The following is a 56143-nucleotide window of genomic DNA, read 5'->3' on the forward strand; positions in this document are numbered from 1 at the left end:
ATCACCGGGATGGCCGGGGTGGGCAAGACCTCGCTGGCCCTGCGTGCTGCACACGAGCTGGCCGATCGCCTGGAGGCCGCGGTGCTCCTGCTCGACCTGCAGGGCTCCTCCGCGGACCAGCGCCCCGTCGACGTGGGCGCAGCGGCGGCAGCTCTGCTCCAGCAGCTGAGTCCTGAGGACCAGCCCACCAACCTGGCCGAGGTGCTGCGAGGTCTGCGACGCGCGCTGTCGGGCAGGCGGTACGTCGTGGTCCTGGACGATGCAGCCTCCGCCGAGCAGGTCACGCCCTTGCTGCCCGAGGCTGGCGGCTGCCCGGTCCTGGTCACCAGCCGGCCTCGGCTGCCCGAGCTGCCCGGCGCGGAGGAGGTGCTGCTCACGCCGCTCGAGCCCCAGGAGGGTCTCGAACTCCTGGCCTACGCCTCGGAGCGTCCGCTCCCGGCGGGTGAGGAAGCCACCGCCCTGGTCCAGCTCACCGGGGGACTGCCGCTGGCCCTGTCCGTCGTGGGGCGCCGGCTCGCGGCGCAGCCCGACTGGCCCCTGGCCGACCACGTGCAGGCCTACCGGAGCCGTCTGGAGCGGGCGAGCCTCGACCAGCAGGTCGAGGCCGCGCTCCAGGTGTCCTACGACGCACTGCCGGAAGACCAGCGCCGGGCCCTGCGGATGCTCTCGTGGCACCCGACGCGGACCGTGGGACGCCCGGCCGTCGAGGCGCTCGCCGGGCGGGCGGCCGAGGAGGTGCGGCCGCTGCTCGGGGGACTCGTCGAGGCCAACCTGCTGAGCGCCGTCGCCGAGGAGCGATGGGAGCTGCACGAGGTGGTCCGCGCCTTCGCCTCGGCGAGGTCGCTGGAGGACGACTCGCCGTCGCAGCGACGGGCAGGGACGGTACGCCTGGTCGACAGCTACCTCGCGCTGGCCTGTCGGGCCGTGTCCGTCCTGCACCCGGCCTCGGTGCAGGACTGGTACTGGGACCCCTGCCTGGACGACTCTGCCGGCACCGGCACCGGCACCGGCACCGGCACCGGCACCGGTAGCGGTAGCGATACCGCCTCGGCGTGGGCGCAGGCGTTCCTGGCCGAGGAGCGCGGCAACCTGATGGCCAGCGCACGGTGGGCGGCCGAGCACGAGCTGCCGGAGCTCGCGGTGCGGCTGGCCGTCGTCCTGGCCCCCCACCTCTGGCAGCGCGGCGGGATCGACGCGACCTTCCAGCTGCACCTCGCGGCCCGGGCAGCGGCGCTGCAGACCGAGGACGAGATGGCTCTGGCGCTGACCGAGCGCAACCTGGGCCAGACGCTGCTGCGCGTCGGTCGCTTCGGGCAGGCCGGTGGCTACCTGGACCGGGCGCTCGCGCACTACGGCGTGGCTGGCCACGAGGACGGGCAGATCTCCATCCTCAACGCCCTCGGCTACCTGGCCAGCTCGGTGGGCGATGACGACCGGTCGATCTCGATCTTCGCCGACCTGAGCGGACGGCTGGAGCACGACGACCAGCGCTGGGCGATCGCCAGCAGCAACCTCGCGGTGGCGCTGGTCCGGGCAGGGCAGCGGGCGCGGGCGGTGACCATCCTCAGCGAGGTGGCCGACATCGCCGCCGACCAGGGCTGGGCCGAGCGCGAGCAGTGGGCGCTCAGCAACCTCTCCGGCCTGCTCTGCGAGGAGGGGCAGGCGGCTCAGGGTCGCCAGGCGGCAGAGCGGGCGCTGCTCCTGGCGACCGAGGCGGGCGACGAGGTCGGTCGGGCGTACGCCCTGTCGAACCTGGCCGTCGCACAGCAGGCGGGCGGTGACGGGAGCTGGGCCGTGGCCACCGCGCTTCAGGCGCTCGAGGCGGCGCGGGCGCTGGAGGCACCCGACCTGGAGGCCTCGGTCCTCAACCACCTGGGCTACTTCGCCCACGCCCGCGGCGACCGGCAGCAGGCCCAGGAGCGGTATGCCGAGGCGCTCGCCGTCGCGGAGCGGATCGGCGAGGCCAGCGAGGCCCGCCGCGCCCGCGACGGCTTGGCCGAGCTGGACGTGGCCGTCGGGTGAGCCGCGCCGAGCGGCGGGTCAGGCCGGCAGGACGTAGCCGTACATGACGGCGAAGTGCAGACCCGCGGCCAGCACGACCAGCACGTGCCACAGCTCGTGGAAGCCGACGACCCCCGGCCACGGGTTGGGCCGCTCCAGCACGAAGACCACGAAGCCGACGCTGTAGACCAGACCGCCCACCGCGAGCAGTGCCAGGCCGCCGAACGGCAGCGACAGCTCGGTGAGCACGAGGGCCACCGGCATCCACCCCAGGGCGATGTAGAGGGTGTTCGTGACGTACTTGGGCAGCTGGCGCCATACCGAGCGCAGGACGATGCCGAGGGTCGCGATCCCCCAGACCGTGCCCAGGACCGCCCACCCGAACGGCGTCCGGGCCACGATCAGCACCAGGGGGGTGACGGTGCCGGCGATGAGCAGGAAGACCGAGGTGTAGTCCAGCGTCCGCAGGACGTCGTTGACCCGCGGGCCACGGTCGATCCCGTGGTGCAGGGTGCTGCAGACGAAGAGCGTGATGAGCGAGAGGCCGTAGATCCCGAAGGCGACGATCTTCCACGGGTCCTCCTGGACCGCGGCCTGGGTCACCAGCACGGCGGTGCCCAGGACCGCCAGGCAGGAGCCGATGAGGTGGGAGACGGTGTTCACCTTCTCGTCGGTCACGTGGACGCTGCCGTCCCGGCTGAGGGCAGGCTGCTGCCCCGTCTCGCTCATCTCCTCACCCACGGCTCCATCCTTCCACCTGGCTGGGCCTGCCGCGGGCAGGGTCTGCCACACTGCCCCGGTGACCCGCCCGCTGCCGCCCGCGACCGACCGGGTGCAGGGGCGCACCGTCCTCACCCTCATGGGCAGCCAGACCCTCGGCGGCATCGGCGTCGCCAGCGGCCTGGCCGTCGGCGCGATCGTGGCGGCCGACGTCAGCGGCAACGACGCGCTCTCCGGCCTCGCGACCACCACCCAGGTCCTCGGCGGTGCGCTGTTCACCATCCCCGTCGTGGCGTTGATGGCCCGGTTCGGTCGGCGCCTCGGCCTGGTCGCGGCCTACCTCGTCGGTGGCCTGGGTGCCTTCCTGGCCATCACGGCCACGGCGACCGGGCTGTTCTGGCTGCTCCTGGTGGGCACCACCCTCTTCGGCGCCTCGACCACGGCCGGCAACCAGGCCCGGTATGCGGCTACCGACCTCTCCCCGCCCGAACGCCGTGGGCGGCACCTGAGCTGGGTGGTGTGGGCCACCACCGTGGGCTCGGTGCTCGGGCCCAACCTCATCGGGCCGGGGGAGCGGATCGCGGCGCTGCTCGGCATCCCGCCCCTGGCCGGTGCCTGGGTGCTGTCCATGGCCGGCTTCGGCCTCGCCGCGCTGGTGCTCATGGTGCTGCTGCGCCCCGACCCGCTGCTCCTGGCCCGCACGCTGGCCGACGATGCGGCAGCCGGTCCCGACGCGGCTGGCCCCGACCCGGTGTCGAGTCTCGACCCGGCGGCCGGTGTCGACCCGGCGGCCGTGCCGGACCCGCTCGGCACGCCTGACCCCCTGGGTGCGCCGGACCCACTGGGTGCGCCCGACCCCCTCGCGACGCCTGACCCGGCGATCGTGTCGGACCCTGCGGACGGGCCGTCGGCCACCCCCGTGACGGCCCGCAGGGGGAACATCGTGGAGGGTCTGCGGCTGATCCGGGCCACCCCCGCAGCCCTGTGGGGCACCACCGCCCTGACCGTCGGGCACGTCGTCATGGTCTCGGTCATGGTGATGACCCCGCTGCACATGCGCCACGGCGAGGCCGAGATCGAGGTCATCGGCCTGGTCATCAGCCTGCACATCCTCGGCATGTACGGCCTCTCGCCCGTCGTCGGCCAGCTCGTCGACCGGTGGGGAGCGGTCCGCGTGGTGCTCCTGGGGGTCGCCATCCTGCTGCTGTCCTGCGCGCTGGCCGCCGTCTCCGCCGACGGGCACTCCGGCACGCTCACGGCGGCGCTCGTGCTGCTCGGCCTGGGGTGGTCCTGCACGATGGTCGCGGGATCCGGCACCATCGCCGGTGCCGTCCCCCTCGCCGAGCGTGCTGCGGTCCAGGGCGCGGCCGATCTCGTGATGGGCCTGTCGGCCGCCGCCGGAGGGGCGCTCGCCGGCGTGGTGATGGACCAGCTCGGCTTCGACGTCCTGGCCGTCGTCTCGGGTCTGGCCGCACTCGCCCTGGGTGTCTTGACGGTTGCGCGTCGTCGAGTCGTTAGCCTGGGTGGGTGAACCCCGCCCGTGCACCGCATACCCTCGATGAGGCCCGTCTCGACGCGGTCTCGCGTGCCCGCGCGAACTGGCGGCACGAGGTCGCCGAGCTCGGGGGTCCCAACACCCTGCTGTGGCACCGCACCTCGCTGACCGGCACCTTCGACCTCAACCTCGCCCACCCCGGCGGCGTGGCCAAGCTGCTCTCGGGACGCCCCACCCCGCTCTCGGACCTGGTCCGCGAGCAGGTCGCGTTCACCGACGCCGCCCGCCGCATCGGCGGCATCCGAGACAAGATCTCCGAGCTGCGGCGCGAGCACGGCATCGAAGCCGGCTTCCTGGCGATCGGGCTGGCGACCTGGGACCTGCACCGGGTGCTCGTGCCGCCGCGGGCGCCGGTGCTGCTGCGGTCCTGCACCATCACCCCGACCGACCCCGCCCACTCCGACTTCGTGCTGCAGCTGCACGAGGACGTCGTCTTCAACCCGGTGCTGGAGCACTACCTGCGCAGCGAGGTCCACCTGCAGCTCAACCCCGAGATGCTCGTCGGCCTCTCGGCGCAGAGCCACGGCTTCGACCCGCGGCTGACCTACCAGGCGCTGGAGGACATCTGCGGGGAGATGAAGGGGTTCGCCATCGGCCCCCAGATGGTGATCAGCACCTTCCCCTGGGCCAAGCTGCCGCTCGTCACCTCCTACACCGGTGAGGTCGAGCCGCTGGCCGCCAGCGACGTGGTCGCGGCCCTGGCCGGCGCCGACGTGGCCCTGCCCTCCCCGGGGCCCGACCCAGACCGGGCCGAGGATCCCCGGCACGAGCTGAACGCGCTGGACGCCGACCGCTCCCAGCGGCTGGTCATCGACGAGGTGGTGCACGGCGGCAGCCTCGTCCTCGACACGCCCAGCGGCACGGGCAGCACCCAGACCATCGCCAACGTCATCGTCGGGGCCCTGTCGGAGGGGCGCCGCGTCCTGGTCTGCTCCGAGGAGCGCTCCGCCCTCGAGGCCCTGCAGCGTCGCCTGCAGCACGTGGGGCTCGGCGACCTGTGCCTGCACCTGGCCGAGGACCCGGTCTCCATGCGCGCCACCCTCGACGATGCCCGGCAGGCGCTGGACCGCCTGTCCGAGGAGCCCGAGCCCGACCTGGGCGCCGACCCGCTGCCGGCCCGCGAGGACGCCCTGGCCGTGCTGCGCCGGGAGCAGCAGGTGCTGCATCGCGAGCACGAGCCGTGGGGGCTGAGCCTGGCCGGCACGCAGGACGACCTCGCGGAGCTGGCCGCTCGCGACCACCCGCCCGCCTCCCGGATCCGGCTGCCCGGCGCGGTCCTGCGCACCCTGACCGAGGAGCGGCTCTCGGAGGTCACCGACGCCCTGATCGAGGCCGCCGATGCCGGGGCGTGGTCACGCTCCCGCATGGAGGACCCCTGGTATGCCGCCCGCCTCGCCTCCACGGACGAGGCCGGCCGCGCCACCGAGGTGGTGGGCAGGCTGGTCGGCGGGGAGTTCACGGCCGCCCGGGAGCTGGCCGAGCGGATCTGCAAGAAGGCCGGGATGCCGGTCCCGGCGTCGTTGCAGCAGTGGGCCCACCGGCTGGGCCTCATCGCTCGAGCGAGCGAGACGCTCGACATCTTCTCACCGTCGATCTACGACGCCCCCCTCGACGAGATGGTGGCGGCGACCGCGGCCCGCGACGAGCTCGCCGAGCGGCCGGGCGCGGTCACCCGGGCCCGCATGCGCCGCCAGGTGCGCCAGCACCTCCGCCCCGGCACCCCGCCGGCCGACCTGGCCCAGCGGGTCCGGCTGGCGCGGGACGAGCGCAACGAGTGGGAGCAGATCGCCGGGAAGGCGGCCCGCCCCAACGCGCCCTACGAGTGGGAGGCGGCGGTCGCGGCCCACGCGCCGATCGGTGAGGACCTCGGCTGGCTCGCCCAGGTGCTCGAGGGCACCGCGACCGGGCACGAGCTCTTCACCAGCCACCTGGACATCGTGCTGGAGCGCCTGGTCCGCCTGGACGCCCGCAGCGACCGCGCCGCCGTGGCCGCCCAGGCCCACCCGCTCCTGGCCCCCCTGCGCGAGGCGGGGCTGGGCGAGCTGGTGGACGACCTCGCCCGGCGGGGCATGTCCCCGGAGCGGGTTGCCGCCGAGGTCCGTTTCGTGCACCGCAGCTCGGTGCTGGACCACCTCACCTCCGACGAGGTGCCGCAGCAGGTGCCGGCCGAGGCCGTGCGGGAGGCCGAGCGCGCATTCCGGACGGCCGACCGTGCCCACCTGCGCCGCAACGCCCTCCGGGCCCGTCGGGCGGTCCTGCGCCGCCTGCGGCGGGCTCTCACCGGCCACTCCTCGCAGGCCGGCGCCTGGCAGCGGGCGCTGGACGAGGCACGGGTCGGCGCGGTCGACGCGCGGGCGATCATCAGCCGCGCCCCCGACATCGTGCTGGCCGCCCGGCCCGTGGTGCTGGCCAGCCCGCTGGCCGTCCCCGCGGCCCTGCCGGCGGACCTCGCCTTCGACCTGGTCATCGTGGACCGGGCCGGCCGCACCACGACCGCCCGGGCGGTCCCGGCGCTGGCTCACGGCCGGCAGACGATGATCGTGGGGGACAGCGGCGGTCCCGGGCCTCGACAGTTCAGCGTCGTCGCCGACCCGAAGGCCGAGCGTGAGGCCGCGGCGGAGGAGCCGAGCGGTTCGTTGCTCGACGACGCCGCCACGGTCCTGCCCGTGCGGCACCTCAAGGTGCACTACCGCGCCCTCAACCAGGGACTCGTCGCACCGCTCGCCGCCCTGATGCCCGTCCCGGTGCACTCCTTCCCTGGCGTCGACCGCGGACCGGGAGTGCGGGAGCACGTCGCTGAGGGCGGGGTGGCCGCCCAGGTGTCCGCCGGGGTGGGCCTGGCGCTGGAGCACGCTCGCCGGCACCCGCACGACAGCCTGCTGGTGGTCACCGACGACGACGCCGGGGCCGAGGACGTCGGGATCGCGCTGCGGTCGGCCTACTCCCGCGAGGACTGGTCGGCTCCGTCGGCGGCCCTCGCGGACGACGAGCAGCTCGTCGAGCCGTTCCTGGTCCGCCCCGCCCACCGGATCAGCGGCGAGGTGCGCGACCGTGTGGTGTGGGTCACCAGCCCGGGTGGGTCCGCGCAGGCGGAGGTGGCCGGGTCGGTCCTGGCCGCGGCCCGCAGGTCGGTCGACCTCGTGGTGCCGTCACCGGTCGGGGACTGGCCGGCCCGGCCCGGGGACGGCGCCGCGCTCCTGCAGCAGGCCCTGCTCCCGCTCGAGGACGACAGGGCCGGTGACTCCGCGGTGATGCGCGAGCTGGTGCGCAGGCTGCGGGCCGAGGACCTCGAGGTCGTGGAGGACGTGGGTCACGGGCCCCATACCGTCGACGTCGGCGTGGTCAGCGAGACCGAGCGTCGGCGCTTCGCGGTGGCGGTGGACGGTGACGTGCACGCGCCGGCGCAGGGGCAGGAACCCGGGCGCGACGACGTCCGGCTGCGCCACGAGCAGCTCACCCGGATGGGGTGGACGCCGGTGCGGGTGCGCAGCACCGATGTCTTCACCGACCCTGCCCGGGAGGTCGCGCGCGTCCTCGCAGCGCTGCGCGAGCGCGGCGCCGCACGCCCATGAGCACCCGTCCGACCCGCGCGTCCCACCCGGCGAGACCGGCACGGGCCCGCCGGCGGGTGGACGCGCCGGCGACCAACCCCGACGCGGAGCCCGGCGAGGACCTGCCGGCCGCGACGGAAGAGGACCGTGAGGGTGGCGCGGCGCCCACCGCGGACCCGCGCGACGCGTGGATCGTCGAGCAGCGCCCGCCCCACTGGGACTGACGGACCCGGGCCCGACTCAGAGGGTGCCGTCGGTCCGCCGGGCAGCCAGCAGGTCGCGGATCTCGCGCAGGGTGGCGATCTCCTCGGAGACCTCCTCGGGCTCCTCAACACCGCGTCTGCGCAGTTGCTGGAAGGTGTTCATCGGGGCGACGAGCGCGAAGTACACGACCGCGGCCGTGATGAGGAAGACGATGAGGGCGTTGATGATCGCCGCGAAGTCCAGGTAGGTGTTCTCCTGCCCCGGGCGCAGCGGGACGCCGAGCCCCTCGACCTGGCCCCCGCCGCCGACGGCGTTGAGCAGCGGGGTGACGATGCCGCTCACCATGGCCTCCACAACGTTGGCGAAGGCGGTGCCGACGACGACCGCCACCGCGAGCTCGATGACGTTGCCGCGCAGGATGAAGTCCTTGAACCCTTTGAGCATCGGCCGTTCCTTTCAGTTCTCCGGTGAGACGGTGTCTCGCAGTCCGGGTGGGGGTGGCGTCCCGGCGCGCGACTGCGCCAGTGCGAGGCCAGCCTAGGGCTCACGGCTGCGGGTGCAGTGCCACCTGCAGCGCCGCGCCGGCGGGATCCGCGCCCCGCGCAGCGGCCAGCGCCTGCGCCCCGGCCCGGTCCACCCCGAGCCAGAGCCCGGGCTGCTCACCCGTGCCGGCCCGCAGGACCAGGGCGCGCGGCACGACGACCGAACCGTCGACGGGGGAGTGCACGTCGACCCGGTCCGCCGCCTGCACGGACGCCGCCACGGCAGGCTCGGACAGCGGCAGGAAGACGGCGACCGTCCCTCCGGCCAGCCCGGTGAGCAGCGCAGAGGCCCGCACGTCCAGCGTCGTGAGCACCTCGCCCTCGGCGAGCGGGGCGACCACGGTCCGGTCGACGCCGCTCTCCAGCTGCGTCAGCGCGCCCGTCGGCAGCGCGTCCGCGGGCAGCTCGCGCACCTCCAGATCCCCCCTCGTGAGCAGGTGGCCCACCGGGAGGGTGCTGGTGGCGACCACGGCCGGCACACCGTCGTCGGCGGGCCGGTGCAGCGCGAGATATGCCGTCCCGCCCGCCGTGAGCGCAGCCAGGGTCGCGGCGAGCGCTCGACGCGACCGCAGGGCAGGTCGTCGGCTCGTCCGGGCCGGCCGTGGTCGGTGCACGCACAGCACGCTAGGCGCGCCGAGCAGCCGACGGGAGGCCTCAGGTCGAGCTTGTGGACGACGCCGACGAGCCCGTCGACGCTGTGGACGACGTTGTCGGCGTCGTCGACCTCGGTGCGTCCTTCGTGGACGGCTTGGCCGCGGACGACTCGGACTTCGCGCCGCCCGCCTCCGAGGAGGAGCCGGACGTCGAGGCGGCGGACTTGTCGCCGGAGGACCCCGACGAGGAGCCCGACCCGCGGGAGTCGGTGCGGTAGAAGCCGGACCCCTTGAAGACGACGCCGACCGCACTGAAGACCTTGCGCAGTGAGCCTTCGCACTCGGGGCAGGTCGTCAGGGCGTCGTCGGTGAAGGCCTGCTGGATGTCGAAGGCGTGGGCGCAGTCCTTGCAGACGTAGGAGTAGGTGGGCACGAGGCGAGATCCTACGTGTTCTCCGGGGCGGGACCGACACGGTGACCTAGGCTGGGGGCCGTGTCCCGACCCCTGTGGCAGCGTCTCGCTGTGCCGATCGCGGCCATCCTGGTGGTCGTGGTCGTCGCCACCGCCGTCGTCGGGGTCGGTCTGACCAGGCGCGCCTTCCCGCAGACCAGCGGCGAGCTGGAGCTGCCCGGCCTGACCGGTGAGGTGGAGGTCGTCCGCGACGCGCAGGGCGTCCCGCGCATCTACGCCGACTCCCCCGAGGACCTCTTTCGCGCCCAGGGGTTCGTCGCCGCACAGGACCGCTTCTTCCAGATGGACCTGCGCCGGCACGTCGTCAGCGGCCGGCTCGCCGAGCTCGTCGGCGAGGGTGGCGTCGAGACCGACCAGGTGATCCGCACCCTCGGCTGGCGCAGGGTCGCCGAGGAGGAGCTCTCCCTGCTCTCCGCAGAGACCCGCTCCTACCTGCAGGCCTACGCCTCCGGGGTGAACGCCTACATCGACTCCCGCGGTGGGCCCTCCACGATGAGCCTGGAGTACCTGGTGCTGGCCCAGAGCGCACCCGGCTACCAGATCCGCCCCTGGGACGCGGTCGACTCGCTGGCCTGGCTCAAGGCCATGGCGTGGGACCTGCGCGGCAACTACCGGGAGGAGCTGACCCGTGGCCGACTGGTGGGGCAGGTCCCGCTGAACCAGCTGGGCACCCTCTACCCGGCCTACCCGCACGAGGAGCACCCGCCGATCCTGTCGCGGGGGGAGTGGACGCCGCCGGACCCGCCACCACTGTCCAGCGGCAGCTCCCGCGGCGGCACTGCCGGGCCGGGCCCGCTCCTGCCCCCCGGCCAGGACCCCGCCGACGTCGCCCGGCTGAACCCGCCGGAGCCGGCGCAGCCACCCTCGGGCCCCCCGACCCAGCAGTGGCTGGCCGGGCAGACCGATGCGCTGGACGACACCGTGCTGGCGCTGGCGCAGATCCCGCAGCTGCTCGGGCAGGGGGAAGGGGTCGGGTCCAACTCCTGGGTGGTCTCGGGCGAGCACACGAGCACCGGTATGCCGCTGCTGGCCAACGACCCCCACCTGGGCCTGTCCCAGCCCGGGGTGTGGATGCAGGCCGGCCTGCACTGCCGAGAGGTGACCGCGGACTGTCCCTTCGACGTCTCCGGGTTCACCTTCGCCGGCTTCCCGGGCGTGATCATCGGCCAGAACCACCAGATCGCCTGGGGCCTGACGAACCTCGACCCGGACGTCACCGACTTCTACCTCGAGGAGACCCGGGGCGACCTGGTGCGCCGCGAGAACGACTTCGTGCCGATGCGGGTCCGCGAGGAGGTGATCCGGGTCGCCGGCGGGGAGGAGGTGCCGGTCCGGATCCGGGAGAGCACGCACGGCCCGATCGTCTCCGACGTGCTCGACGACGTCGCCGCGATGGGCGCCAACGGTCCGCTGGACGGGGTGGCGACCTCGCGCACCTTCGAGGTGGCCCTGGCCTGGACCGGGCTCGAAGCGAGCACCACCGCAGAGGCGGTGTTCCGGATCAACAAGGCGACGGGGTGGGAGGAGTTCCGCGACGCGGCCGCGTTCTTCGCCGCGCCGGCCCAGAACCTGGTCTACGCCGACGTCGAGGGCAACATCGGCTACCAGGCCCCGGGCCTGGTGCCGATCCGGGAGAGCGCCACCCACGGCACCCCGCCCGGCTTCTACCCCGCCCCCGGCTGGGACCCCGCCTACGCCTGGGACGGCTGGGTGGACTTCGACGACCTGCCGCACAGCCTCAACCCCGAGGACGGGGTCATCGTCACCGCGAACCAGGCGGTGACCAGCCGCACCAGGCCGTTCCTGACCAGCGAGTACGCCATGGGCTACCGGTCGACCCGCATCCTGGAGCTCCTTCAGGAGCGGCTCGAGCAGGGGCCGCTGACCCCCACGGCCATGGCGGAGATGCAGCTGGACGACACCAGCCCCTTCGCCCTGTCGGTGGTGCCCTACCTGCTGGACGTCGAGCTCGAGGGCTCGTTCTACACCGGCCCCCAGCAGATGCTGCGGGACTGGGACGGCAGCTCCCCGGCGGAGGGGGAGCAGTCGGCGGCGGCGGCCTACTTCTACGCCGTCTTCGCCAACCTGCTCACCGCGGTCTTCGACGACGAGCTGCCGCCCGACCTGGCCGTCACCGGCAACTCCCGCTCGATGCTCATCCTGGAGGACCTGCTGGCCGACCCCACCAGCGTCTGGTGGGACGACAAACGGACGCCGGGGGTGGTGGAGACGCGCGACGAGGTCATCCGCACCGCGCTGGTGCAGGCCCGTCAGGACCTCACCCGGGAGATCTCCAAGGACCCCTCGAACTGGACGTGGGGGGAGCTGCACCGGGCCACGCTGAGGCACGAGGTGCTGGGGTCGGGTGATGTCCCCGCCCTGGTGCAGGGCATCTTCAACAGCGCGCAGCTGCCCGTCGCCGGCAACACGTCCGTGGTCAACGCGATCAGCTGGGACGCCAGCACCGGCACCTTCGAGGTCACCGCCGGCCCGTCGATGCGGATGGTCGCCGACCTCGCCGACCGCGACGCGTCGGTCTGGGTCAACCAGACCGGCACCTCCGGTCACGCCTTCCACCCCCACTACTCCGACCAGACCGAGGCGTGGGTCAAGGGCGAGACGTACCGGTGGGCGGTCACCCGCGAGGCCGTGACGGACAGTGCCGAGCAGACGCTCCTGCTGGTCCCGGCCCCGACCGGCTGACCCGCCCGGTCCATCCACCGGCCGGCCCGCTCGATCGGCTATCGGCCCACCTCGACCACGCCGGTTGCCGGACGCAGCACCGCGTCCACGACGGCGTCGTGCTCGTCCGCCGGCACCTGGGGTACGACCTCGTGGTCGTGCAGGATGACGACGACCGGCACCCGGCGCGGAGCGGTGAGCTCGTGCAGCCGGGGCAGGGTGTGGTCGTAGTAGCCCCCGCCCTGGCCCAGCCGGACCCCCGCTTCGCTGATGGCCAGCCCGGGCACCAGGGCGACGTCGACCTGCGCGAGCACCGCCTCCCCGAGCGGGCTGCGGTCGGGGTCGTCGAGGTCGGCCCAGTCCAGCCGGGGCCGGGCCAGGGTGATCGGCACCAGCACCCTGGCCCCTGCGGCCCGCAGCGCACCGGACAGCCGCTCCACGGGCGGCTCGGTGCGCATCGGCTCGAAGGCGGTGACGGTGAGCCGGTCCATGCGCACGCCCGCGCGGGCGGCATACCCCTCCACCCACTGCAGCCCGGCCTCGGCCAGGACCTCTGCGCGGGCCGCCCGGTCGTCTCCCGACCACCCTCGGACGAGCTCGCGGCGTGCGGTGCGCACGAGGGAGCGCCAGGTGGCCTTGTCGGCGACGACGTCGCCGGTGGGCTGGTAGTGGGGCAGAACAGGTCGGCTCACCCCAGCCATTGTGCCCCTGCCCGTCTAGGCTGGAGCGGACCCCGAGCGAAGGACACTTGTGATGATCACCGTCGAGGAGCACCTCGAGCGCATCCTGGACCAGATCGAGCCGGTTGACGCGGTCACCCTGCCGGTGCCGCGCACCCTGGGCATGGTCACCACGACCGACGTGCACAGCCGGGCCGAGCTGCCGCGGTTCGACAACTCCTCCATGGACGGGTATGCCGTCCGCCACGCCGACCTGGACGGTGCCTCCGCCGAGCACCCGGTGATGCTGCCGGTGGTGGCCGACATCGCCGCCGGCGACCCGGCGTCGCAGCGGCTGGGTCCGGGCCAGGCCATGCGGATCATGACCGGCGCGCCCGTGCCGCCCGGCGCCGACACCGTCGTGCGGCTGGAGGACACCGACGGGCACGAGCGGGAGCCCCAGTTCCGTGCGCAGCCCCCGGAGGGCGCCAACATCCGCCGCGCCGGGGAGGACGTGCGTCCCGGCGACCTGCTGGTGCCCCGCCGCACCCGGATCGGCCCGGCCCAGATCGCGGTGCTGGTCTCGGCCGGGGTGCACGAGATCGAGGTGGTCCGGCAGGTCCGGGTCGCCGTCTTCTCCACCGGTGACGAGCTGGTCCCGCCGGGGGAGCCGGTCGGGCCCGGCCAGATCGTCGACTCCAACGGCCCGATGCTCGAGGCCCTCGTCCGCGAGGCGGGCGCGGAGGTCGTCCACGTCGGCCGCCTGGCTGACGTCGAGGGTCAGACCACCCGCCAGATCGAGGCCCGGCTCGAGGACGCCGACCTCATCGTCACCACCGGGGGCGTGAGCAAGGGAGCCTTCGACATCGTCAAGAAGGTGCTCACCGGGCAGGGCTCGATGAAGTTCGTCGAGGTCGCCATGCAGCCGGGCAAGCCGCAGGGCTTCGGTCTGCTCGGCAGCCGCCGCGTGCCCGTCTTCACGCTGCCGGGCAACCCGGTCAGCGCCCTGGTCAGCTTCGAGGTCTTCGTCCGGCCCGCGCTGGAGAGCCGCGGCGGCAGGCGGGTGAGCCGACAGACCGCCACCGGCCTGGCCACCGAGCCCTGGGCCAGCGCATCGAACCGCCAGACCTACACCCGGGTGCGCGTCTCACGCGACTCGACCGGCGCGTATGCCGTGACGCCCGTCGGCGGGCCCGGCTCCCACCTGCTCGGTGGGCTGGCTCAGGCCGATGCGCTCGCGGTCTCCGACGCCGAGACCGACCAGGTGAGCGCCGGCGCAGAGGTGGACCTCATCCTGTTGCGTCCCCGGCGTGAGATCGAGGGCCGGCTGGAGGACGACGCGGCGCCGGGGACGACGTGAGCGCGGGCGAGACGCTGACCCACCTGCGTGGGGACGGGACCGCCCACATGGTCGACGTGAGCGGCAAGCAGGTCACCGCCCGGTCCGCGACGGCGCAGGGTCAGGTGCTGCTGTCGCCCCAGGCCGTGGCGGCTCTGCGCGACGGGCAGGTCCCCAAGGGCGACGCCCTAGGCGTCGCCCGCATCGCGGGGATCCAGGCCGCCAAGCGCACCCCGGACCTGGTGCCGCTGTGCCACCCGCTGGCGGTGCACGGCGTCGAGGTCGACCTGGAGGTGGTCGACGAGGGCGTGCAGATCCAGGCGACCGTGCGCACCGCGGACCGCACGGGGGTGGAGATGGAGGCGCTGACCTGCGTCAGCGTCGCCGCGCTGGCCCTCGTCGACATGATCAAGGCGGTGGACAAGCTGGCGGTCATCAGCGACATCCGGGTCACCGCCAAGGCCGGGGGCCGCAGCGGGGACTGGACCCGACCATGAGCGGTCGGTGCGGGTCGGGGTGAACGAGGGGGACGCACCGTGACCTGGCGCTGGCCGGTCACCCTCAGCCAGGAGCTGTCCTCCGGCGAACGGCTGACGCTGCGGCCGTTGGTGCGCGCGGACCGTGCCGAGTTCGAGGCGGTCCTGGACGCCAACGCCGGCTGGCTGCGGCCCTGGGAGTCGACCATCCCGGGCGCGGCGGCCCGGCGCTCGCCGACCGCGCCGGCCAGGGTGCCCTTCCACCGGATGCGGCGATCGGCCGACCGGGCCGCCAGGGCCGGGCTGCACCTGCCGCTGGTCATCGACGTCGACGCCCGGATCGTCGGCCAGGTGCAGCTCTTCGACGTGCTCTGGGGTGCTCGTCGCACCGGGTGGGCGGGGTACTGGCTGGCCCGGGAGGCGACCGGTCACGGCTACGCGACGTGGGCCCTGGCGACCCTGGTCGACCATGCCCTGCTCGACGTGCGACTGCACCGGGTCGAGGTGGCGATCCGGCCGGAGAACACCGCGTCGCTGGCCGTGGTGGGTCGGCTGGGTCTGCGGGAGGAGGGGGTGCAGCGCGGGCTGATGCACGTCGACGGCGGATGGCGCGACCACCGCAGCTTCGTGGTGCTCGCCGAGGACCTGGGTCCGGGTGGGCTGGTCGCGAGGCTGGTCCAGCGCGAGCAGGACCGCCGGGGGGAGGGTGAGCAGGACTAGCTGGCCGGCGAGGAGGCCGTCGACCGGGCCTCCGGCACCGCGACCCCAGTCGTCACACCAGAAACTTGCGCGACACTCCGCCGGCCTCACCGGATCGGGGCCCTGTCCGGCCTAGCGTGAGGGCCGTGCCCCCCGTGAGCAGCCTCATCTTCGTCGTCATCCTGGCGGTGTGGGCTGTCTACCTGGTGCAGCACTGGGTGCGCCGCCGCGACCACCTGGCCACCGCACGCTCCGTCGACCGGTTCTCCGAGGCGATGCGGGTGCTGGAACGCCGTCGTGCCCTGCCCAGGCCGGACGTCGCCGAGCACGCGCCCGCCAGCGCCTCCATCCCCCTGCTGCGCCCTGCCCGCCCCGAGGTGGTCGTCAAGCGCGGTGCACCCGCGCGGCCGGTGGCAGCCACCGCAGTGGCGCCGACCGCGGCATACCAGCGGAGCCGGCGTGCCGCCGAGCTGCGTGCCGCCGGCCTGCTCGTCTCGTCCCTGGTGATGGTCACCCTCGTGGGGCTCGTCGGGTTCCAGCTCATCCACTGGGCCTGGGCGTTCGTCGGTATCGGGCTGCTCGCGGCCACGGTCGCCGGTGTCCGGCAGTCGGTGGCGCGCGGCCGCCGGGCCCGCTCCCGGCAGGTGACCCGCCCGGCTGCGCCTCGCCAGGCCGAGGCCTCGCCGGCCGAGGCTCGGCCCCAGCAGGTCGCGTCCGCCCCTGGCCCGGGGCTGGCCCGGACCGCCCGGCGCGCGGTAGACCTCCAGGCCCGGCCCCCCGCCACGGCGCCTGCGGTGGCCCTCTACGACGTCGCCGAGGTCGAGGCCCAGCTGAGCCAGCCGGCCACTGCACCGGCGGCTGTCGAGACTGCTGTCGAGACCCCGGTCATCGGGTCCGCGCCGGAGCCCGCCGCGCCCGGATCGTGGGACCCCGTGCCGGTCCCGCCCCCGACCTACACGCTCAAGGCCCGGGCCTACCGGGTCCCGGTCGACCTGCCCGCCGACGGCGCCGAGATGGCGCTGGAGGAGGAGTTCGAGGAGCTGCCCCAGATCCACCGGGTTGGTTGACAGCGGTCGGCAGCACGCGCCGGCGCGCCCCTCTGGGCTGCTGAGGGGGACAAGAAGCACCCGATCGCCGGTGTATAGTAGGTAGCCGCACACGGGGCTGTGGCGCAGTTGGTAGCGCGTCTCGTTCGCAATGAGAAGGCCAGGGGTTCGAATCCCCTCAGCTCCACCACCAGTACAGGGCCGGTCCTCCATCACGAGGGCCGGCCCTGCGTCGTAGGCTCACCGCACAGCACCGATCAGCACAGATCAAGCAGAGATCACCGCAGGCCAGTACGGGTCAGCGCACGGTCAGCACACAGGAGGAGCACGGATGGCGGTCAATCTGCGGGGGCGCAGCCTGCGCTCGCTCGTCGAGGAGTCCCCGGCGGAGATCCGCTACCTGATCGATCTGGCCTACGACCTCAAGCGAGCCAAGTACGCCCACCAGGAGCGTCAGCTGCTCGCCGGGAAGTCGATCGCGCTGATCTTCGAGAAGACCTCCACCCGCACCCGGGCCGCCTTCGAGGTCGCCGCCGCCGACCAGGGGGCAAGCACGACCTTCCTGGAGCCCTCCAGCACCCAGATCGGGCACAAGGAGTCCATCAAGGACACCGCCCGCGTGCTGGGGCGGATGTATGACGCGATCCAGTACCGCGGCGCCGACCAGGCCAAGGTCGACCAGCTCATCGAGTACTCCGGTGTCCCGGTCTACAACGGCCTCACCGACGACTGGCACCCCACGCAGATGCTCGCCGACGCGCTGACCATGACCGAGCACAGCCACCAGCAGCGGCACGAGATCTCCTACGCCTACCTCGGCGACGCCCGCGGGAACATGGGGCACTCCCTGCTCCTGCTCGGCGCCAAGCTCGGCATGGACGTGCGCATCGGGGCCCCGCGGGCGCTGCAGCCGGCCGCGCACGTGGTGCGCCTCTGCGAGCAGGTCGCCGCCGAGACGGGGGCCCGGCTGACCATCACCGAGGATCCGGTTCAGGCGGTGCGCGGGGTGGACTTCGTGCACACCGACGTCTGGGTCTCCATGGGGGAGCCCGTGCAGGCCTGGGAGGAACGCATCGACCTGCTGCTGCCCTACCAGGTGAACGCCCCGCTCATGGCCGCCACCGACAACCCCGAGGTGCGGTTCATGCACTGCCTGCCGGCCTTCCACGACACCCACACCGAGGTGGGCCAGCAGCTGATGGCCCGCCACCCGGAGCTGGCCGAGGGTCTGGAGGTGACCGACGAGGTCTTCGAGTCCCCGGCGAGCATCGTCTTCGACCAGGCCGAGAACCGGCTGCACACGATCAAGGCCCTCATGGTGGCCACGCTGGTATGACGCCCGACACCACATCCGACACCCGGTCTGACTCGCCGCCGGACACGACGCCGGACACGTCGCCGGACATGACGCCGGACACGACGCTGACGGACACGTCCCCGGGAGCTGCCCCCGCCGGACTGCGCGAGCCGGCCCACCAGGTGAGCCCACGCGCGGTCAAGTACTGGGTGACCAACGGACTGATCGGCGGGATCATCACCTGGGCGGTGCTGTTCACCCTCCACATGTGGGTCCTGCCCGACTCGTGGAACGTGTGGGCGGGGCCGATCATCATCCTCATCCTGACCGCGAACCTCAGCGACGTGACCCTGGAGCCCATCATCCGCTACCGGCGCACCCGCTGGGAGGTCACCGGCGAGCGGGTCTTCGTCCAGACCGGCTGGCTCTCCCGTGACCAGCGGATCGCGCCGCTGTCCCGGGTGCAGACGGTCGACACCCACCGCGGGGCGATCATGCGGCTGTTCGGCCTGGCCAACGTGACGGTGACCACGGCCTCGGCCGCCGGCCCCATCACCCTGCCGTGCCTGGACAGCGACGTCGCCGACCGAGTCACCGCCGAGCTGGCCCGGGTCACCGGGCAGACCGAGGGCGACGCGACGTGAGCACGCCGGGCCCCCCTGACCTTCCACCCCCCGACGGGCGCCCGGTCATCCCGGCGGGCCCGTCCGGTATGCCGCACGACCACACCTCCACCAGCGCCGCGCCGCCTGCCGGGAGCACGGTCCTGGACCGGCTGGAGGCGCAGGGATGGCACCGGCTGAGCACCCGCATGCTCGTCGTCCATCCCGTCCGCACGCTGATGTCCATGGCGGTCCCGCTGCTGCTCATCGCCTTCGGGGCCAGCAGGAACGAGGACAGCCGGTTCCTCTACTTCGCGCTCGGCGGTGGTGTCCTCGCGCTGCTCATCGGTGTGCTGACCTGGATGTTCACCCGCTACCGGTTCACGCCGGAGCAGCTGCAGCTGCGCACCGGGCTGTTCAGCCGCCGGGTGCTCACCGCACCGTTGGACCGGGTCCGCAGCGTCGACATCGAGTCGACGCCGGTCCACCGGCTGCTCGGCCTGGCCAAGGTCCGGGTCGGCACCGGCGTGGACTCCCGGCAGATCGAGCTGGACGGGCTGACGCAGGAGCAGGCCGCCGTGCTGCGCGTGGAGCTGCTGCGCCGCTCGCAGGCGGTGGAGGCCCCGGCTGGCGCGGCAGGGGAGCTGGAAGCGGAGGGCGAGGGGTCCGAGGACGTCGAGACCGTCCCGCGCCCGGCCGGCGAGCAGCTGCTCGCGCAGATCGACTGGAGCTGGTTGCGGTTCGCCCCGTTCTCCCTGGGCAGCCTGGTCGTGGTCGCCGGTGTGGCCGGTGTGCTCTCCCAGTTCGGCGACGACCTGCCCGTCGACGAGGTGGGCCTGGTCCAGGAGGCGTGGGCCTGGGTGGTCGCGCAGGCGCTGCTCATCCTGGTGGCCGGGACCATCCTCGTCGTCACGGTGGGCTGGGTCGTGCTGTCCACCGCCTCCTACGTGCTGAACTGGTGGAACCTGCGGCTGGTGCGGGAGGCCAACGGCAACCTCCGGCTCTCCCGCGGGTTGCTGACCACCCGCTCGCAGACGCTGGAGCGGGCCAAGGTCCGCGGGGTGAGCATGGGGGAACCCTTCCTGCTGCGCTTCGTCCGAGGGGCCGAGCTCAGCGCGCTCGCGACGGGCGTGGGCCTGGGCGGCACGGTCAAGGTGCTCCCCCCGGCGCCCCGGGCCGTGGTGCAGTCGGTGGGTCACGAGCTGCTCGAGGAGCCCGGCCCGCTGACCATGGAGCTGACCGGCCACGGGCCCCGTGCACGCCGACGGATCCACGTGAGCCAGCAGTGGGGCAGCATCTTCACCGCTGCCTTGGTGGCCGTGCCGACCTTCCTCCTCGACTTCTGGTGGTTCGCCACCTGGCCGTGGTGGACGCCGTTGGCGGTGCTCGGCGGGCTGGCCCTGCTCAACGTCCTCATCGCCGAGAGCGCCTGGCGCAACCTGGGTCACGGCCTGACGAGGAACCACCTGGTGGTCCAGACGGGGGCCGTCGTGCGCACCCGGGCGGCGCTGGAACGCGCCGGCATCATCGGCTGGGTCGTGCACCAGAGCTTCTTCCAGCGCCGGCTCGGGCTGGCCGACCTCACCGCCACCACCGCCGCGGGCGGCGAGCGCCTGGTCGCGCCGAACATCCCGCTGGAGCTGGCCGCGGACCTGGCCGACCGGGCTACCCCGGGAATGCTGGACGGTCTGCTGGCGTACTCCAGGCATGGGTGACTTCGACTGGGTCCGGCTCTCCGAGGACGAGCACCTCGACGACCACGCCCGCTACGACCGGGCCACCTTCGCCTTCGAGACCAAGGACTACGCGCGGGCGGCCGGTCTCCTGGAGCCGCTGGCGCAGACCGAGCCCGGCAACGCCGCGGTGGCCCTCCTGCTGGCCCGCAGTTACTACCACGCGGCCCGGCTCGGCCCGGCCGAGAAGGTGGCCCGGGACATGATCGAGCGGTGGCCGAGCGACGCCTACGCCCACCTGCTCCTGGCCCGGACCCTGCAGCGGGCGGGCCGCGCCGAGGAGGGCGCCCCGCACCTGAAGATCGCCGAGGCGATGGGCCTGGACACCTGAGCTCCGCTAGTTCCAGAAGTCGAAGAACATCCGGATGCTCCACTGGTCCCGCGGCAGCAGCACCGCCGTGTGGACCGGCCAGTACCAGGCGAACCAGACGACGTTGAGCGTCAGGTACACCACGACGAGCACCGCCCCCCACCGTCGACGGCGCAGCGGGTCACTCTCCCGGCCCAGCACCAGGCCCAGGCAGCTGACCACGACCAGCACCAGCCACGGCACGAAGGCGACCGCGTAGAAGCTGTAGATCGTCCGGGTCTGGTAGAGGAACCACGGCAGCCAGCCGGCGACGACGCCGGACAACGCCGCGCCCGCGCGCCAGTCCCGACCGAGCAGCCACTGGAAGGCCACGACGAGCAGCCCCAGCGTGGCGGCCCACCACAGGGGGATCGTGCCGAGGGAGGCGATGTACTCCACGCAGTCCGCGGCCTCGCACCCCTTCTCACCGCGCTCGGGCCACTCTGCGTAGAAGAGGGTGGGCCGCCACTGCACGATCCAGCTCCACGGGTTGGAGCTCCAGGCGTGCTCGTTCGCCAGCCCGACGTGGAAGCCCATCTGCTCCTGGTGGTAGGCCCACAGCGAGCGCAGGGGGTCGGGCACCAGCCCGCCCAGACCGGTGGCGGGGTTGTCCTGCGCCCAGGTCCGCTTCCAGCCCTGCTCGCCGAGGAGCCAGCCGGTCCAGGTGGCCAGGTAGGTGACCAGGGCGGTCGGCACCACGAGCAGGAAGGCCGGTATGCCGTCGCGCACCACCGCGGTGGAGAACCACCTCCGCTCCCCGGCGGCCCGACGGGCGCCGATGTCCCACCACACCGTCATCAGGCCGAAGACGGCGACGAAGAACAGGCCGGACCACTTGGTGCCGACCGCCAGCCCCAGGGCCACCCCCGCGGCCAGCCGCCACCACCGCATACCCCACGGTGGTCTGCCTCCTGACCTCCCTGGTGGCCCCCCTTCGGACCTCCGCGCCAGCCGTCGGCGTCCGTGCTCCCGGTCCAGCAGGAGGAAGAGGAAGGCCAGCAGCGCCCACCACGACAAGAAGATGTCGAGCAGGCCGATGCGGGACTGGGCGAAGTGGTGCCCGTCGACCGCGAGCAGGAGGGAGGCGCTGATCGCGAGCACGGCGTTCTTCCAGATCAGCCACGCGCACAGGCCCAGCACGGCGATCGACAGGGTGCCGACCACGGCGGAGGCGAGCCGCCACCCGGCCGGGTCCTCGGGGCCCAGCAGCAGCTGCCCGAGGGAGATCATCCACTTGCCCATGGGTGGGTGCACGACGTAGTCGGCGTGATCACCGAAGACGTCGGGGGTGCCCTGGGTGAACAGCTCGTCCGGCTCCTCGATGTCCTCCCGGACGTCCATCTCGGTGCCGTGCAGGACGAGGCTCCAGGCCTGCTTGACGTAGTAGGTCTCGTCGAAGACCAGCCGGGTGGGGTAGTCGAGGCGCCACAGCCGCAGCCCGCCACCGACCACGGTGACCAGCAGGATCCCGACCATCGCGATGCGACGCTGACGGGCCAGAGCCTGGGGCGTCGGGCCGAGCAGGCGCGCCCGCAGAGACTCCATACCGTGCATCGTAGGTCGTGCTTTTAGGGCAGTGTCGCCTGACGAAAAAGGAGTCGTCGCGGCCAGTAGTAGGCTCCCCTGCGTGGCCACCTCAACCGTTCCCGCGCGCGAGACCCGCCGGGGTCCGAACAACATCCTGCTGAAGACCGTCATGGCCGCCTCCGGCCTGTTCTTCGTCGGCTATCTGTTGCTGCACATGTACGGCAACCTCCAGATCCTGTTCGGGCGCGAGGCGTTCGACGACTACGCGCACCACCTGCGCGTCTTCGGCGAGGGCATGGTCCCGGAGAACGGCGTGCTGTGGATCGCCCGGATCCTGCTGCTGGTCTCGCTCGTGGCGCACGTCTGGGCCGGGATGGCGCTGTGGCGCCGGGCCGGGGCCGCGCGCTCGACCCGCTACGCCGGCAAGCGGAAGGCCACCTACGGCTCGGTCTACGCCAAGGCCATGCGCTGGGGCGGGCTGGCCATCCTCCTCTTCGTGATCTTCCACATCCTGCACTTCACGACGCAGACGATCACCCTGGCCGGCGAGCACGCGAGCCCGGCCGAGCGGGTCATCAGCAGCTTCCAGCTGTGGTGGGGCGTGCTGATCTACGTGGTCGCCATGATCGCGGTCGGCATGCACCTGACCCACGGCATCTACGCGGCCTGCATGACGCTGGGGCTGAACACCTCGGTGAAGCGCGGCGAGCTGATCCGCCGCATCTCCACCGTGGTGACCTTGATCATCGTGGTGGGCTTCCTGATCCCACCCTTTGCCATCCTGTTCGGGTTTGTCGACTGAGGACTATGACGCTATGACTGACACGCTGATCGCCGGTCTCTACCGGGAGGGCGAGCCGATCGCCGACACCAAGGCACCCGGCGGTGACATCTCCACCAAGTGGAGCACCCGCCAGTTCGAGGCGGCGCTGGTCAACCCGGCCAACCGCCGCAAGCTCTCCGTGATCATCGTCGGCACCGGGCTGGCGGGCGCCGCGGCCGCGGCGACCATGGGTGAGGCGGGCTACCGGGTCAAGTCCTTCTGCTACCAGGACAGCCCCCGACGGGCCCACTCGATCGCCGCCCAGGGCGGGATCAACGCGGCCAAGAACTACAAGGGCGACGGTGACTCGACCCACCGCCTCTTCTACGACACCGTCAAGGGCGGTGACTACCGCTCCCGCGAGACCAACGTCTACCGGCTGGCCGAGGTCAGCGCAGCCATCATCGACCAGTGCGTGGCCCAGGGCGTGCCGTTCGCCCGGGAGTACGGCGGCCTGCTCGACAACCGCTCGTTCGGTGGGGTGCAGGTCTCCCGGACCTTCTACGCCCGTGGCCAGACCGGTCAGCAGCTGCTCATCGGCGCCTACCAGGCGCTGGAGCGGCAGATCGGTGCGGGCTCGGTCGAGATGTTCGCCCGGCACGAGATGATGGAGCTCATCGTCGTCGACGACGGGTCCGGCCCGCGGGCGCGCGGCATCGTCGCCCGCGACCTGGTCACCGGTGAGATCGAGACCCACCTGGCCGACGCGGTCGTGCTGGCCTCCGGCGGCTACGGCAACGTCTTCTTCCTGTCCACCAACGCGATGGGGTCCAACACCACGGCGATCTGGCGGGCCCACCGCAAGGGCGCCTACTTCGGCAACCCGTGCTACACCCAGATCCACCCCACCTGCATCCCGCAGTCCGGTGAGCACCAGTCCAAGCTGACCCTGATGAGCGAGTCGCTGCGCAACGACGGCCGCATCTGGGTGCCGAAGAAGGCCGAGGACTGCGAGAAGGACCCGCGCGACATCCCGGAGGAGGACCGCGACTACTACCTGGAGCGGATCTACCCCGGCTTCGGCAACCTGGTCCCGCGCGACATCGCCTCCCGCCAGGCCAAGAACATGTGCGACGAGGGTCGCGGTGTCGGCCCCGAGGTCGACGGCTACCGGCGGGGTGTCTACCTGGACTTCGCCGAGGCCATCGAGCGGCTGGGCGAGGACGCGGTGCGGTCCAAGTACGGCAACCTCTTCGACATGTACGAGCGGATCACCGGGGAGAACCCCTACCAGGTGCCGATGCGGATCTACCCGGCCGTGCACTACACGATGGGCGGGCTGTGGGTCGACTACGACCTGCAGTCGACGATCCCGGGCCTGTTCGTGACCGGCGAGGCCAACTTCTCCGACCACGGTGCGAACCGCCTGGGGGCCTCCGCCCTCATGCAGGGCCTGGCCGACGGCTACTTCGTCCTGCCCAACACCATCCGCGACTACCTGGCCAAGGGCCCGTTCGGGCCGCTGGACGAGAGCAACCCGCAGGTGCGGGAGGCGCAGGACTCGGTGCGGGACCGCATACACCGGATCATGAACATGAACGGGACCCGGTCGGTGGACAGCTACCACAAGGCCCTGGGCAAGATCATGTGGGAGAAGTGCGGTATGGAGCGCACCGAGGAGGGCCTGCGCGAGGCGGTGGAGCAGATCCGCGCCCTGCGTGCCGACTTCTGGACCAATGTGCGCGTCCTGGGCACGGCCGAGGGCCTCAACCAGTCGCTGGAGAAGGCCGGCCGGGTGGCCGACTTCCTGGAGCTGGGTGAGCTCATGTGCATCGACGCGCTGCACCGGCGCGAGTCCTGCGGTGGCCACTTCCGCGCCGAGTCCCAGACCGAGGACGGCGAGGCGCTGCGCCACGACGACGAGTTCGCCTACGTGGCGGCCTGGGAGTGGGGCGGTGAGGGTCAGCCTCCGGTCCTGCACAAGGAGGACCTCGTCTACCAATTCATCGAGCTCAAGCAGAGGAGCTACAAGTGAGGATCTCCCTGAAGATCTGGCGTCAGGACGGCCCGGCCACCAAGGGCCGGATGGTCGACTACAAGCTCGACGAGGTCAGCGAGGACAGCTCCTTCCTGGAGATGCTGGACCTGCTCAACGAGCACCTCCTCGAGCAGGGCGAGGAGCCGGTCGCCTTCGACTCCGACTGCCGCGAGGGGATCTGCGGCCAGTGCGGCGTGGTGATCAACGGCGAGGCGCACGGCCCTGAGCGGACCACGACCTGCCAGCTGCACATGCGCTCCTTCCGCGACGGTGACGAGATCGTCATCGAGCCCTGGCGGGCCGACGCCTTCCCGGTCATCAAGGACCTGTGCGTGGACCGCGGCGCCCTGGACCGCATCATCGCGGCCGGTGGCTACATCTCCGCCAACACCGGCTCGGCCCCGGACGCGCACGCGACCCCGGTGCCGAAGGAGAACGCCGACCGGGCGTTCATGGCTGCCGAGTGCATCGGTTGCGGCGCCTGCGTCGCGGCCTGCCCGAACGCCTCCGGGATGCTCTTCATGGGCGCCAAGGTCACCCACCTCGGGGAGCTGCCGCAGGGGCAGCCCGAGCGGGACGCCCGCGTCGTGAGGATGACCGAGCAGCACGACCACGAGGGCTTCGGTGGGTGCACCAACCTCGGCGAGTGCACCCGGGCCTGCCCCAAGGGGATCCCGCTCAACGTCATCTCGCAGATGAACCGCGACCTGCTCCGCACCGGCTTCACCGCCTGAGCACGTCGGTGACGCCCGGCGAGCCGTCGCAGGGTGCGCTGGTCCTCGCGGCCACCCCCATCGGTGATGCCCGGGACGCCAGTCCGCGGCTGGTGGCCGAGCTGGCGTCCGCGGACGTCGTCGCGGCCGAGGACACCCGCCGGCTGCGCCGGCTGGTCGAGCGGCTCGGGGTGAGCGTCGGCGGCGAGGTCGTCAGCTATCACGAGCACAACGAGGCGTCCCGGACCGAGGAGCTGGCCGCTCGCATCGCGGAGGGTGCCCGCGTGGTGGTCGTCACGGATGCCGGGATGCCGTCGGTGTCCGACCCCGGCTACCGGCTCGTGCGGGCCTGCGTCGAGCAGGACCTCCGGGTGACGTGCGTGCCGGGACCCTCGGCGGTGCTGATGTCGTTGGCGGTGAGCGGACTGCCTGTCGACCGGTTCTGCTTCGAGGGCTTCCTGCCCCGCAAGGCCGGGGAGCGCGAGCGCGCGCTGTCCGCCCTGGCCGAGGAGCCGCGGACGATGGTCTTCTTCGAGGCGCCGCACCGGCTCAGCGTCACGCTGTCGGCGATGGCCGGGGTCTTCGGCGAGGAGCGGCCGGCTGCTGTCTGCCGCGAGCTGACCAAGACCTACGAGGAGGTCCGCCGGGGTGGCCTCGCCGAGCTCGCGGCCTGGGCCGAGCCGGGGGTCAAGGGCGAGATCACCGTGGTCGTGGCCGGGCGGTCAGCGACCGCAGGTGAGGTGGACATCGCCGACGTCGTGCCGCAGGTGCTCGAGCGCACCGCGGCGGGGGAGCGCCTCAAGGACGTGACTCGGGACCTCGCCGCGAGGACCGGCCTCTCGGCCAAGGCGCTGTACGACGCGGCGGTGGCGGCGCGCTAGGTCGCCCGTGGCGACCCGTCGCGGCATCCGCCCAGTGCTGCGGCCATGCACGCTCTGGGGTGGTCCGGCGTGCACCTCCGCAGCACTCGGTGGGTGTCCGGGCCATAGCTCGGCGCGGGGCCAGCCTTGTGCCGGCTCGCCCCATACGGCACACTCGCCCCAGCGCTGATGCCCTGGTTGGCGCGGACGTGGGCAAGGAGGCCGCACGGTATGAGGTTCACCTGGTCCGCCCTGCTCGGCGGCCTGCTCGGCGGCATCGTGACTGCCGTCGTCGTCGGGATCGTCGTCGCGCGCTACCTGCCGGAGGTCGGCTCGGACCACACCCTGCGAGGCGCCGGGGTGGCCGCCCTGGCTGCGGCACTGGGCGGGGTCGTGGGCGTCGTCGTCGGCTGGCTCGTCCATCGTCGCCGCGGGCGAGGGCTCGGCGGCATCGCGGCCATCGTCACCGTCCTGGGCACGGGCTGGGGGACGTGGCGGTGGTTCACGGCCAGCGGGGGCGTCACCGACCTCGGCCGCACCGTCGTCGAGGGCATCCTCATCCTGGGCCTGGGACTCCTGGTGCTCGCGACGGCCAGCGGGATGACCGCTGCCCTGCTGCGGCAGCACTCCCGGCTCGACCCGGAGACCGGCCGCCTCCTCTGAGACGACAAGCCGCGACAGCCGGAAGGGGCCAGCTGGGAGGCCAGTCTCTACTCGTAGCCCGCCTCGGCCATGAGCTGGTCACGCTTCTGCCGCTTCGCCCTGCTGCGCCGCCACAGCACGAACGCGCCCCACAGCAGCATGAGGAAGATGAAGACGACGAGGACCGGCAGGAAGATCGCCACCAGCGACAGGGTCACCGCCGCCCCGTCCTCGGCAGCCGACACGACCGGGGTGCCCAGGCCGCCCGTCGAGGTGTTCACGACCGGCCGGCTGACCGCCTTGCCGGTGTGCACGATGCCCGCGGTGAGGATCCCGAGCAGCACCCCGATCCACGGGTTGTCCTGCATGAACGACGAGCCACGCTCCAGGTCCTCCGCCGCCGTGGTCGCCGCGAAGATCAGCCCGCCGGTCGCGGGCCGGATGAAGGTGCCCACGGCGTCGTTGAGGTGGTCGACGAGTGCGACCTTGTCCAGGACGACCTCCGAGAGCAGCAGGACCGCGGCGATGCCGATCGCCCACCAGGACTCGATCCAGGCGTACTGCACCGGCAGGTCCAGCACCTCGGTGAAGCGGGCGATGAGCGCCACCAGGAGGAACGGGATGTACGCGTTCAGCCCGGCGGCGGCGGACAGGCCGGCACCTGTGAGCGCAGCGAGCATGGGACGCCTCGCCTTTCTTCTCGGCGGCCCTCCGGCGGAGGGCGGTCCTGCTCAGTCAACCACGGGGGTATGCCGTCGCTCCTGCGTTACTTGCGGCGCACCAGGACACGCACCAGGTGCTGCAGCGTCCCGGCCGGGTCCTCGGTGGTCCCGCCGTGCACGGGCCCGGGCTGCACGATGGTGCTGCGCGGGGCGCTGAGCCATCCGAACCGCGGTCCGGGCCGGTCCAGCCGCGGGGTGCCGGGCGTGTGCTGGCCGGCGGCGACGCGGCATACCTGATCCAGGGCGGCCCGCACCGACTCGAGGTCCACCTCGGGGTCGAGGGCCAGTGCGCGGGTGTCGTCCAGAGCGACCGCGCCGCGCAGGAAGTCGGCCTCCTGGCTGTAGAGCACCACCCCGACGTTGATGAACTCCTCGCGCTCCACGCGCGGGACGAGCCGCAGGACGACGTACTGGTAGTCGTAGCTCATGCCAGACCTCCCGGCAGCCAGACGTGCGGGGTTCGCACCCGGGCGAGGAGATGCTCGAGGTATGCCGTGCGCACGGCGGCCGGGTCCGGCAGCTGGTCCGTGGTCTCCAGCCAGTCCTCGGGGACCTGGTCCAGGACCTCGCCGACGAGGTCGGCGGTGACCTGAGGGGCCAGGTCGGCGTGAGCGCCCGGCAGGTCCGTCGCCAGCGCGCCCAGCACGTGGTCGTCGGCCCCCACGCGGAAGGGCTGCTGCGCGAAGCGCTCCGCGGACGGTGCCCTGCTCGGCCAGGAGTGGTGGAAGTAGAGCGCCGCGCCGTGGTCGATGAGCCAGGTCCGCCGGTGCCAGGTGAGCAGGTTGGGGTTGGACCACGTGCGGTCGACGTTGGCGGTGAAGGCGTCCAGCCAGTAGACCCGCGAAGCCAGCTCGGCGTCCGGCGGGCGGGAACCGTCGTAGCCCAGGGCGCCCGGCAGCAGGTCGACGCCCAGGTTGGTGCCGGGGGAGGCGTTGAGCAGGTCCTGGACCTCGGCGTCGGCCTCGTAGCGGGCCATCGCCGGCGGGAGGTCGATGGTGACGAGCCGGGGGACCGGCAGCCCCAGCCGGCGGGCCAGCTCGCCCACGACGACCTCCGCGACGAGGACCTTGAGCCCCTGCCCGGCCCCGCGGAACTTCACCACGTAGGTGCCCAGGTCCGCGCCCTCGACGACGCCCGGCAGCGAGCCGCCCTCGCGCAGCGGGGTGACGTAGCGGATGGCGGTGACGTGGTCGAGCACGGGCCTCAGGCTAGCCGCACGTGGCACGGGCAGACCCCCACCTTTGCGACCCCCCGCGCGTTAGAGGGTGAGAGGGTTCTGCCAGAGTCCTCCGCACGGCCCGTGAGGAGGCGGCATGCGGCAGTCCCGCGAGGAGGAGTTCGCGACGTTCTTCGACGTCGCCTCCCCCCGGTTGCTCTCGGCCGCATGGCTGCTGACCGGCGAGCAGCACGCCGCCGAGGACCTGGCCCAGGAGGCGCTGGCCCGCACCTACGCCCGGTGGGGCACCGTCCGCACCGGGAACCCGATGGCCTTCGCCCGCCGGGTCCTGGCCAACCTGCACACCGACCGGTGGCGCAGGCACCGCCGCGAGGTACTGACCGAGGAGACACCCGAGGTGGGTCGAGCTCACGACCCTCGGACCGTCGACCTCGTCCGAGCCCTGCGGACGCTGAGCCCGCGCGAGCGGGAGTGCGTGGTGCTGCGGCACTACCTCGACCTGTCCGAGAAGCAGACCGCCGAGACGCTCGGGATCAGCGTGGGCAGCGTCAAGAGCTACACCATGCACGGGCTGCGCGGGCTGCGCGCCCAGCTGAGCGAAGATGAGGCGAGCCATGTCTGAGGCCGACCGAGACGTGCTGGCCCTGCTCGACCGGGCCGCCGCCGACAGCCCGCCCCTGCACCTCGACCGCGACTCGGTGGTCGGCCGCGGACGGCAGATGGCCCGGCGTCGCCGCGCTGCGGGGGCCGGTATGGCGATCGGTGGGCTCACGCTCGCCGGTGCCGTGTGGCTGGGGCTGGGTGAGGGCTCGGTCCTCGGGTCCCCCGAGGTCTCGCCGGCGTCGGTGACCTGGGAGGTGCGCGAGCCGACCGTGCTGACCGTCCTGGACGGGGTGACGCGCGGTGGGAACGTCTCGCCGCTCATCGTCACGAAGAGGCCGGACGGTTCGGCGTCCGCGACGTTCACGGTCGAGGGTGTCGAGGAGACGGTCGAGGGGACGACCATGGCCGGTGGGGCGGACGTCTTCGTCGGCGAGCGGGCGACCGTGGTGGTGTGGGACGCCCCCGCGGAGGCGTACTTCGGCGCCGACTTCCTGCCCGCGCCGCAAGGCTGGGAGGTCGGCGCGTCGATGGGTGACGACGACATCTTCTACCTGACGACGACGGATCGTGGCTACGTGCCGGAGCACCTCGTGCTCCACGACTCCGCCCGCAACGTGTGGACGGCGGACGGCCTGGTCGCGGAGACGGGGGAGGTGACGGACGGCCGGCACAGCATGAGCGTGTTCTCCCTTCCCGAGATCAGAGCCGCCGGCTGGGTCGACGAGTCCGGGATCGAGCCCATGGCACCGGACTCGCCCGTGTCCAGCGGTGGCACGGAACCCTGGTGGCGCGGCGGCGAGGACTACGAGTTCTTCCTCGTGCGGGCGGTCGACGAGGCACGCTTCGTCCGTCTGGTCTGGAACGACCACGAGGGCAGTGTGGTCCGGCACGGGGAGCCGGTGCCGGCGACCGTCGCCGGTGGTGCCGCGTTCGCGGTCTTCTCCTTCACGCGGGACGAGGTGCCGGTGGACCGGGACGACTACGCCTCCTCCTACCAGTGGTCGACGGACGGCCAGACCTGGCATGACCGGGTCTTCCAGGACGCCTCGGTCGAGGGCCTCCCGACCTCGGTGGACCGCGTCGAGCTCTCGCTCGGGCCGGACGGCGAACCGGTCGCCACGAAGGAGGGTGTCAAGCTGCCGCTCAGCGCCGAGCAGCCTCGTGGGGAGGCGTGGTCGTGGGACGACGCTGACGAGTCGGTGGTGCTGGTCGCAGGCACCGTCGACGAGGCCTGGGTCCCGGTCCTCAGCACGGGAGGCGGGTTGGGGCCGGCGGAACCGTTCCTGGCGGGCAGCACCTCGGTCCGGGTCGGCGACCGGGAGATGACGGCGAGCAGGCTGCCGGAGGGCACGGCATACCTGGGCAGTGTGCAGCGGGAGGTCGGGTCGAGCGCAGAGGAGTGGACGCTGCTGGGTGGGGATTCCGTCCCGGCCTACCCGCTCGGCCCCGAGGTCGTCGCCGCGGTCGACGAGGCGCAGGGGCTGTGGTTCGCGAGGCGAGCCGGTGAGGGCGGGGAGTCCGGCCCGTGGGGCCTGCTGGTGGGCGAGGTCGACGGCGAGGGGCTGGTGCTCGGCATGGACGGCACGCGCCACCGGGTTGCGGTGCTCAGCGTGACCTCGGACGCCGCAGTGGAGGCGCTGCCGGTCCTGACCGAGGGTTCGGTCGTCCTGCGTGGCGTGAGCCGGAGCACGGGTGGGGTGACGGTCCGTGCCACCGAGGTCCAGTGCCTCAAGATGGACGAGAGGTGCGTCGAGGGTCTGGACACCGACGGGGACGGAGCGGTGGATCTCCCGGTGCGCCACGACTCGGTGTTCGCCTGGGCCCTGGACGAGCAGCCGGAGGACGGCACACCGGTCTACGGACCCGGTGAGACGGTGACCATCCACGGACGCGACTTCATCGTGCGAGACACCACGTCCGGCTGGCCGGCGCTGCGCCTGCACGGCTCTGGTGGCGGCGTCAGCACGGTGGACGGTGACGGGCAGCGCACCCGCGTCGACGCCCGCCCGCCGGAGCCTTCCGTCTATGCCATCCCCGGGGCGTGGCCCTGGAGCGAGGAGGGTCTGGCGGTGTCGGTCCCGGGTCTGGTTCTCGCCGACGACCTGCAGCCTGTCGTCGAGGTCGACGGCACCTGGGTCAAGCCCGCCCAGGTCCTGGTCGCGCAAGGGCGTAGCGGGCAGGTCACCCTGCTCGTCATGGAGCCCGGCACGGACGGGGCGACCGCACGCGTCGGGGTCCGGACCGACGACGGCACCGTGGCCGAGCTTCCCTGAGCTCGGCAGGGCCGCGCGGCCACCGCACGACCGTCGTCCCCGGCGTGCCGGTTCGACACTGACCGGTCGCCGCCGAAGCACTACCTTCGGCGGGACGGCAAGGAAGAGCGAGCAAGGAGTGACTGCATGGGCGACGACGGCTTCGCCATCCGAGCGCACGAGCTCAGCTCGTCCCTGATCGAGCTGCGCCACCGGCTCGTCGACGAGTTCGGCGCCGACCGGGTGTGGATCCTCTCCGACGACTTCCGGGAGCGACGGGTCTGGCCGAAGGGCTGGCAGGTGGTCAGCATCGACCCGGACGTGCTCGACGGCATCGGGCTGCGGCACCGGGGGGTCGAACGGCCGGGGTGGCGGCTCGGTGACTACGGCCTCTATCTCTGGGCCCTGCAGGAGCCGGACCTGCGTCACTACTGGGTGACCGAGCCGGACGTGCACTTCGCCCTGCCCTCGATCCGGGACTGGGTCGAGGCGCTCAGCGCCCACGAGGAGGACCTGCTCGTCCCCCGCTTCGGTCCTGCCCCCGAGGGCTGGCTCTGGCGTCCCGCGCTCGCGGAGCTGACGGGCGGCCCGGTCTACCGGTGCCTGTTCCCCCTGTCGCGCTCCACCGAGGCGGCCGTCGACGCGGCATACCAGCTGCGGCTGCGCATCGGCGAGGCGGAGCCGCCCGTGGATCCCTACCCCAACGACGAGTCCGTCGTGGCCACCGCGGCCGCCCAGGCCGGCCTGCGGGTGGCGCCGCTGGAGGACCTGTGCCCAGGGCAGTTCGACTACTTCGCGGCGACGGTCAAGGTCTGGCGGGAGAGCCTGCTGCGCCGCCACCCGGACCGTGAGCTCGTGGTGCACTCCGCGCTCTCCTACGAGCAGTGGGCGCGCTGGTTCACCCATTTCCTGGGCAACCACGGACCGGCCGAGCGGCACGACCGGATGCGCCAGGTCGCCGCCCGGATGGCTCCGGAGGACCTGCCGGTCCTGCACCGCCTCGCTGCGCGCGGCTGAGCGTCGCCCCCGGCCACCTAGGATGGTGACCCATGAGCCATGTCCTGTCTGCCGTCGCCTGGCCCTACGCCAACGGACCCCGTCACATCGGCCACGTCGCCGGCTTCGGCGTCCCCTCCGACGTCTTCAGCAGGTACATGCGGATGGCCGGCCACCAGGTGCTCATGGTCTCCGGCTCCGACGAGCACGGCACGCCGATCCTGGTGCAGGCGGACAAGGCCGGGATGAGCCCGCAGGAGTTCATCGACGTCAACCACCGCCTCATCGCCGAGGACCTGGTCGCGCTGGGAGTCTCCTACGACCTCTACACCCGCACGACCACCGCCAACCACCACCGCGTCGTGCAGCAGATGTTCCTGGCCTGCCACGCCAACGGCTACATGATCGAGCAGACCCAGCAGGTGGCGATCAGCCCGTCCACCGGGCGCACCCTGCCCGACCGCTACATCGAGGGCACCTGCCCGATCTGCGGGTATGCCGAGGCACGGGGTGACCAGTGCGACGACTGCGGCAACCAGCTGGACCCGATCGACCTGGTGAACCCCCGCTCCAAGATCAACGGCGAGACCCCGCAGTTCACGGACACCCAGCACTTCTTCCTCGACCTGCCCTCGCTCGCCGAGGCCCTCGGGGCATGGCTCGACGGGCGCGAGGCCAGCGGCCTGTGGCGGCCCAACGTGATCAAGTTCTCCCAGAACATCCTGGAGGAGATCCGTCCCCGGGCGATGACCCGGGACATCGACTGGGGCATCACCGTCCCGCTGCCGGGCTGGGAGGAGGACGGCTCGAAGAAGCTCTACGTGTGGTTCGACGCCGTCATCGGCTACCTCTCGGCGTCGGTGGAGTGGGCGCGCCGCGTCGGTGACCCAGAGCGCTGGCGCGAGTGGTGGAACCAGCCCGAGGCCCTGGCCTACTACTTCATGGGCAAGGACAACATCACCTTCCACTCCCAGATCTGGCCGGCCGAGATGCTCGCGCACAACGGCCGGGGCAGCAAGGGTGGCGAGGTCGGTCCCTACGGCGAGCTCAACCTGCCGACCGAGGTGGTCTCCAGCGAGTTCCTCACCATGGAGGGCCGCGCGTTCTCCACCTCGCGCTCGATCGTCATCTACGTCCGCGACGTCCTGGAGCGCTACCAGCCCGACGCCTTGCGCTACTTCCTCTCGGCCGCCGCGCCGGAGACGGCGGACTCCGACTTCTCCTGGCCCGAGTTCGTCAAGCGCACCAACACCGAGCTGGTCGCCGGCTGGGGCAACCTGGTCAACCGCACCGCCGCGATGATCGCCAAGAACTTCGGGGAGATCCCGGCTGCCGGGCAGCTCGAGGACATCGACCGCGCCCTGCTCGACCAGATCGCCGAGGGCTTCGGCACCGTCGGACGGCTCATCGCCACCCACAAGCAGAAGGCCGGCCTGGCCGAGGGGATGCGCCTGGTCGGCGAGGCCAACGCCTACGTCTCCGCCACCGAGCCGTTCAAGCTCAAGGGCGACCACCAGCGCGACCGGCTGGCCACCGTGCTGCACGTGCTCGCTCAGGCGGTCGTGGACCTCAACACGATCCTCTCGCCCTACCTGCCGCACAGCTCCACCGCGGTGCACCAGGCCCTGGGCGGGGAGGGTGTCTTCCAGCCGATGCCGGTCCTGCGGGAGGTCGACGACCTCGACGACCCGTCAGGACCGGGCTATCCCGTCATCACCGGCGAGTACTCGGCCGCCCCCCGTTGGGAGCGCCGGCCGGTCACCGTGGGGGCCCCCGTGGTCAAGCCGTCACCGATCTTCGCCAAGCTGGACACCTCGGTGGTCGAGGAGGAGCGGGCGCGGCTCGGGCTGGTCGACGAGGCAGGGGTATGACGTCCGGCCACCGGCTGGCCGAGCGTCCCCCGGCGCCGGACCCCTTGCCGCTCGCCGTGGTGGACAACCACTGCCACCTGGACATCCGACGGGACGACGCCCCGGTCGTGGACCTGACCCAGGTGGTGGCGGAGGCGGCTGCCGTCGGGGTGGACCGGCTGGTCCAGATCGGCTGCGACCTGGGCTCGGCCCGGTGGACGGTCTCGGTCCTCGACGACCACCCGGCGCTGCTCGGCGGCGTCGCGATCCACCCCAACGAGGCGCCCGGCCACCAGGCCGCCGGTGACCTGGACGAGGCGATCGACGAGATCGCCGCCCTGGCCCGCCACCCCCGGGTGCGGGTGATCGGCGAGACCGGGTTGGACTACTACCGCACGGGCCCGGAGGGCGTCGACGCCCAGCACTACTCCTTCCGGCGGCACATCGCGCTGGCCAAGGAGCTCGGCCTGGCCCTGCAGGTCCACGACCGGGATGCGCACGAGGACATCCTGCGGATCCTCGCCGAGGAGGGGGCGCCGGAGCGGACGGTGCTGCACTGCTTCTCCGGGGACATGGAGATGGCCAGGGAGTGCGTCCGCCGCGGCTACTACCTGTCCTTCGCCGGCACGGTCACCTTCAGGTCGGCCAAGGGTCTTCGCGACGCGCTGGCGGTCACGCCCCTGGAGCACCTGCTCGTGGAGACCGACGCGCCCTACCTGACCCCCACCCCGCACCGGGGCCGGGTCAACGCCCCCTACCTCGTCCCGCTGACGGTCCGGGCCATGGCCGAGACGCTGAACGTCAGCGTCCCCGAGCTCTGCCAGGCGCTGTCCGCCAACAGCGAGGCGGTCTACGGCTCCTGGTGACCGGGCGCACCGTTCTCCCCGACCGGGCGCACGCTTCTCCCGACCGGGCGCACGCTTCTCCCGACCGGGCGCACCGTTCTCCCCGACCGGGCGCACCGTTTCCACAAGTCCTCTAAGGCAGCACCGTTGTCCACACCTTCACCCCGGCCCCTTCTTCTTCGCTGCTGAGCGGGAGACGGTCGATGAGTGAGACACCGCACACTCCCTGACCTCTTCCGAACGTCCGAGGCCATGAGCCTGGGATGGACATGGCGCGAGCTTGACGGCGCCGTCGCCTCGGGCGAGGTGATCCGCCTGTGTCACGGTTGGTATGCCGTGGTCCGCCCACCTGATCCCATGCTTCAGCTGGAGCACTGGGAACAGTGCCGTGAGGACCACCTGAACGCCCTCGCCCTGGCCTTGCGCCGCTACCCAGGGCACGCAGGCAGCCATACCAGTGCCGCTGTCGTTCACGACATGTTGGTCTCGCTGGCTCCGCAGATGTCGGTAGATCTCACCTCGATCGAACGCTTCCCCTGCTCACGAAGGCAGGATGGTGTGCAGTTCCACCACAGCGACTCCATGGAGAACGAGGCGGGAACCGTGAACGGTCTGCTGGTGACGGACCCGGTCAGGACGGTGGCCGACTACCTCAGGGTGCGGAGCCTGCCCACAGGTCTCGCCCTGCTGGATGACGCCCTGCGCCGCAAGATCGTCTCGTTGCCGGATCTGCGCCTTACCTTGGAGAAGCAGAAGAGATGGCCGGGTCGGCCCAAGGCGCTCGCCGCGCTGCAGCTGGCCGATCCGATGCGCGAGAGCTGGGGCGAGTCGTACTCCTTCGGCAGGCTGCACCTGCTCGGCGTCCCCATGCCGCTGCACCAGGTGGACATCCTCGACCTCGACGGGCGGTGGGTGGCCAGGGTCGACGGCCTGTGGCCGCACGTCGGTGTGGTCGGCGAGGCGGACGGCTTCTCGAAGTACTTCCTCAGCAGCAACGGCGACTCCCGCGCGCCGGAGCAGGTCGTGCGCGAGAATTTGGAGGCAGAGGTCGTCCGGCAGCGCGGCATCGAGGCGCTCGGCCTCGAAGTGGTGCGGTGGTCACCCAGCGAAGTTCGGGATGAAGGCTGGGCCGTCGCCGGTCGCGTCAACGCGGCGTTCGCCGCCGCGCGTCCACAGGAGGTCGGAGCGTATGCGGTGTGGCGAGGCGAGCAGCGTCGGTTGCCCTTCGAGGTGCGGACGCCGTCCATCGACGCCGAGCGTCTGCGCTACCGGAGAGCACGGCGTCGCACTGGATGAAAACCGTGCGCTCGGTCGGTGAGGATCGTGCGCTTGGTCGGTGAGGATCGTGCGCTTGGTCGGTCAGCGGGTGGCGCTGGGGCCGCGTGCGTTGTTGCGCTGGGCAGCGCGGCTGCCGAGGGTGGTGAGCACGTCGACCACCCTCGAGTCCAGCCGCCGCTGGGCAGCTCGCCCCTCGATCGTCTCGCCCGGGCCGGAGGCGGAGGGCAGCAGGCGGGTCGTCAGCCCCATCATCCGCGTCGTCACCCCCGGCAACAGCCCCCGGAACCGGGTGGCCACCCTCGTGAGCGGGGTGAGCTCGCAGCGCGTCTCCCCGGCCAGCACCGCCTCCACGATGGTGCGGGCGGCCCGGTCCGCAGACATCGTCAGCAGCGGCAGGGAGGCCGCCGGGCCGAACCACGCATACTCCTTGTGCGCCTGGCCGGTGAAGTGGGCACGCTCGTGGGAGCCGGTGCGCATCAGCCCGGGCACCACCGTCGTGGCCGTCACCCCGGTCCCGGACAGCTCGGCGGAGAGGCCCTCGCTGAAGGCGACGGCCCCGGACTTGGCGACGGCGTAGGGCCACAGGTGCGGGGGCGTGACCTCCCCGCCGATCGAGGTGATAGTGCCGATCCGGCCGTGACCGCGCTCGCGCATCCGCCGCACGACCGGCAGGGTCACGTTGATCGGGCCGTGCAGCATGATCCCGAGCGAGGCGTCGAAGTGCTCGAAGGTCATCGTCTCCGCCGGCCCGACCTGGATGATGCCCGCCACCGTGATCAGCACCTCGATGGGACCGACCGTCGACTCCACCTCGTGGACGAGGTCCTGGACCGCGGCCCGGTCGCTGACGTCGCAGGCGCGCACGTCGACCTGGCCCCCGGGCTGCCGCGCGAGGAGCTGGTCGCGAGCCACCTCCAGGTCGGGCGGGGTGCGGGAGCAGATGACCACCCGGTGGTCCCGCTCCAGCAGCTCGCGGGCGATGAGCAGGCCCAGGCCGCGGGAGGCGCCCATGACCAGGGCCACGGGCCGGGGGACGGTGGGTGGGTCGGTGGGCGTCGGCATACCGCAACGGTAGGACCGCCCGGGGGGCCGTGCCTCTTGAGAGTGCGTCCCCCTGGGGGCGGCCCCTACCGTCGAGGCATGCGAGCACTGACATGGCAAGGCGTGGAGGACGTGCGGGTGGAGACGGTCCCGGACCCGGTCATCCAGGAGCCCACCGACGCGATCGTGCGGGTCACCTCGACCGCGATCTGCGGGTCGGACCTGCACCTGTACAAGGTCCTGGGCGCCTACCTGGACCAGGGCGACGTCCTGGGTCACGAGTTCATGGGCATCGTGGAGGAGGTGGGCGGGCAGACCGGTGACCTGAAGGTGGGGGACCGCGTCGTCGTGCCCTTCACCATCTGCTGCGGCACCTGCTGGATGTGCTCGCGCGGCTTCTTCGCCCAGTGCGAGACGACGCAGAACCGTGAGCAGGGCAAGGGGGCGTCGCTGTTCGGCTACACCGAGCTCTACGGCCAGGTGCCCGGCGGTCAGGCGGAGATGGTGCGGGTGCCGCAGGCGCAGTTCGGGCCGGTCAGGCTGCCCGAGCACGGCGCGGACGAGCGCTACCTCTATCTCTCCGACATCCTGCCCACCGCCTGGCAGGGCGTGAAGTGGGCGGAGGTGCCCGAGGGCGGGACGCTGGCCGTCATGGGTCTTGGCCCCATCGGCCAGCTCGCCGTGCGCAGCGCCCGCCACCTCGGTCTGCGGGTCATCGGCGTCGACCTGGTTCCCGAGCGGATGGCGCTCGCGGCGGAGTGGGGCGCGGAGATCATCGACCTGCGTGACGGACTGGACGACGCCGCGGACGTGGGTGCTGCCGTCCGTGACCTCACCGAGGGCCGGGGCGCCGACGGTGTCCTCGACGCCGTCGGGATGGAGGCCCACGGCAACCCGGTCAGCGAGAAGATGATCAACGCCGTCGGCAAGCTGCCCGGCCTGGTCGCCAAGCCGATGATCGAGAACCTGGGGATCGACCGGCTGGCCGCTCTGCATGCCAGCCTCGAGGCGGTCCGCCGCGCCGGGACGGTCTCGTTGAGCGGCGTCTACGGAGGGGCGGTCGACCCGATGCCGATGCTCGACATGTTCGACAAGGGCCTCACGCTGCGGATGGGTCAGTGCCACGTCAAGCAGTGGACCCCCGAGCTGCTCGAGCTGGTCAGCCAGGACGAGGACGTGCTGGGGCTGGAGTCCCTGGCCACGCACCGGGTCCCGCTGGAGGACGCCCCGGCGATGTACGAGACCTTCCAGAAGAAGGAGGACGGCTGCATCAAGGTGGTGCTCAAGCCGTGACGGTGGCCAGCGCCTCGTCGATCTCCTGACGCCGGCTGGGGCGGACGACGCGGGCGACCTCCACCCCGTCACGCAGGAAGATCAGGGTCGGCCAGAGCTTCACCCGGTAGGACCGTCCCAGGGCCCTGCCCCTCCCGTCCTCGACGGCGTGCACAGGGAGCCTCGGGTGCTCTGCCAGGGCCGGCGCGATGTAGCGGTCTGCCGCCCGGCAGTAGCCGCACCAGTCGGTGCCGAAGATCACGACCGTCGGTCCCTGCGTCGCGTCGAGGGTCTCCCGCCGGGGCTGCTCGGTGGCGTAGGTGGTCATCCACCCAGCATCGTTCATCACCGCAGGGGTGACCACCCCGGCGGCGTGCTGCGGGCATGGGATCATGCACCGGTGACGACCGAGCAGCCGCAGGAGCAGCCCGACGAGCACGGGGACCACCTCGAGCACCTGCTGGGCCCTGCGCAGGTCCGCGAGCTCGCTGCCCGGCTGGGTGTCCGGCCCACCAAGGCGTGGGGCCAGAACTTCGTCATCGACAAGGGCACCGTCCGGCGCATCGTGCGGGCCGCGGAGGTTGGCCCGGACGACGTCGTCCTCGAGGTCGGGCCCGGCCTCGGCTCGCTCACCCTGGCCCTGCTGCCGCAGGTGCGCCACGTCACCGCCGTCGAGATCGACCCGGTCCTGGCCGGCCAGCTGCCGGAGACCGTGGCCACCCGCGCGCCGCACCTGGCCGACCGGCTCACGGTCCTGCAGACCGACGCGCTGCGGGTCGCCGAGCTGCCCGACCCGCAGCCGACCGCGCTGGTCGCCAACCTGCCCTACAACGTCGCCGTCCCCGTCGTGCTGCACCTGCTGGCCACCGTGCCCACCCTGGAGACGGTGCTGGTCATGGTCCAGCTCGAGGTCGCCGAGCGGCTCGCGGCCGCCCCCGGCAGCAAGGTCTACGGCGTGCCCAGCGTCAAGGCCAACTGGTATGCCGAGGTGTCCGGCGCCGGGCGGATCGGCCGCAACGTCTTCTGGCCCGCCCCCAACGTCGACTCCGGCCTGGTCCGGATGGTCCGCCGCGAGCCGCCGGTCACGGCTGCCTCCCGGCAGGCGGTCTTCGCCGTCGTCGACGCCGCCTTCGCCCAGCGGCGCAAGACCCTCCGGGCGGCCCTGTCCGGGTGGGCCGGGTCCCCCGCGGCCGCCGAGGAGGCGCTGCGCGCCGCCGGTGTGGACCCGCGGGCCCGGGGAGAGGTCCTCGGGGTGGCGGACTTCGCCCGGATCGCGGCCCATAGGGTGAGGTCATGACGACGGACGCGGTCACGGTCAGGGTCCCCGGGAAGATCAACCTGGGCCTGTTCGTCGGACCACTGCGCGAGGACGGCTACCACGAGCTGTCCACCGTCTTCCACGCCGTCAGCCTCTTCGACCACGTGACGGTCCAGCCCGCCGACGACTGGTCCGTGCACGTCACCGGCCCGTTCGCCGACCGCGTCCCCACCGACGAGACCAACCTGGCCCTGGTCGCCGCCCGCACCCTGGCCTCCCGGCGGCAGCGCCGCGCCACGGTGCCGCCGGTGCGCATCGACATCGACAAGCAGATCCCCGTCGCCGGCGGCATGGCCGGCGGCAGCGCGGACGCCGCCGCCACCCTCGTGGCCTGCCGCGAGCTGTGGACGCTGGACCACATCGAGAACGAGCTGCTGGAGGTGATGGCCGCCAGCCTGGGCTCCGACATCCCCTTCCTCCTGCACGGCGGCACCGCGATCGGCTCCGGCCGCGGCGAGCAGATCACGCCGGTCCTGGCCCGGGGGGAGCTGCACTGGGTGCTGTGGGCGGGAGAGGGGCTGAGCCTGTCCACGCCGGCCGTGTATGCCGAGCTGGACCGGCTGCGGGAGGAGCGCGGCGCCGAGGTCGGCGCCCCCGAACCGTCGGGGGACCTGCTGACCGCCCTACGCCGGATGGACACCGACGCGGTCGCCGCCACCCTGCACAACGACCTGCAGGAGGCGGCGGTCTCGCTGCACCCCATCCTGGCCGAGGTGCTCGAGGCGGGCCAGGAGCTGGGCGCCCGCGCCGGCGTCGTGTCCGGCTCGGGGCCGACCGTCGCCTTCCTCGTCGACTCCCAGGCGCAGGCGATCGACCTCTCCGTGGGGCTGGCCGCCAACGGACCGACCGGGGAGATCCTCCGGGCGGTCGGCCCGGTCCCGGGCACCCAGCTGGTGCACCGCGTGGGGCAGGGTTGATGGCGGTCGCGGTCCCCGCGGCCCTCGTCGCCCTGGACGGGGCCCGGCTGCTCGCCGGCACGCAGGTGCTGCTGGACGACGTCTCGATCGGTGTCTCCGACGGTGACCGGATCGGCGTCGTCGGCCGCAACGGCGGTGGCAAGACCTCCCTGCTCTCGGTCATCGAGGGCTCCCGTCCGCTGGACGGCGGGCGGGTGATCCGCACCGGGAACGTCACGATCGGCATGCTCAGCCAGACCGACCGGCTCGACCCGGACGCCACCGTGCGCGAGGAGGTGCTCGGCGAGCTGGCCGAGCACGAGTGGGCCGGCGACCCGCGCGTGCGGACGGTCCTGGAGGGCCTGCTCGGCGGCACCGACGCCGAGGCCGTCGGCGGGTGGGAGGCGCGTGTGGGGCCGATGTCCGGCGGTGAGCGTCGCCGGCTGGCGCTGGCGGCCCTGCTCATCGCCGACCCTGACCTGCTCATCCTCGACGAGCCCACCAACCATCTCGACGTGGAAGGGGTCGCCTGGCTGGCGGCATACCTGTCCGGACAGCGCACGCGGTCCGGGAGCGCGCTGCTGGTCGTGACCCACGACCGCTGGTTCCTCGACGCCGTCTCCACCCGGACCTGGGAGGTGGCGGACGGGGAGGTGCACACCTACGAGGGCGGGTACGCCGCCTACGTGCTCGCGCGAGTCGAACGGCAGCGCGTGGCCCGCGTCACCGAGGAGCGGCGGGCGAACCTGGCGCGCAAGGAGCTGGCCTGGCTCCGTCGGGGGGCGCCGGCGCGGACCAGCAAGCCCCGGTTCCGGATCGAGGCCGCCACCGCGCTGATCGAGGGCGAGCCGCCCCCTCGCGACACGGCTGAGCTGATGCGCTTCGCGACCACGCGGCTGGGCAAGGACGTGCTGGACCTGCTCGGGGCCACGGTGACCGTCGGCGACCAGGTGCCCAAGGTGCTGCTGGAGGACGTCACCTGGCGGATCGGGCCAGGCGACCGCTACGGCGTAGTCGGGGTCAACGGGTCCGGCAAGTCCACCCTGCTGCGCGTGCTGCAGGGCCAGCATCCCCTGGCGGCGGGCAAGCTGAAGACCGGCAAGACCGTGCAGCTGGCCTGCCTGACCCAGGAGCTGCGCGAGCTGGACCGGGTCGCGGGGTGGACCGTGATCGACGCGATCACCGAGGTGCGCTCCTTCACCGTGATCGACGGCAAGGAGGTCTCCGCATCCTCGCTGGCGCGCCGGCTCGGGTTCTCCGGCGGCCGGCAGCAGTCGCGGGTCGGGGACCTGTCCGGCGGGGAACGGCGGCGGCTGCAGTTCGTCCGCCTGCTCATGGACGAGCCGAACGTACTGCTGCTCGACGAGCCCACCAACGACCTCGACATCGAGACCCTCACCGCGATGGAGGACGTGCTCGACGGCTGGGCCGGGACGCTCATCGTGGTCTCGCACGACCGCTACCTGCTGGAGCGGATGACCGACCGGCAGGTGGCCCTCCTCGGGGACCGCACCCTGCGTGACCTGCCCGGTGGGGTCGAGCAGTATCTCGAGCTGAGGCGGGTCATGCGCCGCGGTGACGGTGGCGGGCCGGCAGCTCGCCCCGCCGGTGGTCCTGCCGGTGGTCCGCCCGCCTCGGGTCCGTCCGCCGCGCAGGTGCGCGAGGCGCGCAAGACGCTCGCCCGGGTGGAACGGTCCCTGGACCGGCTGCACGAGCAGGAGGCAGCCATCCACGAGCAGATGGCTTCCGCGGCAACGGATCCGGAGGAGCTGGCGCGGCTGACGGCGAGGCTGGCCGAGATGCACGCCCAGGAGGAGGCACTGGAGACCGAGTGGCTCGAGGCGTCCGAGGTGGCGGCGGACTGACCCGTGGGTGAGGCAGTGACGGGCGTGCTCGGGGCAGCCCGGCCATGACGCGTGAGGGTATGGAGCGCCACCAGGTGTGGTTCTACCTCGCCGCGCTCGTCCTCGGGCTGCTCCTCGGCCGGGCCGCACCCGGGCTGGACGGGGCCGCAGAGGCCTCGGTGTGGCCGGTGCTGGCCGTGCTGCTCTACGCGACCTTCACCCAGCTGCCGCTGACCTCGGTGCCGGCGGCGTTCCGCGACGCCCGCTTCCTCGGCACCGCCCTCGTGGGCAACTTCGTCCTGGTGCCGCTGCTGGTCTGGGGCCTGGTGCAGCTGGCGCCGCCGGACCCGGCGCTGCGGCTGGGCCTGCTGCTGGTCCTGCTGGTGCCGTGCACGGACTGGTTCATCACCTTCACCCAGCTCGGCGGCGGGGACGGCGCCCGCGCCACCGCACTGACGCCGGTCTCCCTGCTGCTGCAGCTGGCGCTGCTGCCGGTCTACCTCTGGCTGCTGGGCGGCACCCCGGTGACCGGAGTGTTCACCCCGGGCCAGGTCTGGCCGGCGCTGCTGGTGCTGCTCGGGCCGCTGGCCCTGGCCGCCCTGACCATGCGGTGGGCCGCTGACCGCCCGAGGGGCCGACGGCTGGTGGATCGGCTCGGTGCGGCTCCGGTGCCGCTGCTGGCGGTGGTGATCCTGCTGGTCGGGGTCGGTCACGCGGAGGAGATCGCCGGGTCCGGTGCCGTGCTGCGCGTGGTCGCCGTGGTGTCGGGGCTCTACCTCGTCGGTGCGGTGACGCTCGCCGTGGTGCTGGCCCGTCTGGTCCGCCTGCCCGTGCCACAGGGCCGGACGCTGGCCTTCAGCCTCGCGACGCGCAACAGCTTCATCGTGCTGCCGTTCGCGCTGTCCCTGCCGGCCGGGTGGGAGACGGCCGCCCTGGTGGTGGTGCTGCAGTCGGTGGTGGAGCTGCTGGGGATGATCGTCCTCGTGCGTCTGGTGCCCGGGGTCCTCCTCCGCGGGGTCAGGCCTCGTCGAAAGGCTCCAGCAGGGTCTTGAGCAGACCGGCCAGCCGGGCCTGCTCCCCGGGGTCGAGGCTGGCCAGGATCTGCCGCTCTCCCGCGACGAGCTCGGCCATCGCCGCGTCGACCACGTCGCGCCCCGTCCCGGTGAGACGGACCTGCACGGACCGGGCGTCGGTGGGGGATGACGACCGGGCCACGAGACCACGCTCCACGAGCCGGGAGATGCGGTTAGTCATGGTGCCGCTGGTGACAAGCGTCTGCCGCACCAGCGCGGTCGGCGTGAGCTGGTAGGGCTCCCCAGCGCGACGCAGGGCGGAGAGGACGTCGAACTCCCACGCCTCCAGCCCCCGCTCGGCGAAGGCACGCCGGCGGGCCAGGTCGAGGTGCCGGGCGAGGCGGGAGATCCTGGAGAGCACCTGGAGGGGGGCGACGTCCAGGTCCGGGCGCTCACGGCGCCATGCCGCGACGATCCTGTCGACCTCGTCGACCTCGTCGACGCCGTCGCCCTCGGGAACCATGGCGGTCACCCTATGCGCCTGGCTCCCCGGGAAGGAATCGAACCTTCGTCGCTAATCCTGATTCAAAGTCAGGCGGCCCCTACCAGCAGAGCAACCGGGGAACGTGCCGGAGCACCGCACCAGCCTAACGGGGCCTCGGGACGGTGGTGCCGACCTCCGTGGGCTCAGTGCTTGCGCTTGGTGCGCAGGGTGGGTTTGGCCTCCATGCCGGCCAGGCCGTTCCAGGCCAGGTTGACCAGGTGGGCGGCCACGTCGTCCTTCTTCATCCGCCGGGAGTCCAGCCACCAGCCGCCGGGGATGGCGACCATGCCGACCAGCATCTGGGCGTAGAGCGGCGCGGTCTTGGGGTCCAGCCGGCGGCGCTTGAACTCCGCCGCCAGGATGTGCTCGACCTGGCTGGCGATGTCGCTGATCAGGCTGGCGAAGGAGCCGGTGGACTGGCCCGGGGGGCTGTCCCGCACCAGGATGCGGAAGCCGTCGGTGGAGTGCTCGATGTAGTCCAGCAGCGCCAGCGCGGCCGCCTCCAGCAGGGCCCGGGCGTTGCCCCCGTGCTCCTGCAGGGCGGTGGTGATCTGGCCGAGCAGGGCCTGGATCTCCCGGTCGACCACGACGGCGTAGAGCCCCTCCTTGCCGCCGAAGTGCTCGTAGATCACCGGCTTGGAGACCCCCGCGCTCAGCGCGATCTCCTCCACGCTGGTCCCTTCGAAGCCCTTCTCCGCGAACAGGCCCCGGCCCACCTCGATGAGCTGCTGGCGGCGTTGCGGACCGGTCATCCGGCTGCGCGCCGAGGCCTTGGGTGTGGGGGAGCTCACCGCCCCATCATGCCAAGGTGGCTCGCGGGTAGAGTCGGAGCCGTGCCCACCCACCATCCTGCAGCCGTCATCATCCTCGCCGCCGGCCAGGGGACGCGGATGAAGAGCAAGATCCCCAAGGTGCTCCATGCCATCGGCGGACGCTCCCTCGTCGGGCACGCGCTGCATGCCGCTCGCAGCCTCGCACCGGCCCATCTGGCCGTCGTCGTGCGCCACGACCGGGACCGCGTCGCCGACCACGTCGCCCAGATCGACCCCGCCGCGATCATCGCCGACCAGGACGAGCAGCCCGGGACCGGTCGCGCCTGCGAGTGCGGGCTGGCGGCCCTCCCGGACGACCTGAACGGCACGGTGCTCGTCACCATGGGTGACGTCCCGCTCCTGGAACCGCAGACCCTCGCCGACCTCACCCGGATCCACGAGGAGGCCGGTGCGGCGGTCACCCTGCTGTCAGCGGTGGTGGAGGACGCCGGCAACTACGGCCGGGTCGTCCGCGATGCGGAGGGCAACCTGCTGCAGATCATGGAGCGCAAGGACGCCGAGGAGCACCGGCGGTCGGGCAACGAGTTCGCCCACGTCCTGGACATCACCGAGTACAACTCCGGCATCTACGCCTTCGACGCGGAGGTCCTGCGCAGCGCGCTCGGGCGGATCGTGCCCTCGCCCGTCACCGGCGAGAAGTACCTCACCGACGTGGTCAAGCTGGCCCGGGACGAGGGCCGCGTCGTGCTGGCCCACCCGCTGCACGGACCGGACCTGGTGCAGACCGAGGGCGTCAACGACAAGGCGCAGCTGGCCCAGCTGGGCCGGATCCTCAACGCCCGCAACGTCGAGCGCCACATGAAGGCGGGGGTCATCGTCGTCGACCCGGCCACCACCTGGATCGATGTCGACGTGAGCATCGGCCAGGACACGGTGGTCCGCCCGCACACCCAGCTCCTGGGCGCGACCACGGTCGGCGAGGACGCGGTGATCGGCCCCGAGACGACCCTGACCGACACCTCCGTGGGCGACGGCGCCAGCGTCGTGCGGACCCAGGCCGAGCACGCCGTCATCGGGCCCCGCGCCACGGTCGGCCCGTTCTCCTACCTGCGCCCCGGCACCACGCTGGGCGAGTCGGGCAAGATCGGCGGCTTCGTGGAGACCAAGAACGCCCGGATCGGCGCCGGGGCCAAGGTGCCCCACCTGACCTACTGCGGCGACGCGACCATCGGGGAGGGCGCGAACATCGGCGCCGGCACGATCTTCGCCAACTACGACGGCGTCACCAAGCACCACACCCACGTCGGACGGCACAGCTTCGTCGGCTCAGACTCCGTGCTGATCGCTCCGGTCGACATCGGCGACGGCGCCTACGTGGCCGCCGGCTCGGCCGTCGAGGGCGTCGTGGAGCCGGGGCAGATCGCGGTCGCCCGCGGCCGGCAGCGCAACATCGACGGCTGGGTCGCGCGCCGCCGCGCCGGCACCCCGACCGCCGAGGCCGCGGACGCCGCCCGTGCCCGCGGCGCCCGGCACCTCGACGAGACCACCTCGACCCCCACCCAGGAGAGCTGATGACCGGCATCCACCGGACCACCGAGAAGAACCTCATGGTCTTCTCCGGGCGCGCGCACCCGGCCCTGTCGGAGGAGGTGGCTGCCTATCTGGAGACGTCCCTGGTCCCCACCCAGGCCTACGACTTCGCCAACAGCGAGACCTACGTGCGCTTCGACGAGTCGGTGCGTGGCTGCGACGCCTTCGTCATCCAGAGCCACGTCGCCCCCGTCAACCAGTGGATCATGGAGCACCTGATCATGGTCGACGCGCTCAAGCGCGGCTCGGCCAAGCGGATCACGGTCGTGCTGCCGTTCTTCGGGTATGCCCGTCAGGACAAGAAGCACCGCGGGCGCGAGCCGATCTCGGCCCGGCTGATCGCCGACATGTACAAGACCGCGGGCGCCGACCGTCTCCTGGCGGTCGACCTGCACACCGCGCAGATCCAGGGTTTCTTCGACGGGCCGGTCGACCACCTGATGGCGACCCCGATCCTCACCGACTACGTCAAGGAGAAGTACGGCGACCAGCCCCTGGCCGTGGTCTCGCCCGACGCCGGCCGGATCAAGGTCGCGGAGTGGTGGAGCAACAAGCTCGCCGGGGCACCGCTGGCCTTCATCCACAAGACCCGGGACGTCAACCGGCCGAACGAGTCCGTCGCCAACCGGGTCGTGGGTGAGGTCGAGGGACGGCTGTGCATCCTGGTCGACGACATGATCGACTCCGGGGGCACGATCTGCCATGCCGCGGACGCCCTGATGGAGGAGGGGGCCAGGGGCGTGGTCATCGCCGCGACCCACCCGATCTTCTCCGGCCCGGCCGTGGAGCGGCTGGCTGCGTCCGGCGCCCAGGAGGTGGTGGTGACCAACACCCTGCCGCTCGGCCCCGAGGCGGAGCAGCTGGAGAAGATCACCCAGCTCTCGATCGCGCCGCTCATCAGCCGGGCGATCAAGGAGGTCTTCGAGGACGGGTCGGTGACGTCGATGTTCGAAGGCCGGGCGTAGCAGGCGGTCGGGTGCGCCGGGCGTAGCAGGCGGTCGGGTGCGCCGGGCGTAGCAGGCGGTCGGGTGCGCCGGGCGTAGCAGGCGGTCGGGTGCGCCGGGCGTAGCAGGCGGTCGGGTGCGCCGGGCGTAGCAGGCGGTCGGGGGCGCCGGGCGTAGCAGGCAATCGGATTTCATCCCCTCTCCACCTGGCGCTAGACTCGGGGGGTTGCCTCGGCGAGGGACGTCCCACGACGTCCGTCATCGACGAAGCGGATGCCGACGGGTCTGCCCGTCCGTGTCGCCTCCGCGTTGATCGCCTGATGACCGCACGATGACTGATCGCGTGCCGCGTCCCGCGTCGAGGCCCGACCAGACCCGACCGCATACCAGAAGAGGCCATGACCTATGTCTGACCAGCTGAAGATCTCCGCCGAGAAGCGCACCGAGTTCGGCAAGGGCGCGGCTCGCCGCATCCGCCGCGCCGACAAGGTGCCGGCCGTCCTCTACGGGCACGGCACCGACCCGCTGCACGTGTCCCTGCCCGGCCACGAGACGATGCTGGCGCTGCGCCAGATCAACGCCGTGCTGACCCTGGACGTCGAGGGCGAGGAGCACCTGGCCCTGGCCAAGGACGTGCAGCGCGACCCGGTGCGCCGGTTCATCGAGCACGTCGACCTCGTGATCGTCCGCAAGGGCGAGAAGGTCGTCGTCGACGTGGCGGTTCTTGTCGAGGGTGAGGCCGGTCCGGACACCTTCGTGTCCGTCGAGCTGACCGAGCTGACCGTCGAGGCCGAGGCCACCAACATCCCCGAGTCCATCACGGTCTCCGTCGAGGGTCTGACGGCCGGCACCCAGATCCTGGCCAGCGATGTCGAGCTGCCCGAGGGGACCAGCCTGGCGATCGACCCCGAGTCTCTGGTCGTCAACGTCATCGCGGCGATCACCGAGGCGGCCCTGGAGGCCGAGCTCGCCGAGGCCGAGGCCGAGGCCGGCATCGAGCAGGACGAGCCCGAGGCTGCGGCCGAGGAGCCGGCGGGCGACACCGAGGAGTGACACCCGCGGCGTGACCTTCACCGGTCATCGCTCACCAGCTGACGTGGCCGCGCCGCGGGACCTCCCGCGGCGTGGCCTCGCCCGTTCCAGGTGGAGTGTCTGCAGTCCTCCACGACCACCTCACCCACCCACGACCCCCACCCGTCCCTGGAGGAGCCGATGAGCACCGCACCCTGGCTCGTCGTCGGGCTCGGCAACCCCGGGCCGAAGTACGCCGGTCACCGGCACAACATCGGGGCCATGGTGGTCGCCGAGCTGGCCCGCCAGGCGGGTGTGTCCCCGCGCGAGCACAAGGCCGGCCGGGCGTGGGCGGCCGAGGTGCGGCTGGGGACCGCACCGGGCGGGCTGCCCGGTCCGCGTGCGGTGCTGGCTCGGCCGATGACCTACATGAACGTCTCCGGCGGGCCGGTCAGCGGGCTGGCGAAGTTCTACAAGACGCCGCTGGAGCAGGTCATCGTCGTGCACGACGAGCTGGACATCGACTTCGGCGCCGTGCGCCTCAAGCGGGGTGGGGGCGAGGGCGGCCACAACGGGCTGCGGTCGATCAGCCAGTCGCTGGGGAGCCGTGACTACCTGCGGGTGCGTCTGGGGATCGGGCGGCCGCCGGGACGGCAGGACGCCGCCGACTTCGTGCTGAGCGACTTCCCGGCACGGGACAAGGTCGAGGTCGACCTCCTCGTCGGCGACGGGGCCGACGCGGTGCACGACCTGGTGCACCTGGGGCTGGAGGCGACCCAGCAGCGCTTCCACGCGCGCTAGGACGCGTGCACGCCGCACTGCGCCGTATGACGTAGGTCACGGTGGGCCGCGGAAGGTTGTGCGTGTGGGCCGGGCGCTTCCCGGAAGAATCCGTCGACAGGGAAGCCTCTGTCGAAGGTTCACCAGTTGTGGTGGGGCACGAGTCCGGTTCTCGCGCATATCGTTCGTCAGCGGAGTGGTCCTGGCCGGCCGAACGGCCTATCGTTGACCCCGCGTCCACCCCTTCGGTGCGACGCTGCACCCTGCGAACTGAGAAGGACCAGATGACCGGCCGACGAATGCGCCCGACGCCAGGCACCGCCAGGACCCAGTGTCCTGCGGCCATGCGTCGCCCGAGCGCCGTCGCCTGAGCGTCACCTTCCCACCCAGCCCACCCGGGCCGGCCACCCAGCGGCTACCACGCCGCTACGCCATACCCAGAGCGTCCGCCTGCAGCGTCAGGCGGTCCGGCCAGCCCTTCCTGCCCAAGGAACCACGTGATCACCCTCACCCACATCAGCAAGGTCTTCCCGGCGCGACGCCGGCAGGCCGCCGTGACCGCCCTCGACGACGTGAGCATCGGCGTCGAGCGGGGCCAGGTCATGGGCGTCGTCGGCCCGTCCGGCTCGGGCAAGTCCACCCTGGCCCGCATCGTCAACCTGCTCGAGCGCCCCACGACCGGCACGGTCGTCGTGGACGGGCGGGAGCTGACCGCCCTGTCCGGCGGCGAGCTCAACCGGGCCCGCCGGGGGATCGGGATGATCTTCCAGCAGTTCAACCTGCTGGACTCGCGGACCGCGCTGGCCAACGTCGAGCTGCCCCTCGAGCTGGCCGGTGTCGGCCGGGCCGAGCGGCGAGACCGCGCCACCGCCCTGCTCGAGCGGGTCGGCCTGGCCGACAAGCTGGACGTGCACCCGGCCCAGCTCTCCGGAGGACAGCGCCAGCGCGTCGCCATCGCCCGGGCCCTGGCTCCCCGGCCCAACGTCCTGCTGTGCGACGAGGCCACCTCGGCGCTGGACCCCGTCTCCACCACCTCGGTGCTGCGCCTGCTGCGCGAGCTCACCGACGAGCTGGACCTCACCACCGTGCTCATTACCCACGAGATGGATGTCGTCAAGCGGGCCTGCGACCAGGTCACGCTCCTCGAGGACGGCCGGGTCGTCGACGCCGGGGCCCTCGGCGACGTCGTGAGCCGGCCGGACTCGCCGCTCGCGACCCGCCTGCTGCCCCGCCCCGAGCGCCCGCTCGGCGAGCAGGTGGTGGAGATCACCGTGGGCGGCGCGGAGCACGACCTGGTCCTCACCGAGCTGATCCGCCGGTATGACGTGCACGTCGCCGTGCTCGCCGGTTCCGTGGAGACGCTGGGCGACCAGCGCTTCGGCCGCCTGCAGGTGCGCCTGGACGGCGCACCCACCGAGGTCCGTGCCGCCCTCGACCACCTGGCCGGGCGGCCCGAGCTGCGCGAGGCGGTGGCCTGATGATCGACTGGGACCGCATCGGACCCGCCCTGTGGCAGGCCACCGTCGAGACCGCCTACATGGTCTCCGCCTCGATGGGGCTGGCCGTGCTGCTCGGGATCCCGCTGGGCGTGCTGCTCCTGCTCACGGCACCGGACGGGCTGACCCCGCGAGCCGTGGTGAGCAACGTCCTCGGAGCCGTGGTCAACGTGGGCCGCTCGGTGCCGTTCATCGTGCTGCTCGTCCTCGTCGCCCCGGTGACCCGCCTGTTCACCGGCACCACGATCGGCTCGACCGCCACCATCGTGCCGCTGACCATCGCCGCGGTGCCCTTCTTCGCCCGTCTGGTCGAGGCCTCGCTGCGCGAGGTCGCCCCCGGCAAGGTCGAGGCGGCCCGTGCGATGGGCGCCAGCACCCGGCAGATCGTCCGCACCGTGCTGCTGCCCGAGGCGCGTCCCGGGCTGATCGCCGCCGGCACCGTCACCCTCATCGCGCTCATCTCCTACTCGGCGATGGCCGGTGCGATCGGTGGCGGAGGGCTGGGCGACTTCGCCATCCGCTACGGCTACCAACGCTTCGACACCGCGGTGACGCTCGCCTGCGTCGTCGTGCTGCTCGTCATGGTCCAGCTCCTGCAGTCCGCCGGTGACCGGGTCGCCCGCCGGCTCGCGCACCGCTGACCCTGCCCTCTCGACCTGCTCGTCCCATCTTTCGCTGCCCTCACCTAGGAGTCCCCATGCGTACCTCCCTGCCCCTGACCGCCCTCGTCCTGACCTCGGTCCTGACCCTCGCCGCCTGCGGCAGCACCTCTGACGCAGCCTCGGACCCGGCCGGAGACGCGGACCAGGCGGACGGTGTCACCACCGTCCGCGTCGCCGTCACCCCCGTCCCGCACGCGACGATCCTGGAGTTCGTCGACGAGGAGCTGGCCGCCGAGGCCGGCATCGACATCGAGATCGTGGAGTTCACCGACTACGTCCAGCCCAACGTCGCCCTCGACGAGGGCTCGGTGGACGCCAACTACTACCAGCACGGCGTCTTCCTCGCCGACCAGTCGCAGGCCGCCGGCTACGACTTCACCGGGCTGGCGACGATCAGCTTCCAGCCGATGGGTCTGTACTCCGAGAGCCTGGCCGACCTCGGCGAGGTGCCCGAGGGTGCGACGGTGGCCATCCCCAACGACCCGGTCAACGGGTCCCGTGGGCTGAAGCTCCTCGCGGCCGAGGGCCTGATCACGCTGGCCGACCCGGACGCCCCGGTGCCGACGGTGCTCGACATCGAGGAGAACCCGCGGAAGCTGCGCTTCGAGGAGGTCGAGGCGCCCCAGCTGCCACGCAGCCTGGCCGACGTCGACATTGCCGCCGTCCCCGGCAACTTCGCCCTCGACGCGCAGCTCAAGCCGGCCGAGGACGCCCTGGTCGCCGAGGACACGAGCGACACCACCTACGCCAACCAGCTCGTCGTCCGTGCCGGTGACGAGGACGACCCGGCCCTGCAGGCACTGCTGGAGGTGCTGACCTCGGAGGAGGTCCGCCAGTTCATCGACGAGACCTACGACGGGGCCGTGGTCGCCGCCTTCTGACCCGCACGCGGCGCCCACACTCACGTCCACACCCCGGGGCCTGCCGCCCCTCACCTCGCACCCTCACCCCTGCACCCCACCCCCGACGAAGGACACGACCATGCACCGTCCGTTCACTCTCACCGTCCTCCTCACCGCCGGAGCCCTGGCCCTGAGCGCCTGCGGCTCCGACACCGCCGCGGAGACCGGCGGGACCGCCGAGGACTCCGGCCCGCTCACCGTCGGCGTCTCGCCGCTGCCGCACGCGCAGATCCTGCAGTTCGTCGACGACGAGCTCGCCGAGGAGGCCGGGCTGGAGCTGGAGCTGGTCGAGTTCACCGACTACCTGCAGCCCAACGTCGCCCTGGACGACGGCTCCCTGGACGCCAACTACTTCCAGCACGCCCCCTACCTGGCCGAGCAGGAAGCCGCCGCCGGGTACGACTTCGAGGCCGTCGCCCCCGTCCACCTGGAGCCGCTCGGGCTCTACTCGGCCACGCTCGGCACCGTCGAGGAGATCCCGGACGGCGCGCAGATCGCGATCCCCAACGACCCGACCAACGGGGCGCGGGCGCTGCACCTCCTCGCCGACCAGGGTCTGCTCACCCTGGCGGACACCGGCGAGGCCTCGGCCACGGTGCTGGACATCGAGGACAACCCCCAGGACCTGCAGTTCGTGGAGATCGAGGCGGCCCAGCTGCCCCGCAGCCTGCCGGACGTCGACGCCGCCGTGATCAACGGCAACTACGCGATCCAGGCCGACCTCTCCCCGGCCACCGACGCGCTGGCCGCCGAGGCGCCCGAGGACAACCCCTACGCCAACCTGCTGGTCGTGCGGGCGGGCGACGAGGACGACCCGCGGATCGCCCAGCTCGCCGAGCTGCTGGGCTCGGAGGAGGTCGCCCGGTTCATCGAGGACACCTACGACGGCGCCGTGATCTCGGCCCGCTCGGCCTAGGCCGGCAGCTGCAGCCCCCGCACCCGGTCGTGCGCGGACCGGGTCAGGGTATGCAGCTCCTCCAGCTCGGCGACCGCCTCACCCGGGGGCACCCGCCAGGTCAGGTCCGCCGTCGGCCCCAGCGACAGCGCGGAGCGCCGACGGTGGACCTCGACCGCCTCCTCCCGGGCCAGCCGCACAGTCGCCTGGGCCTGGGCCAGCGTCGCCGCACCTGCTTGTCCGTCCACGCGCGCCGACGCCAGGTCCAGCTCCAGCTGGGCCTCCTCGAGTGCGTCGTCCAGCTCGACGACCAGGGTGCCCAGCGTCCCGCTCAGCTCCTCGGCGCGCACCCGGGCGGCGGCCTCCCGGGTGGCGGTGCGGGCGCGCTGGGTGAGCCAGAGCGTCACCGTGCCGGCCACGGCCAGCACCAGGATCGCCACGGCCGCCCACCACAGCGTCCGGACGGTGGCATCGCCGGGCCGGTCGACCCCGGCCGCCCGCAGCCCGGCCAAGGCCGCGCGGACCACCTCGTCGGCGTCGCCGCCCGCTGCGGCTGCCGAGATGTCGCCCTCGGTGCGAGCCATGGCACCGGGCGGCAGGCCGGCGCCCTCCGGGGCGAGCAGCGCGGCCGTGACGGCGCCAGGCTCCCCGTCAGTGTCGGCGCCAGGGTCCCCGTCAGTGTCGCCGTCGGTGCCAGTGTCGGTGTCGGCGTCGGCCACCACGAGCAACGCCAGGTCCTCCTCGCCCAGACCGCTCAGCCGCGCCGTCTCGGCCAGCCAGGCGGCCGGCTCCCACCCGGCGAGGTCGTCCACCACGACGACGAAGACCTGACGGCGGGACTCCTCGAAGTACGCGTCCTGGGCCGCCCGTACCGCCTCGGGGTCGGCGAGCACCCCCTGCTCGTCGACCAGCTCGGCCGGCAGGTCGAAGGGCGGCACCGCCACGGCCGTCCCGACCGGCAGGGTCAGGGCCAGGCCCGTCAGGACCCCGGTGACGAGCAGCCGAGCCGTCCGGGCCCGGTGCATCAGAAGCGTCCTCCGCTGCGGTTGCGGCGGGAGGAGGACCGGGAGCGGGAGGAGCGTGATCTCGACCCGGACCCCGAGGACCGCGACCTCGACGACCTCGAGGACCGCGACGACCTTGACCGCGAGGAGCTCCGGCCCGACGAGCTGGACCACCCGCTGTCGGAGTCTCTCGCAGCATCCTCCTCCAGGGCGCGTTCCCTGGCCCGCCGTCGCTGCTCCAGCGTGGCCCTGGCCTGCTGGTACGGACCCAGCGCCGTGCTGAGCTCTGCCGAGGCCAGCTCGACCTGCTCCAGCTGGGCCTGGGGGTCCTCCCCGGGCAGGGCGGCGACCAGCTCGCGGGCCCGGTGCAGCGCCTCGTCCAGCGCGACGGGGAAGAGCTCGGACCACCGCCCTCCGCGCCCCGGCGGCGCCAGCTCGCGTGCGTACCGGCTGTGCTGGCCCAGCTCCCGCTCGCCCTCCGCGAGCAGGCCGCGCAGGCCACGCTGCCCACTGCGCAGGTCGGCGCTGGCCTGGTCCAGCTCGGCCTGAGGGTCGGCGGCGCGATCCAGGGCGGCCACCGCCTGCGCAAGATGCTCGCGTGCCGACGCGACGGAATCCAGGGCCGCTCGGCCTCGACGGGCCCCGACGTGCTCACGGGCTGACTGCAGCGCCGCGGCCCCTTCGGTCAGGGCCGCGTCGGCCCGCGCAAGCCGCTCTGTCACGCGGCGCCGGACGAACGCCGGGGCGGGCGGCTCGGTCACCGGTTGCACCCCGGCCAGCTGCTGCCGCCGGTGCTGATGTGCGGCGAGCTCGGCCGTCACACCGGTCAGCGTGGAGGGGTCGGTGACGATCTCCCGCGCCAGCCGCAGCTGCGCCACCGAGGTCGTCAGGTGCTGGTCGAGTTGGTCCAGGACACGCGAGGCCTGGTCGTGGTCCCGCTGCCAGCCGTGCACCGTGCCGGAGGAGGGAGCCCAGCCGCGGGGCTCACGCGGCACCCGGCCCAGCAGCGCGACCGCCTCACCGAGCAGGGACTCCGCCCGTCGGTGCTCCTCACCGGCCCACTGCGCGTCCTGCTCGTCGAGCTCGGTGGGGACGAAGCTGACCTCCTGCCCGAGCTCCTCCAGGCGTTCCCTCAGCGGCCCGACCCGCAGGCTCGTCCGCTCCCGCTCGGTGAAGAGCGTGCGCGCCAGCCCGCGGCGACGACGCCAGGACCAGATGCCGGCGCCACCGGCCGCGACGGCGCCCATCGCGCCGAGGGTGCCCAGCACGGCCGTCCAGGTGGACCGGGCTCCGACCGGGTCCGCGACGGCATACCCCTGTGCCGCGGCGACGGCGGCCCCCGCCCAGTCACCCTCGCGCAGCTGCGGCTCGA

At 72.6% G+C, this 56143-nt stretch carries 52 protein-coding genes, 2 tRNA genes and 1 pseudogene (2 of these 55 cut by a window edge); 39 read left to right on the forward strand and 16 right to left on the reverse strand.

The genetic code is table 11. From position 1 onward, the window contains the following. On the forward strand, nucleotides 1-2022 hold the 3' portion of the coding sequence (locus ESZ52_RS02690; RefSeq protein WP_131103578.1) for an NB-ARC domain-containing protein. The gene continues 447 nt to the left of window position 1, outside the view; only the last 2022 of its 2469 coding nucleotides appear in the window; the start codon falls outside the window, past its left edge; the stop codon is at nucleotides 2020-2022. Nucleotides 2023-2040: 18 nt separating this feature from the next. Here the strand turns inward: ESZ52_RS02690 and trhA are convergent, their stop codons facing one another. Further along, nucleotides 2041-2730, reverse strand: coding sequence for a PAQR family membrane homeostasis protein TrhA (gene trhA / locus ESZ52_RS02695; protein ID WP_131106386.1), 690 nt, complete (start codon nucleotides 2728-2730; stop codon nucleotides 2041-2043). 70 nt (nucleotides 2731-2800) lie between these two features. Here trhA and ESZ52_RS02700 point away from each other — a divergent pair, with 70 nt between their 5' ends. The 3 genes from ESZ52_RS02700 to ESZ52_RS02710 are packed head-to-tail and all read left to right on the forward strand — an operon-like array spanning nucleotide 2801 to nucleotide 8051. After that, a complete protein-coding gene (locus tag ESZ52_RS02700) occupies nucleotides 2801-4252 on the forward strand; it encodes an MFS transporter (RefSeq protein ID WP_131103579.1) in 1452 nt (483 codons plus the stop codon). Continuing rightward, a complete protein-coding gene (locus ESZ52_RS02705) occupies nucleotides 4249-7848 on the forward strand; it encodes a hypothetical protein (protein WP_131103580.1) in 3600 nt (1199 codons plus the stop codon). Before ESZ52_RS02700 ends, ESZ52_RS02705 begins: the two co-directional genes overlap by 4 nt. Beyond that, nucleotides 7845-8051, forward strand: coding sequence for a hypothetical protein (locus tag ESZ52_RS02710; protein ID WP_131103581.1), 207 nt, complete (start codon nucleotides 7845-7847; stop codon nucleotides 8049-8051). The genes ESZ52_RS02705 and ESZ52_RS02710 overlap by 4 nt, the downstream gene beginning before the upstream one ends. Nucleotides 8052-8067: 16 nt before the next feature. On the opposite strand, the gene mscL is transcribed toward ESZ52_RS02710, so the two are convergent. After that, nucleotides 8068-8475 (reverse strand): large conductance mechanosensitive channel protein MscL, encoded by a 408-nt coding sequence (mscL, locus tag ESZ52_RS02715; RefSeq protein WP_131103582.1) that lies wholly within the window; start codon nucleotides 8473-8475, stop codon nucleotides 8068-8070. Nucleotides 8476-8575: 100 nt separating this feature from the next. Further along, entirely contained in the window at nucleotides 8576-9187 is a 612-nt protein-coding gene (locus ESZ52_RS02720) for an SAF domain-containing protein (RefSeq protein ID WP_181009807.1), read from the reverse strand. Between the two features lie 53 nt (nucleotides 9188-9240). On the opposite strand from ESZ52_RS02720, the gene ESZ52_RS19965 reads away from it, so the two are divergent. Further along, nucleotides 9241-9444 carry a hypothetical protein gene (locus ESZ52_RS19965; protein WP_337590200.1) on the forward strand — a complete coding sequence of 68 codons (204 nt, stop codon included), beginning with the start codon at nucleotides 9241-9243 and terminating at the stop codon, nucleotides 9442-9444. Between the two features lie 62 nt (nucleotides 9445-9506). Here ESZ52_RS19965 and ESZ52_RS19970 read toward each other — a convergent pair. Further along, nucleotides 9507-9599 (reverse strand): annotated as a pseudogene (locus ESZ52_RS19970) (FmdB family zinc ribbon protein); the annotation flags it as partial. Between the two features lie 60 nt (nucleotides 9600-9659). On the opposite strand from ESZ52_RS19970, the gene ESZ52_RS02730 reads away from it, so the two are divergent. Next, on the forward strand, nucleotides 9660-12341 hold the full coding sequence (locus ESZ52_RS02730; protein ID WP_131103585.1) for a penicillin acylase family protein: 2682 nt from the start codon (nucleotides 9660-9662) through the stop codon (nucleotides 12339-12341). A 38-nt stretch (nucleotides 12342-12379) separates the two neighbouring features. On the opposite strand, the gene ESZ52_RS02735 is transcribed toward ESZ52_RS02730, so the two are convergent. Continuing rightward, the gene (locus ESZ52_RS02735) at nucleotides 12380-13012 is read right to left on the reverse strand and encodes a 5-formyltetrahydrofolate cyclo-ligase (protein WP_181009808.1); all 633 of its coding nucleotides are present in this window, start codon (nucleotides 13010-13012) and stop codon (nucleotides 12380-12382) included. A gap of 61 nt (nucleotides 13013-13073) precedes the next feature. On the opposite strand from ESZ52_RS02735, the gene ESZ52_RS02740 reads away from it, so the two are divergent. From ESZ52_RS02740 to ESZ52_RS02780, 9 genes are all read left to right on the forward strand, one after another. After that, a complete protein-coding gene (locus ESZ52_RS02740; RefSeq protein ID WP_131103587.1) occupies nucleotides 13074-14339 on the forward strand; it encodes a molybdopterin molybdotransferase MoeA in 1266 nt (421 codons plus the stop codon). Then, nucleotides 14336-14815: a cyclic pyranopterin monophosphate synthase MoaC gene (gene moaC, locus ESZ52_RS02745; RefSeq protein WP_131103588.1), complete on the forward strand. Its 480-nt coding sequence runs from the start codon at nucleotides 14336-14338 to the stop codon at nucleotides 14813-14815. The genes ESZ52_RS02740 and moaC overlap by 4 nt, the downstream gene beginning before the upstream one ends. Before the next feature lie 39 nt (nucleotides 14816-14854). Then, nucleotides 14855-15514, forward strand: coding sequence for a GNAT family N-acetyltransferase (locus tag ESZ52_RS02750; RefSeq protein ID WP_131103589.1), 660 nt, complete (start codon nucleotides 14855-14857; stop codon nucleotides 15512-15514). A 125-nt stretch (nucleotides 15515-15639) separates the two neighbouring features. Further along, nucleotides 15640-16560 carry a hypothetical protein gene (locus ESZ52_RS02755; RefSeq protein ID WP_131103590.1) on the forward strand — a complete coding sequence of 307 codons (921 nt, stop codon included), beginning with the start codon at nucleotides 15640-15642 and terminating at the stop codon, nucleotides 16558-16560. Between the two features lie 93 nt (nucleotides 16561-16653). Beyond that, nucleotides 16654-16729, forward strand: a tRNA-Ala gene (locus ESZ52_RS02760). A 141-nt stretch (nucleotides 16730-16870) separates the two neighbouring features. Then, the gene (argF, locus tag ESZ52_RS02765) at nucleotides 16871-17875 is read left to right on the forward strand and encodes an ornithine carbamoyltransferase (protein WP_131103591.1); all 1005 of its coding nucleotides are present in this window, start codon (nucleotides 16871-16873) and stop codon (nucleotides 17873-17875) included. Continuing rightward, nucleotides 17872-18480, forward strand: a complete 609-nt coding sequence (locus ESZ52_RS02770; RefSeq protein ID WP_238154330.1) for a PH domain-containing protein — start codon at nucleotides 17872-17874, stop codon at nucleotides 18478-18480. The genes argF and ESZ52_RS02770 overlap by 4 nt, the downstream gene beginning before the upstream one ends. After that, complete coding sequence (locus tag ESZ52_RS02775; protein WP_131103592.1) at nucleotides 18477-20153, forward strand: PH domain-containing protein; 1677 nt, start codon at nucleotides 18477-18479, stop codon at nucleotides 20151-20153. The genes ESZ52_RS02770 and ESZ52_RS02775 overlap by 4 nt, the downstream gene beginning before the upstream one ends. Next, a complete protein-coding gene (locus ESZ52_RS02780; RefSeq protein WP_131103593.1) occupies nucleotides 20146-20502 on the forward strand; it encodes a tetratricopeptide repeat protein in 357 nt (118 codons plus the stop codon). The genes ESZ52_RS02775 and ESZ52_RS02780 overlap by 8 nt, the downstream gene beginning before the upstream one ends. Nucleotides 20503-20508: 6 nt before the next feature. Here ESZ52_RS02780 and ESZ52_RS02785 read toward each other — a convergent pair whose 3' ends face one another. After that, nucleotides 20509-22065, reverse strand: a complete 1557-nt coding sequence (locus ESZ52_RS02785) for a dolichyl-phosphate-mannose--protein mannosyltransferase (protein WP_131103594.1) — start codon at nucleotides 22063-22065, stop codon at nucleotides 20509-20511. 82 nt (nucleotides 22066-22147) lie between these two features. On the opposite strand from ESZ52_RS02785, the gene ESZ52_RS02790 reads away from it, so the two are divergent. From ESZ52_RS02790 to ESZ52_RS02810, 5 genes are all read left to right on the forward strand, one after another. Further along, nucleotides 22148-22849, forward strand: coding sequence for a succinate dehydrogenase cytochrome b subunit (locus ESZ52_RS02790; protein ID WP_131103595.1), 702 nt, complete (start codon nucleotides 22148-22150; stop codon nucleotides 22847-22849). A 13-nt stretch (nucleotides 22850-22862) separates the two neighbouring features. Continuing rightward, nucleotides 22863-24845 carry a fumarate reductase/succinate dehydrogenase flavoprotein subunit gene (locus tag ESZ52_RS02795; RefSeq protein WP_131103596.1) on the forward strand — a complete coding sequence of 661 codons (1983 nt, stop codon included), beginning with the start codon at nucleotides 22863-22865 and terminating at the stop codon, nucleotides 24843-24845. Continuing rightward, nucleotides 24842-25582: a succinate dehydrogenase/fumarate reductase iron-sulfur subunit gene (locus ESZ52_RS02800; protein WP_131103597.1), complete on the forward strand. Its 741-nt coding sequence runs from the start codon at nucleotides 24842-24844 to the stop codon at nucleotides 25580-25582. The genes ESZ52_RS02795 and ESZ52_RS02800 overlap by 4 nt, the downstream gene beginning before the upstream one ends. Before the next feature lie 8 nt (nucleotides 25583-25590). After that, complete coding sequence (rsmI, locus tag ESZ52_RS02805) at nucleotides 25591-26442, forward strand: 16S rRNA (cytidine(1402)-2'-O)-methyltransferase (protein WP_181009809.1); 852 nt, start codon at nucleotides 25591-25593, stop codon at nucleotides 26440-26442. Between the two features lie 210 nt (nucleotides 26443-26652). Beyond that, nucleotides 26653-27084 carry a hypothetical protein gene (locus ESZ52_RS02810; protein ID WP_131103598.1) on the forward strand — a complete coding sequence of 144 codons (432 nt, stop codon included), beginning with the start codon at nucleotides 26653-26655 and terminating at the stop codon, nucleotides 27082-27084. A gap of 47 nt (nucleotides 27085-27131) precedes the next feature. Here the strand turns inward: ESZ52_RS02810 and ESZ52_RS02815 are convergent, their stop codons facing one another. The 3 genes from ESZ52_RS02815 to ESZ52_RS02825 form a co-directional block, all read right to left on the reverse strand. Then, complete coding sequence (locus tag ESZ52_RS02815; protein WP_131103599.1) at nucleotides 27132-27743, reverse strand: DUF4126 domain-containing protein; 612 nt, start codon at nucleotides 27741-27743, stop codon at nucleotides 27132-27134. 86 nt (nucleotides 27744-27829) lie between these two features. Continuing rightward, on the reverse strand, nucleotides 27830-28213 hold the full coding sequence (locus ESZ52_RS02820) for a DUF3037 domain-containing protein (RefSeq protein ID WP_131103600.1): 384 nt from the start codon (nucleotides 28211-28213) through the stop codon (nucleotides 27830-27832). Then, entirely contained in the window at nucleotides 28210-28983 is a 774-nt protein-coding gene (locus tag ESZ52_RS02825; protein ID WP_131103601.1) for a HipA family kinase, read from the reverse strand. Before ESZ52_RS02825 ends, ESZ52_RS02820 begins: the two co-directional genes overlap by 4 nt. A gap of 115 nt (nucleotides 28984-29098) precedes the next feature. On the opposite strand from ESZ52_RS02825, the gene ESZ52_RS02830 reads away from it, so the two are divergent. From ESZ52_RS02830 to ESZ52_RS02855, 6 genes are all read left to right on the forward strand, one after another. Then, nucleotides 29099-29584, forward strand: coding sequence for a SigE family RNA polymerase sigma factor (locus ESZ52_RS02830; protein ID WP_131103602.1), 486 nt, complete (start codon nucleotides 29099-29101; stop codon nucleotides 29582-29584). Then, entirely contained in the window at nucleotides 29577-31838 is a 2262-nt protein-coding gene (locus ESZ52_RS02835; RefSeq protein WP_131103603.1) for a hypothetical protein, read from the forward strand. Before ESZ52_RS02830 ends, ESZ52_RS02835 begins: the two co-directional genes overlap by 8 nt. 126 nt (nucleotides 31839-31964) lie before the next feature. Beyond that, the gene (locus ESZ52_RS02840) at nucleotides 31965-32834 is read left to right on the forward strand and encodes a hypothetical protein (RefSeq protein WP_131103604.1); all 870 of its coding nucleotides are present in this window, start codon (nucleotides 31965-31967) and stop codon (nucleotides 32832-32834) included. Between the two features lie 32 nt (nucleotides 32835-32866). Continuing rightward, complete coding sequence (gene metG / locus ESZ52_RS02845; RefSeq protein ID WP_131103605.1) at nucleotides 32867-34684, forward strand: methionine--tRNA ligase; 1818 nt, start codon at nucleotides 32867-32869, stop codon at nucleotides 34682-34684. Beyond that, entirely contained in the window at nucleotides 34681-35529 is an 849-nt protein-coding gene (locus ESZ52_RS02850) for a TatD family hydrolase (protein WP_131103606.1), read from the forward strand. The genes metG and ESZ52_RS02850 overlap by 4 nt, the downstream gene beginning before the upstream one ends. Before the next feature lie 537 nt (nucleotides 35530-36066). Then, complete coding sequence (locus tag ESZ52_RS02855) at nucleotides 36067-36804, forward strand: hypothetical protein (protein WP_131103607.1); 738 nt, start codon at nucleotides 36067-36069, stop codon at nucleotides 36802-36804. Between the two features lie 63 nt (nucleotides 36805-36867). Here ESZ52_RS02855 and ESZ52_RS02860 read toward each other — a convergent pair whose 3' ends face one another. After that, on the reverse strand, nucleotides 36868-37848 hold the full coding sequence (locus ESZ52_RS02860; RefSeq protein WP_131103608.1) for an SDR family NAD(P)-dependent oxidoreductase: 981 nt from the start codon (nucleotides 37846-37848) through the stop codon (nucleotides 36868-36870). A 78-nt stretch (nucleotides 37849-37926) separates the two neighbouring features. Between ESZ52_RS02860 and ESZ52_RS02865 the strand changes: the two genes are divergently transcribed. Next, the gene (locus ESZ52_RS02865; protein WP_131103609.1) at nucleotides 37927-39120 is read left to right on the forward strand and encodes a zinc-dependent alcohol dehydrogenase; all 1194 of its coding nucleotides are present in this window, start codon (nucleotides 37927-37929) and stop codon (nucleotides 39118-39120) included. On the opposite strand, the gene ESZ52_RS02870 is transcribed toward ESZ52_RS02865, so the two are convergent. Continuing rightward, nucleotides 39110-39427: a thioredoxin family protein gene (locus tag ESZ52_RS02870; protein WP_131103610.1), complete on the reverse strand. Its 318-nt coding sequence runs from the start codon at nucleotides 39425-39427 to the stop codon at nucleotides 39110-39112. The genes ESZ52_RS02865 and ESZ52_RS02870 overlap by 11 nt on opposite strands. 72 nt (nucleotides 39428-39499) lie before the next feature. Between ESZ52_RS02870 and rsmA the strand changes: the two genes are divergently transcribed. The 4 genes from rsmA to ESZ52_RS02890 are packed head-to-tail and all read left to right on the forward strand — an operon-like array spanning nucleotide 39500 to nucleotide 44209. Continuing rightward, nucleotides 39500-40396 (forward strand): 16S rRNA (adenine(1518)-N(6)/adenine(1519)-N(6))-dimethyltransferase RsmA, encoded by an 897-nt coding sequence (gene rsmA, locus ESZ52_RS02875; RefSeq protein ID WP_202865399.1) that lies wholly within the window; start codon nucleotides 39500-39502, stop codon nucleotides 40394-40396. Continuing rightward, nucleotides 40393-41334, forward strand: coding sequence for a 4-(cytidine 5'-diphospho)-2-C-methyl-D-erythritol kinase (locus ESZ52_RS02880; RefSeq protein WP_131103611.1), 942 nt, complete (start codon nucleotides 40393-40395; stop codon nucleotides 41332-41334). Before rsmA ends, ESZ52_RS02880 begins: the two co-directional genes overlap by 4 nt. Then, nucleotides 41334-43178: an ABC-F family ATP-binding cassette domain-containing protein gene (locus ESZ52_RS02885; protein ID WP_131103612.1), complete on the forward strand. Its 1845-nt coding sequence runs from the start codon at nucleotides 41334-41336 to the stop codon at nucleotides 43176-43178. Before ESZ52_RS02880 ends, ESZ52_RS02885 begins: the two co-directional genes overlap by 1 nt. Before the next feature lie 44 nt (nucleotides 43179-43222). Beyond that, entirely contained in the window at nucleotides 43223-44209 is a 987-nt protein-coding gene (locus ESZ52_RS02890) for an arsenic resistance protein (RefSeq protein WP_131103613.1), read from the forward strand. Here ESZ52_RS02890 and ESZ52_RS02895 read toward each other — a convergent pair. The 3 genes from ESZ52_RS02895 to ESZ52_RS02905 all read right to left on the reverse strand — a co-directional run bounded on the left by ESZ52_RS02895 (nucleotide 44175) and on the right by ESZ52_RS02905 (nucleotide 45466). Then, nucleotides 44175-44693 (reverse strand): MarR family winged helix-turn-helix transcriptional regulator, encoded by a 519-nt coding sequence (locus ESZ52_RS02895; protein WP_131103614.1) that lies wholly within the window; start codon nucleotides 44691-44693, stop codon nucleotides 44175-44177. The genes ESZ52_RS02890 and ESZ52_RS02895 overlap by 35 nt on opposite strands. 19 nt (nucleotides 44694-44712) lie before the next feature. Then, nucleotides 44713-44794: transfer RNA gene (locus ESZ52_RS02900), tRNA-Gln, on the reverse strand. A gap of 63 nt (nucleotides 44795-44857) precedes the next feature. Next, entirely contained in the window at nucleotides 44858-45466 is a 609-nt protein-coding gene (locus ESZ52_RS02905) for a TetR/AcrR family transcriptional regulator (protein WP_131106390.1), read from the reverse strand. Between the two features lie 81 nt (nucleotides 45467-45547). Between ESZ52_RS02905 and glmU the strand changes: the two genes are divergently transcribed. The 8 genes from glmU (at nucleotide 45548) to ESZ52_RS02945 (ending at nucleotide 53788) form a co-directional block, all read left to right on the forward strand. Next, complete coding sequence (glmU, locus tag ESZ52_RS02910) at nucleotides 45548-47059, forward strand: bifunctional UDP-N-acetylglucosamine diphosphorylase/glucosamine-1-phosphate N-acetyltransferase GlmU (protein ID WP_272948397.1); 1512 nt, start codon at nucleotides 45548-45550, stop codon at nucleotides 47057-47059. Continuing rightward, nucleotides 47059-48042, forward strand: coding sequence for a ribose-phosphate diphosphokinase (locus tag ESZ52_RS02915; protein ID WP_131103616.1), 984 nt, complete (start codon nucleotides 47059-47061; stop codon nucleotides 48040-48042). Before glmU ends, ESZ52_RS02915 begins: the two co-directional genes overlap by 1 nt. Before the next feature lie 384 nt (nucleotides 48043-48426). After that, nucleotides 48427-49074: a 50S ribosomal protein L25/general stress protein Ctc gene (locus tag ESZ52_RS02920; RefSeq protein ID WP_131103617.1), complete on the forward strand. Its 648-nt coding sequence runs from the start codon at nucleotides 48427-48429 to the stop codon at nucleotides 49072-49074. Nucleotides 49075-49233: 159 nt separating this feature from the next. After that, nucleotides 49234-49833, forward strand: a complete 600-nt coding sequence (gene pth / locus ESZ52_RS02925; protein WP_131103618.1) for an aminoacyl-tRNA hydrolase — start codon at nucleotides 49234-49236, stop codon at nucleotides 49831-49833. A gap of 476 nt (nucleotides 49834-50309) precedes the next feature. Continuing rightward, nucleotides 50310-51290 carry a methionine ABC transporter ATP-binding protein gene (locus ESZ52_RS02930; protein ID WP_131103619.1) on the forward strand — a complete coding sequence of 327 codons (981 nt, stop codon included), beginning with the start codon at nucleotides 50310-50312 and terminating at the stop codon, nucleotides 51288-51290. Beyond that, nucleotides 51290-51949 carry a methionine ABC transporter permease gene (locus ESZ52_RS02935; protein WP_131103620.1) on the forward strand — a complete coding sequence of 220 codons (660 nt, stop codon included), beginning with the start codon at nucleotides 51290-51292 and terminating at the stop codon, nucleotides 51947-51949. The genes ESZ52_RS02930 and ESZ52_RS02935 overlap by 1 nt, the downstream gene beginning before the upstream one ends. Before the next feature lie 56 nt (nucleotides 51950-52005). Further along, the gene (locus ESZ52_RS02940) at nucleotides 52006-52851 is read left to right on the forward strand and encodes a MetQ/NlpA family ABC transporter substrate-binding protein (RefSeq protein ID WP_131103621.1); all 846 of its coding nucleotides are present in this window, start codon (nucleotides 52006-52008) and stop codon (nucleotides 52849-52851) included. A 100-nt stretch (nucleotides 52852-52951) separates the two neighbouring features. Next, a complete protein-coding gene (locus ESZ52_RS02945) occupies nucleotides 52952-53788 on the forward strand; it encodes a MetQ/NlpA family ABC transporter substrate-binding protein (protein ID WP_131103622.1) in 837 nt (278 codons plus the stop codon). On the opposite strand, the gene ESZ52_RS02950 is transcribed toward ESZ52_RS02945, so the two are convergent. Both ESZ52_RS02950 and ESZ52_RS19100 read right to left on the reverse strand, forming a co-directional pair. After that, the gene (locus ESZ52_RS02950; protein WP_181009810.1) at nucleotides 53785-54792 is read right to left on the reverse strand and encodes a TPM domain-containing protein; all 1008 of its coding nucleotides are present in this window, start codon (nucleotides 54790-54792) and stop codon (nucleotides 53785-53787) included. The genes ESZ52_RS02945 and ESZ52_RS02950 overlap by 4 nt on opposite strands. After that, a protein-coding gene (locus tag ESZ52_RS19100; protein WP_181009811.1) for a TPM domain-containing protein crosses the window boundary here: on the reverse strand, nucleotides 54792-56143 show its 3' portion. It continues 334 nt past the right edge of the window; the window shows 1352 of its 1686 coding nt (coding positions 335-1686); its start codon lies off the right edge, out of view — the gene reads right to left on this strand; it ends in the stop codon at nucleotides 54792-54794. Before ESZ52_RS19100 ends, ESZ52_RS02950 begins: the two co-directional genes overlap by 1 nt.

This window comes from Ornithinimicrobium sufpigmenti, assembly GCF_004322775.1.
GTDB classification, from domain to species: Bacteria; Actinomycetota; Actinomycetes; order Actinomycetales; family Dermatophilaceae; genus Ornithinicoccus; species Ornithinicoccus sufpigmenti.

Bases quoted from the DNA above. Each gene is read 5' to 3' on its own strand.
- trhA (WP_131106386.1), bottom strand. From the start codon at position 2,730: ATGAGCGAGACGGGGCAGCAGCCTGCCCTCAGCCGGGACGGCAGCGTC.
- ESZ52_RS02710 (WP_131103581.1), top strand. From the start codon at position 7,845: ATGAGCACCCGTCCGACCCGCGCGTCCCACCCGGCGAGACCGGCACGG.
- mscL (WP_131103582.1), bottom strand. From the start codon at position 8,475: ATGCTCAAAGGGTTCAAGGACTTCATCCTGCGCGGCAACGTCATCGAG.
- ESZ52_RS02740 (WP_131103587.1), top strand. From the start codon at position 13,074: ATGATCACCGTCGAGGAGCACCTCGAGCGCATCCTGGACCAGATCGAG.
- argF (WP_131103591.1), top strand. From the start codon at position 16,871: ATGGCGGTCAATCTGCGGGGGCGCAGCCTGCGCTCGCTCGTCGAGGAG.
- ESZ52_RS02770 (WP_238154330.1), top strand. From the start codon at position 17,872: ATGACGCCCGACACCACATCCGACACCCGGTCTGACTCGCCGCCGGAC.
- ESZ52_RS02780 (WP_131103593.1), top strand. From the start codon at position 20,146: ATGGGTGACTTCGACTGGGTCCGGCTCTCCGAGGACGAGCACCTCGAC.
- ESZ52_RS02785 (WP_131103594.1), bottom strand. From the start codon at position 22,065: ATGGAGTCTCTGCGGGCGCGCCTGCTCGGCCCGACGCCCCAGGCTCTG.
- ESZ52_RS02795 (WP_131103596.1), top strand. From the start codon at position 22,863: ATGACTGACACGCTGATCGCCGGTCTCTACCGGGAGGGCGAGCCGATC.
- ESZ52_RS02810 (WP_131103598.1), top strand. From the start codon at position 26,653: ATGAGGTTCACCTGGTCCGCCCTGCTCGGCGGCCTGCTCGGCGGCATC.
- ESZ52_RS02815 (WP_131103599.1), bottom strand. From the start codon at position 27,743: ATGCTCGCTGCGCTCACAGGTGCCGGCCTGTCCGCCGCCGCCGGGCTG.
- ESZ52_RS02820 (WP_131103600.1), bottom strand. From the start codon at position 28,213: ATGAGCTACGACTACCAGTACGTCGTCCTGCGGCTCGTCCCGCGCGTG.
- ESZ52_RS02830 (WP_131103602.1), top strand. From the start codon at position 29,099: ATGCGGCAGTCCCGCGAGGAGGAGTTCGCGACGTTCTTCGACGTCGCC.
- ESZ52_RS02835 (WP_131103603.1), top strand. From the start codon at position 29,577: ATGTCTGAGGCCGACCGAGACGTGCTGGCCCTGCTCGACCGGGCCGCC.
- ESZ52_RS02840 (WP_131103604.1), top strand. From the start codon at position 31,965: ATGGGCGACGACGGCTTCGCCATCCGAGCGCACGAGCTCAGCTCGTCC.
- metG (WP_131103605.1), top strand. From the start codon at position 32,867: ATGAGCCATGTCCTGTCTGCCGTCGCCTGGCCCTACGCCAACGGACCC.
- ESZ52_RS02850 (WP_131103606.1), top strand. From the start codon at position 34,681: ATGACGTCCGGCCACCGGCTGGCCGAGCGTCCCCCGGCGCCGGACCCC.
- ESZ52_RS02860 (WP_131103608.1), bottom strand. From the start codon at position 37,848: ATGCCGACGCCCACCGACCCACCCACCGTCCCCCGGCCCGTGGCCCTG.
- ESZ52_RS02865 (WP_131103609.1), top strand. From the start codon at position 37,927: ATGCGAGCACTGACATGGCAAGGCGTGGAGGACGTGCGGGTGGAGACG.
- ESZ52_RS02870 (WP_131103610.1), bottom strand. From the start codon at position 39,427: ATGACCACCTACGCCACCGAGCAGCCCCGGCGGGAGACCCTCGACGCG.
- ESZ52_RS02880 (WP_131103611.1), top strand. From the start codon at position 40,393: ATGACGACGGACGCGGTCACGGTCAGGGTCCCCGGGAAGATCAACCTG.
- ESZ52_RS02885 (WP_131103612.1), top strand. From the start codon at position 41,334: ATGGCGGTCGCGGTCCCCGCGGCCCTCGTCGCCCTGGACGGGGCCCGG.
- ESZ52_RS02890 (WP_131103613.1), top strand. From the start codon at position 43,223: ATGACGCGTGAGGGTATGGAGCGCCACCAGGTGTGGTTCTACCTCGCC.
- ESZ52_RS02895 (WP_131103614.1), bottom strand. From the start codon at position 44,693: ATGGTTCCCGAGGGCGACGGCGTCGACGAGGTCGACGAGGTCGACAGG.
- ESZ52_RS02905 (WP_131106390.1), bottom strand. From the start codon at position 45,466: ATGACCGGTCCGCAACGCCGCCAGCAGCTCATCGAGGTGGGCCGGGGC.
- ESZ52_RS02915 (WP_131103616.1), top strand. From the start codon at position 47,059: ATGACCGGCATCCACCGGACCACCGAGAAGAACCTCATGGTCTTCTCC.
- ESZ52_RS02920 (WP_131103617.1), top strand. From the start codon at position 48,427: ATGTCTGACCAGCTGAAGATCTCCGCCGAGAAGCGCACCGAGTTCGGC.
- pth (WP_131103618.1), top strand. From the start codon at position 49,234: ATGAGCACCGCACCCTGGCTCGTCGTCGGGCTCGGCAACCCCGGGCCG.
- ESZ52_RS02935 (WP_131103620.1), top strand. From the start codon at position 51,290: ATGATCGACTGGGACCGCATCGGACCCGCCCTGTGGCAGGCCACCGTC.
- ESZ52_RS02940 (WP_131103621.1), top strand. From the start codon at position 52,006: ATGCGTACCTCCCTGCCCCTGACCGCCCTCGTCCTGACCTCGGTCCTG.
- ESZ52_RS02945 (WP_131103622.1), top strand. From the start codon at position 52,952: ATGCACCGTCCGTTCACTCTCACCGTCCTCCTCACCGCCGGAGCCCTG.
- ESZ52_RS02950 (WP_181009810.1), bottom strand. From the start codon at position 54,792: ATGCACCGGGCCCGGACGGCTCGGCTGCTCGTCACCGGGGTCCTGACG.